The following is a 57,671-nucleotide window of genomic DNA, read 5'->3' as shown; positions in this document are numbered from 1 at the left end:
TGCCATCCGCCAGCAGGTCCGCTTTTCCCAGCCGCATACGGTGATCCTCGCGGCCGAGGTCTTTGCCAATTTCAATGCCGCCTCGCCGAAGCTGATCGAGCAGCTCACCGAGCAGTTTCCGGGAGCGGAGTTCACTGTCGTGGCGACCCTGCGCCGGATCGATGAATATCTGGCCTCCTGGCACGGACAGCGGCTGAAATTCGGTCACAAGCTGGAACCCCTGCGCGAGGATGGGGTCGACAGCTACGGCATGGGGATTCATTTCAATTATCGCCTGATGATCGAAGGCTGGCTGAAGGTGCTGCCCGAGGCCCGCGTTATCCTGCGCGATTATGCCGATGTTCGTGCGAATGGCGGGTCAGTGAATGATTTCATTACCCAGACGGGGCTAGAGCTGCCCAAGGGATTGGCCCCGGAGCGGCGCGAGAACGACTCTATTCACCGCGGAATTTATGAGATTATCCGCCGCGCCAATGTGGAGCTGCCCCAGCCTCAGGCGGCAGAGCTGCGCCACAGCCTGCGCACGCTTGCACCGAAATTGAACCTGCCGCCCAGTCATTCTGTGGAACTCTTCGGGGCGGAGAACCGCGCTCGGATGTTGGAACGGTTCCGCCCGATCGATACCTGGCTGGGCGAGGTGATGGGCCAGGAGGGCTTTTTTGACGATCTGGAAGCCGTTCTGGAGCCGGACCCGCTGCCGGAACTGGAGGCGGCCCGCATCGCACTGGAACAGATTGAGGCCCGTAAGGCCTGGCGTGAGAGCTGGCGTGAAGATGAGGCCGTAGAGACATTTTTGTCGGGGTTGGCTGGTGGGGGAACCACTCCGGACAAGACAGCGTAATGAGAAAGCCGTTTTATGGTTAAGGAACTGATTATTCACCTGGGGGACACGAAAACGGGCTCCACGACGCTGCAAGGCGTGTTGCGGTCCGGATCCTACACCCTGCCGGGCGTACAGCAGCTGTTGTACCCGGGGCGGCACCTTAATCACAACTACCTAGCCCAAGGGTTGTACCGGAAAGAGAAAAAAGCCGGAAACACGAGACGTTTCAGGAAACTGCATCAGGCGCTGGAGAGCAGTGATGCAGATTTTGCTGTGGTTTCGGCGGAGCATTTCCAGTTTGCCTCTCCGACGCACCTGCAACAGGTGATCCAGGAGACTCTCCCTGGGTATGAGCATAAAATCCGTCTGATCTCCTATGTTCGCCCCCATGCGGAAAAGCTGTTGTCCGCGTTTTCGGAACAGATAAAATTTGGGATGGTAAAAGGTGGGCTTCGGGGGTTCTTCAACCGGATGTCCGCACGGGGTACGCTGGATTATACGCCCCGGTTCCTGGAATGGAGGAATACCTTTGGCGATCGCTTCGAGCTGCGCCCCTTTGTCCGCCAGGAGCTGTTCCGTGAAGATATTTCGGCCGATTTTTTTCACTTTCTCACAGGAGAAGAAGGCACGGAACTGCAGGGTAAGACAGTCGACAACCCGGCGCTGACAGTGGGACAGATCGCGCTTTTGCAGCATGTGCATCACGTGTTTCGGTCCGAGGCCGCCAGGCAGGAGATCGACAGAAAGCTTATGCGGCGGGCCCTGACCGCATTGAGCCAGGCCGTGACGCAGGAAATCAAGAGAACAGGTATCGGCAAAGAGACTGGCCGCCTGCATATTCCCCGGAGCCTGATTGGAAAGGTCATTGATCGCTATCAGGAGGATGCGGCAGCACTGGACGCAGCCTTCTTCACTGGGACACCAATGACGGAGGCCTTGCAGGCGGCGCCGCAGAAACTGAGCGGGAAGAAACAATCCTTCAGTGCTGCAGATTACTTTGACACAGAGACACTGCTGGGGGTCGAGGCTCTGTCCGGCGCGCTCTCTGCCCTGGCGCTGCATACCCCGGAGCAGTTTCAGAAGAAGATGAAAGCGGCTTACAGACAGAACGGAAACAGAGGGTCGACAGGGGGGGGAGGCTAACCTTCCTGCTGGATGCCCCTGCCGGGACGCCTAGCTTAGCCTTCGGTCAGGTGTCTGGCGGACCGTAGTCCAGAGGGGACAAAAGCGGTCTTGCCTGATAGCCGCCTTTATCCCCGGGGGAGCTGCGCGGCACGATGCGTCCCTTGGACGTGATCTTCATCTTGTCCAGCGGGTAACCGAACTGGTGCATCAGCCGCCCCAGCCGTTTTTCCACCAGCCTGATCTGCTGGGCGGGAAGCGCGTGGCGAAATTTGGCGAAATTTGTGGTCATGAGAGGCTTGGCGACATTCTGACGTTGCCGGTTGCTACCTGCCAGGGTGGTGGCCTCCTCGGTGCTGTGAAAGTCTAGCATCTCCGGCTCGAATGATTGGTCGAGAAAGAGGCACAGGCGCCGTAGAACAGCTTCGGCATCAATCAGCAGGTCTTCGTAGCGATGCAGAAAGACGCGTTCAGGCCCAAGGACGCCAAGGGCATGCAGGCCGCCCAGCTGGTCTTCTTTCCAGATCCGCAGCGCGTTCTTGGTGGTTCCGAATTTGTTTTTTGTGCCCTCTCTCAGGGCTGCAGCCGAGGCAAAATAGTCGCGGGGATCACGCACCTGAAAAATAAATTTTGCATCCGGAAAACACTCCAGAATGAAAAACAGCAGCTTGTGCAGGTTGTTTTCCTTGATGAAGACCCGTTTGCCTGCGGCTGCAGGCGTGGCGTCGATATAGAGAAACCGGGCCAGGCGATGCGGATCGATCTGATCCTGAGCAGAGAGCCAGGCGGCGGCGGCCTGCGCTTCTTTCTTTGTGCCGAGCAGTTTTTCCAGCCTTTTGGGGATCCTGTTACACATCCGCTGCCAGGCGACAGATTTGGTGCCACCGGCTAGGGTCTGGTGAAGATTAAGCAGGACATTCTGGCCAAAGTGAAACGGCGGCGGGGCATAAAACGCAGAATGGGCGCCCACGATACGGCTGATCAGGTTAGAGCCGGAACGTTCAGAGCAGATCAGGAAAACGGGGGGGTGTTGCATTTTTTTCTTTTCGTTGGGGCCGACGCAGGGAGCGGGTCAGCGAAATATGCGCCGGGCGATCTGGCGCGAGAAACTCTGTCGCCCGTGATAGTCGTTCATATGGCTGATATTTTTAAAATCGGCCGGCTCGACCACGAAATCGGTGTCCAGCATGATGTCAATCCCGGTCTCGCGGACAGCCTGCTCCACCACGGCGCTGAAATGATTCTGGCCGCGGGCTCTTGCTGCGTTCAGGGCGCTTTGGCCCTCGGGGTGCTGGATGGGGTGGATCACTGCGGTGACGCGGTCGCTGACCTCCTGCAAAGCCCTGACGCCGCGGATCCAGGCAGCGACAGCCTTGTCGTCCATTTTTATCCCGCCCTCGAAAGCCTCGCAGATTTCCTTGGATCGCTTGCGTTCCCAGTTGGCTTGCGGGGCGACCTTCCCAGGGGTGTCCATCGGCGCGATGGCGCCGCCGGTGGCGGTGTCCCAGATGGTGTCTGCGTCATAGTATTTGCGCGGAACATCGCGAAACAGGCCAGCCTTGAAATCCTCCAGGATCTCGATGTCGCCTGCGGGGGGCATGATCGACAGCTGCATGATTTCCATTTCGATCACGGCATGGGCCAGACGACGCCCCTGGGCCTGCAGGGTGTCACGGATATATTCGCAGACTTCGGCGATGCCCTCGACGCTGAGCATGGCCATGCCAAGATTGGCAACTCGCACATCCTGCCCGGATGCGCAGGATTCGATGGTTTCCGGGCTGATCCCGCGCATGAAGCCGGAAGAGCCGACGCAGAGTACCAGCGGTTTTGGGGTGTCGGCGACGAACCCGGGGAATTTATCAAGCATATCCAGCGCCCGCATGGCGCGGTAGTGCAGGTTGCGTTTCAGTTCGGGGGCTTTCAGGCTGCCCGGGGCAGGAGGCTGAAAGCGGTCCGCTCCCTTCGGTGCCAGAGCGCGGCGTAGAAATGCCACCATCTGCCACAGGGACATTTGCGACAGCTCGGTTGCGGTCTCTTGGGTCAGCTCCAGTCCGAAATGCTTTTCCAGCCGCACGGTGAAATCGACGAACCCCATTGAATCCAGCCCGCCATCCATGAGGTTTTCGGCCTGTTCCAGTTCCTTGCGTGACAGGGCCGGGTTGATCTCCTGTGCAAACTGGATCAGCCGGTCATAGCGTTTCATCTTCTGTTTGGGGGCGGATTGCTGGTTCTGTTTCTCGAGACGCTTTAGAACGCGCTGGCCAATGGCGCCGCGGTCGACCTTGCCGCTGGCGTTCTTGGGGAATTGCGGCATGACCAGAACTCGGGTGGGGGTCATGTAGTCGGGCAGGTGCCCCTTGATGGCCGTGCGGATTTGGTGGCCGGGGCCGTCCCAGCCTTCGACCACGCCGACCAGCGATGTGGGGGTCGGGGATTTTAGCGGCATCGGCACCACCACGGCGTTGCAGCCGGCGGCGGTGGCGCGTAGCAGGGACTCGATTTCGCCCAGTTCTACCCGGTACCCGCGGATCTTAATCTGATTGTCTATGCGATCAATGAACTGAAGAGTGCCATCGGCCCCCACATCGACCCGGTCGCCGGTGCGGTAATGCACCCTGTCCTTGCCCGCGGGCTGCACAAAGGCCGCGGCGGTTTTTTCAGCATCTGCCACATAGCCATCAGCCACCTGCGGGCCAGTCACCAGCAATTCACCGCTTTCGCCGACACTGGCGGGGGTGCCGTCCTCTTTCAGCACGAGGGTTTCCATGCCTGGCAGGGCGGTGCCGATCGGGACCAGGTTGAAACGGCCGCGAATTCTGTCAGGGTCGGCGGGCAGCACATAGCGGGTGCAGGCGATGGTGGCCTCGGTCGGGCCGTACCAGTTTTCCACCCGGTGGCCGGTGGCCCGGGCCCAGTCCTGCGCCAGATCGACCGGAAGGGCCTCACCGCAGAACAGGGACAAGCGCAGCTGATCCAGGGCGCCGGGGGTCAGCGCGCCCTGCTGGCGCATCTTCTGGCCAAGGCTCGGCACCGAGAACCAGCAGGTGATACCATGACGGCGGACATAGTCGGCCGGGGTCTCCAGATCCGCAGCCGAGGGCACGATCAGATGCGCGCCAGCCCGCCAGCAGACAAACATGTCATGGGCGCTCAGATCGAAGGTCAAGTCGAAGTTCTGCGACAGCCGGTCGACGGGGCCGTAATCGGCGACCTGGAAGGTGGCATCAAGATAGGCACCGAGGTTGCTGTGCCGGATCGCTACCCCCTTGGGCTGGCCGGTGCTGCCTGAGGTGAACAGCACATAGGCGTAGGGGTTGTCATGGATCCGCGCAGGCGGCGTACGCTCTTGGGGCAGGGTGCTGAGATCAATCTGCTGCGGCAGCGGCCCGTCGGCAGGCACGGCCAGGATGTCTTCTACGGCTGCGGCATCCTGCGCTTCATAAAGCACCGCCGAGGCGCCGGAGCGCTCCAGGATATAGCGGTTGCGTTCAGGCGGGAACTTCGGGTTCAGCGGCACATAGGCATGGCCACGCATCAGCGTCCCCAGCACAGCGGCATAGATATCCGCACCGCGGCTGGCGTAGATCGCGGTGACTGGTTGTGTCTGTGCCGTTTCGGTGTCGGCAATGGCGGCTGCAATAGTCTGAACCCGGGCGTTGAGGGCCGCGTAGCTGAGCGTTTTACCACCTGCGCTGAGGGCGGGCTGATCTGCGTAATGCAGGGCTGAAGCCCGGAAGTCGTCAGCCGCCTGCCATGTCCCATGAACTTGAGAACGCGGTTCAAGGTTTGCCATATTCGAAGAGTCCGCCAGCTGAAATTATCATTGAGCTTGTCCCAAAAACGCAGTCGTGAAACAAGGTGTAAATTATTGAGCCAGCCGCCACCGAGGCTTTTGCGGCTGGGGCAGGCGTGCAGGGAAAACACGATCCAGAATAGGACATATAAGCGGATGTCGATCAAAGTGCTTTATATTGCGGGAGCGGGACGATCGGGGTCGACGTTTTTGTCTCTGATGCTGTCCCAGCATGCGCAGACCTATAACATTGGCCAGATCCGCGACCTGCCTGAGGCCCGCAGGAGTGCGGCGCCCTGCAGTTGCCGCAGACCGGTGCCGGATTGTGCGTATTGGGGACCGGTGATCGCCCGGCTCGAGGCAGCCCATGGCCCGGATGCGCTGCAGGCGCTGCAGGCAGGAATGGCGGCGTTCGGCACGGCCTCCGGGGAGGCCCCCAACTGGCATGAGCCGCAGGTGCGCGACAAACTGGCGCGGGAGAATGCAGAGTTTCTGACCCTGTTCGGTGATCTTTATGCGGCGGCGGCGGAGCAGGCAGGTGGGCGGATGCTCATCGACAGTTCGAAATCGGTGGACCTGTGTCTGGCGCTGAGCCTGTTGCCGCAGGTCGATCTGCATATCCTTAATCTGGTGCGCGATCCGCGCGCGGTGGCGGTTAGCTGGGCCAAGGTGCTGAAACGTCCGAAGGTGCTGCGGGGACGGACCCGTAACTGGGCGGGCCGTCAGCGCCGTCTGAAACGGCTTGAGGCGCTGGATCCTGCGAAATTCATGCTACTGCGCTATGAGGATCTCACGGTGGACCCGCAGCATTGGATGGGACGGATTCAGGACTGGGCCGGGGTGCCGCAGGATCTGACCCTGTTCACCGGCCCCGATACTGCGGATATTTCTTGGGAGGAGGCGCATCTCTTCCCGCCGGCCAATGCTACGGTTCTCAAAGAACGCAAGTCCAAGATCGAGATCCGTCCTGCCGAAAGCTGGAAGCAGGCCAAGAATGCCGATCTTCATGCCATGGCCGAAGAGGTGACCTTTCCCTTTGCGGAAACCCTTGGCTATAGCAGGGGACTTGGCTGAGGCGTGGTGCGGACGGGCTGTATTCCCTGTTTTACGATGACAGGGTATCCCCTTAGAAATTTGATGCAGGAGGCAGGGTTATGTCAGCAGGAAAACTCCTTATGGTGGGCGCAGGCCTTTCCGGTGCAGTGATCGGGCGGCATCTGGCCGAGGCGGGCTATGACATCACCGTGGTGGATGCGCGCGATCATATCGGGGGCAATTGCCACACCGAACGGGATGTCGACACTGGTGTCATGGTGCATATCTACGGGCCGCATATCTTCCACACCGACGATGCCGAGGTCTGGGACTATGTGAACACCTATGAGACCTTCCTGCCCTACAAGAACCGGGTGAAGACCACTTCGGTCGATCCCAAGGGGCAGCGCGGCGTCTTCTCGCTGCCGGTGAACCTGCACACCATCAACCAGTTCTTCGGCAAGACTCTGCGCCCGGAAGAGGCACACGCCTTCATCACCGAGGAACAGGCCGATACCTCGATCACCGACCCGCAGACCTTCGAAGAACAGGCGATGCGCTTTGTCGGCAAGGACCTTTATGAGGCCTTTTTCAAGGGCTACACGATCAAGCAATGGGGCGTGCAGCCGTCTGAACTGCCGGCCTCGATCCTGAAACGCCTGCCGGTGCGCTTCAACTACGACGACAATTATTTCTTCCACAAGTTCCAGGGCATGCCGGAAAACGGCTATACCTCGATGATCGAGAAGATCCTCGACCACCCAAGCATCACCGTGAAGCTTTCGACCACATTCACCCGTGAGATGGCTGCGGAATATGACCACGTGTTCTATTCCGGACCGCTCGATGGGTATTTCGACTATGAACTGGGCCGCCTCGGCTATCGCACGCTGGATTTCGAACGTTTCACCCATGAGGGCGATTACCAGGGCTGCGCGGTGATGAACTATGGCGAGGAAGCGGTGCCCTATACCCGCATCACCGAGCACAAGCATTTCTCCCCCTGGGAAGAGCACGAGGGATCGGTGCTGTATCGCGAATATTCCCGCAGCGCCGAGCCGGGCGATATCCCCTATTACCCGATCCGCCAGGTGAAGGAAAAAGCCCTGCTGGCCGATTACGTGAAACTGGCCGAACAGACCGAGGGCGTCACCTTCGTGGGGCGTCTTGGCACCTATCGCTATCTCGATATGGATGTGACCATCCGCGAGGCGCTGGACACCGCGCGCGGCTTCCTTGAGGCCGCCGAGGCGGGCAATGCGGCTCCGGCCTTTGCCGTGGCACCGCTGTAGAGGTTCTCAGGCAGATTTGCCACGATTGAGCGATCCACATTTCCTTCAGACTTAATATCAGGGTTTATTATGGCACTGGCGATTGTTGTTTTGGCTGCCGGTCGTGGAACGCGGATGGTCTCAGCACAGCCTAAAGTTCTGCACCCGATTGCAGGTCTTCCAATGCTGTTCCATGCGATGCGGGCAGCGTCTTCTCTGGGGCCTGAGCAGTTCATTGTCGTTGCGGGCTTTGGCGCACAGCAAACGACTGATGCTGTGCAGGCGCATGCTCCTTATGCCAAAATTGTTATTCAGGACGAACAGCTTGGAACAGCCCATGCGGTCGATCAGGCACGTGGACTGCTGGTAGATTTTGATGGCGATGTTATTGTTTTGTTCGGGGATACCCCGTTCATCCGCCCGCATACGCTGGAGGCGATGCTGAAGGCGCGCCGTGCGGGGGCGGATTTTGTCGCCTTGGGGTTCGAACCTGAAGATCCGGGGCGCTATGGTCGTCTGGTCGTGGAAGATGGGCGTTTGCGCCGGATTGTTGAAGCCAAAGACGCGACGGCTGAAGAGCTGAAAATCGGGCTATGCAATTCTGGGGTGGTCTGTGCGGACAGAAAAAACCTGTTTGAGCTGATCAGTCAAATTGGGTGCCATAATGCAGCTCAAGAATATTACCTTACAGATGTCGTGGAAAAAGCCAATGATGCGGGGCTTATTTGCTCGGTTGTGACCTGTGCGGAGGAAGAAACGCTTGGCATTAATTCACGGGCAGAGCTGGCGCGAGCTGAAGCGATTTTTCAGAATTGGGCGCGCCAGGCTGCAATGGCTGAAGGTGTGACATTGGTTGCGCCGGAAACTGTTTTTTTTGCGCCTGACACGCGGATGGCCCGGGATGTTCTGGTGGAGCCGCATGTGGTGTTCGGACCTGGGGTTCGATTGGATGAAGGTGCGGTGGTGCGCGCCTTTTCGCACCTAGAGGGATGTCGGATCCGTCGGGGGGCCGTGATTGGTCCTTATGCCCGTATCCGGCCTGGCAGCTCCATTGGTGAGGGGGCCAAGGTTGGTAATTTTGTGGAAACTAAAAACACCACGTTTGAGGCGGGTGCCAAGGCCAATCACCTGAGTTATCTGGGGGATGCGCATATTGGCGCTGCAGCCAATATCGGAGCGGGTACTATTACGTGCAATTATGATGGGGTGATGAAGCACCAAACCGAGGTGGGGGCGGGGGCCTTCATCGGAAGTAACAGTGCCTTGGTGGCGCCGGTGTCCGTTGGAGCCGGGGCCATTGTGGCAGCGGGGTCCGTGATTACTCATGAGGTGCCAAGCGATGCGCTGGCTCTGTCGCGGGCGGATCAGAACAATAAGGCAGGCGGCGCAGACCGATTACGGCAGCGCCAGAGAAACCGAAAGACTGCAGCGAAATAATGCAAGGGACTACATAGCATGTGTGGAATCGTTGGCGTCTTGAGCCAGCATCAGGCAGCCCCTGTTTTGATCGAAGGATTGAAACGGCTGGAGTATCGTGGCTATGACAGCGCGGGTATCGCAACCTTGAATGGAGGTTGCTTGGACCGCCGTAGGGCAGTCGGAAAGCTGGCCAACTTGAGTGATCTGCTGGTGCATGAGCCTCTGGCCGGTACTGCTGGCATTGGTCATACGCGTTGGGCCACCCATGGTGGGCCGTCCTTGAAAAACGCCCACCCCCATGCCCGGGACCGGGTTGCGGTTGTCCATAACGGTATCATCGAAAATTATCGTGAGCTACGTGCTTTTCTGGCGGAGCATGGGCTGAAGGCGGAAACCGAGACCGATACCGAAACCCTGGCGATGCTGTGCGCGTATTATCTGCAGCAGGGGCTGGAGCCAGTGGCAGCTGCCCGTACGACCATCTCTCGACTGGAAGGGGCGTATGCGCTGTGTTTCCTGTTTGAAGGGGAAGAGGACCTGATTGTGGCCGCCCGCCACGGCAGCCCGCTGGCGATCGGCTGGGGCACAGGCGAGATGTTCATCGGGTCAGATGCATTGGCGCTGGCACCGATGACCTCGCAAGTCACTTATCTGGAAGAGGGTGACATGGCAGTGGTAACCCGGGCAGGCTGTGACATTGAAGATGCCGAAGGTACTCCGGTAGACCGTGCCCGGAGCGAAATCGGGCAATCGGTTGCCGCTGTGGGAAAGGATGGCCATCGCCATTTCATGTCCAAAGAAATTGCGGAACAGCCTGGAGTTCTGGGCGCAGCTCTCCAGTACTATCTGGACGGTGGTGATGGGCAACGGGCTTTGGAGCAGATTGACTTCAGCCGTTTTGATCGGGTTGTGATGGTGGCTTGCGGGACTGCTTCTCTGGCTTGCCTGACTGCAAAATATTGGTTCGAGCAAATCGCCAACCTACCGGTCGAGGTCGATATCGCCTCGGAATTCCGTTACCGCGAACCGCCGGTGTCAGAGCGAACCCTAGCATTGTTTGTATCGCAGTCAGGGGAGACTGCCGACACATTGGCGGCGCTGCGTTACTGCGCGGGAAAGGCCGGTATGATCCTGTCTGTCGTTAACGTACCCGAAAGCTCAATCGCGCGCGAAAGTGGCGTGGCGCTGCCGATCATGGCGGGGCCGGAAATTGGTGTGGCCTCTACCAAGGCCTTTACCTGCCAGTTGGCGGTGCTAGCTGCTTTGGCGTTGGAAGCGGCACGTCAGATCGAGACTCAGCCGACAGGGCTGCTGCAGGACTATAAGGCGCAACTGCGCCATATGCCCAGCCAGGTCGCGGAGGCGCTGACCTGTGAGGCAGAGGTGCGTGGTGTGGCCGCGCAGCTAGCTCGGTTCAGCCACGCTCTGTTCCTTGGTCGCGGCACGTTTTATCCGTTGGCGCTGGAGGGAGCTCTGAAGTTGAAGGAGATCAGCTATATTCATGCTGAGGGCTATGCCAGCGGCGAGCTGAAGCATGGTCCTATCGCACTGATTGACGAGGAAATGCCGGTTGTGGTGCTGGCGCCGCATGATCAGCTTTTCGACAAGACGGTTTCCAACATGCAGGAAGTGATGGCGCGTAGCGGCAGGATTGTAATGGTGACTGATGCCAAAGGGGTGAAAGAGGCTGGAGAGGGCATCTGGCAGCAAATCTGCATGGCACCGGTTCAGGGGCCTTTCGCAGCTATCGCCTATGCGGTGCCGCTGCAGCTTTTAGCCTACCATACTGCAGTTGAGAAAGGCACCGATGTGGACCAACCACGCAACTTGGCGAAATCGGTGACGGTGGAGTAGGGGCTGGCACATCGGTCTCCCACTTTATTGGAACTGGAACTCGTGCCGAAAATGGCGAATCTTAACTGAATGCCACGAGGTGGGCGCACCAGTTTAAGGTGTGACCGCAACGCGTCTGACATATACTACCTCCCGCCGCGGATCAGAGCGCCGCCAGGGCCGCTACCGCCTCGGGGAGGGGGTAGTGATGATTGCCGACAAACAGCCCGTTTGCATCAATGTAATCGGCATTCGTCAGCGCACCGTGAATGTCATAGTCAAAATATTTCATCACCTCGTTCTTGGCGAAATTGCCGGCCACGATGGGGCGGCATTCGAACCCGGCGGCCGCCAGCTGTTTCACCAGATCGGCGCGTGTCAGCCCCGCCTCTTCGCGGATCACCAGCGAGAAACCGAACCAGCTCGATTTGCCGATCTCGCGCTGAATCATGAACTTGGGATGATCGGTGAGTTTTTCCTGCACCAGCGCCCCGTTGGCGCGGCGCCCTTCGATCAGGCCCGGCAGTTTCTTCAGCTGCTCCTGCCCCAGCGCGCCGGACATCTCCAGCGGGCGCAGGTTGTAGCCCGGCAGCACGAAGCGGAAGCTTTCCTCGAAAGGATCATCCGACTTCTCACCGGTGACATGGTTGAATTTCGGCAGGTTGCGGGTCCAGCCATGGGCGCGCAAGCTCAGCATGACGTGGTAGAGTTCCTCGTCATCGGTGACCACCATGCCGCCTTCCATGGTGGAGATATGGTGCGAGAAGAACGAAGAATAGGTGCCCATGACGCCGAAGGTGCCGGCCTCCTTGCCGCCATAGGTGGCGCCCATGGATTCGCAATTGTCCTCGATCATGACGATCTTGCGATCCCCGATCAGCGCCTGGATGGCGTCGAAATCATTGGGGTTACCCAGAAGGTTCACCACCATAATGGCGCGGGTCTTGTCACTGATCGCCGCCTCCAGCGCCGCCAGATCGTAGTTCAGCGTCTCGCGGTCGATATCGACGAATTTCATCCGGAGGCCATATTGGCCCAGGGGGTAATAGGTGGTGGACCAGCTGACCGCCGGGACGATGATCTCATCGCCGCGTTCCAGCTTCAGATCCGGGTTCTTGGTGAAACAGAGCGCCGCGGTCATCAACAGGTTCGCCGAGGAGCCGGAGTTGACCATGACGGCAAACTTGCTGCCGAACTGGGCGGCGAACTGCTCTTCATAGGCGCGCACCTCGGGGCCCATCGAGAACATGTCCGAGGCAATCACGCGCTGCAGCGCATCCTGTTCCGCCTGATCCCAGGAGGAGGTGGCAAGAGGGTATGTGAAGGTCATGCGTGTCCGCTTTCCAGATAATAGCGATAGGTCTGCGCGATCCCGTCGCGCAAGGAGGTCGGCGCCTGCCAGCCCCAGGCGGTCTGGCGCTCGGTCGAGCAGAGCTTCTGCTTCATGCCCACGGGTTTGCTCAGATCATGGGTGAATGCCCCCTGCCAGCCGATCACATCGGCGACGGTGGCGTAATAATCGTTGATCGAATGATCGTGGCCAAGGCCGATGTTCATGGCGCCGGGGAGCGTCTCAAGGTCCTCTGCCGCCTTCCAGATGGCATCAGCCAGATCGGCGGCGAACATGAATTCGCGCCGCGCGGTGCCATCGCCCCAGATCTCGACCGCGGCCTCCCCCGTCTTCATGGCCTGATGCACCTTGTGGATGATGGCCGGCAGCAGATGCGAATGTTTGGGGTCGAACTTGTCGTAGGCGCCATAAAGGTTGCAGGGGATCAGCGTCTTGTAGAGCGCGTCGGGGTCCTCCTGACGGATGTAATCACACAGGCGCATGGCCATGATCTTGGCCAGGGCATAGCCTTCGTTGGTGGGCTCCAGCGCGCCGGTGAGGATGCTTTCCTCGCGCAGCGGGTTTTCCCCTTCGCGCGGATACATGCAGGTGGAGGCAAGATTGATCAGCCGGGTCACACCCGCGGCCCGCGCCCCCATGATGACATTGCGCCCCATGGCGAGGTTTTCATCGAGAAAGGCCACCGGATTGGCCATATTGGCCTGGATGCCGCCGACACGGCCCGCCGCATGGATCACCAGATCGGGTTTATGCGCCTCCAGATAGGTGGCCACGGCACCCGCATCCGTCAGGTCCAGATCGCGGCTGCGCGGCGCCAGGATCTCCCACCCGGCCGCTGCCGCGTGATCCAGAACATTGCGCCCCACCATGCCGCCGCCGCCGGTGAGGAACAGACGTGGTTTTGCACTCATCCCCTCAGTCCTCGCGGGCGACCGGCGTGTCATAGCCGTGCTCCATCAGCACGCGGGAGCGCTGCGCCACCTTCAGATCCTCACGGACCATTTCGGCGCACATTTCCTGCACGGTGATCTCGGGCGTCCAGCCCAGTTTCGCCTTGGCCTTGGCCGGATCGCCCAGCAGGGTCTCCACCTCGGCGGGGCGGAAATAACGCGGATCGATGCGCAGGATCACGTCACCCACCTTCAGCGCCGGGGCCTTGTCGCCTTCGATGGCTGCCACGGTGGCAACCTCATCGGTGCCCTCCCCGGTGAACTCCAGGGTGATGCCCAGCTCGGCGGCGCTCCAGGTGATGAAATGGCGCACCGAATATTGCACGCCGGTGGCAATGACGAAATCTTCCGGCGCGTCCTGCTGCAGCATCATCCACTGCATGCGCACGTAGTCCTTGGCATGGCCCCAGTCGCGCAGCGCATCGATATTGCCCATGTAAAGGCAGTCTTCGAGACCTTGCGCGATATTGGCCAGGCCGCGGGTGATCTTGCGGGTGACGAAGGTCTCGCCCCGGCGCGGGCTCTCGTGATTGAACAGGATGCCGTTGCAGGCATACATGTCATAGGCCTCGCGGTAGTTCACCGTGATCCAATAGGCGTACATCTTGGCCACCGCGTAAGGAGAACGCGGGTGGAAGGGCGTGGTCTCGGTCTGCGGCACCTCCTGCACCAGACCATAGAGTTCCGAGGTCGAGGCCTGATAAAACCGGGTCTTCTTTTCCAGCCCCAGGAAGCGGATCGCCTCCAAGAGGCGCAGGGTGCCCATGGCATCCACATCGGCGGTATATTCCGGCGCCTCGAAGGAGACCGCGACATGGCTCTGCGCGCCGAGGTTATAGACCTCGTCAGGCTGCACCTCGGACAGGATCCGCGTCAGGTTGGAACTGTCAGTGAGATCGCCGTAATGCAGTTTGAAACGGGCATTGTCGGTATGGGGATCCTCAAAGATATGATCCACCCGCTGCGTGTTGAAGGAGGAGGCGCGGCGTTTGATCCCATGCACCTCATAGCCCTTCTCCAACAAAAACTCCGCCAGATAGGAGCCATCCTGCCCCGTCACCCCGGTGATAAGCGCTTTTTTCATACCTAGCTTTACCCATTCATTCCTGCCCCAACGCGTGCTCAGGGATAGGGAAGATCAAAGAGCATGTGAAGGGTAAGAATGCTCTCTATAGACGTTACTGGAGGCTGGTGACGTGCCGCAATCTAAACCACCTGCGCAATCCTCTTCTCTACGAGGGCGAACGTTGCGGAAAAATCTGGATTAACCAAAGCGTCTATGATTGTTTGCGCAGAAATCAATGATGTAAATGGATCAATGCGCATGCAGGATGACACAGCAACAACCAGCCAGGCGACCGATGTTGCTCGAAACCCTAGTCCGTTGCGGTTTATCTGCTCGGAGGACAAAGAGGTTTCACGCCTGAAGGCATTATCGAACGCCGCATTTTTCGGCGTTGAAGCATTAATTTACCCATCTTTGGAAGGTGCGCTGGCTGAACATGGGGATAGTCTAATCATCGTACCTACTGAGACGCCGAGCCAAAACCTCGCGCGGCGGCTGGTTGGTACTGCAGATCACGGCAAAGCACTACAGGACTGGATTGAAGAAGCAGAAGCCTTCTTGCAGACCTATCGCAAGGTTCGGCGCCAGGTGCGTGTCATGGCAAAAGCGCCTCTTCTGAAGGGGGGCACAGACAGTTGGCAAGCCGTGGCGAATCAATTCAACATCCCGCTGTCCCCTTTGCCGAAAGAAATTTTGGAAACAGAAGAGACTGAACCTTGTGCTTTGAGCCATCTGGTCAGCCTGCATCTTCTACAAATCACGCCTAAAGCCCAGGCTCTTGCGACGGAAATTGAGGCCATGATCTGCGGTCCTTGTCCATCCTTTGAAAAGAGCTCTGAACTTGTGACGCTTGTCTTGGCGGAACGGAAAGCTGCTCAAACAGAGGTAACCGAGCTCCAAAACCGGCTGGAGGCACTTGAAACACAACGGGAGCAAGCCGTTTCGAAAAACGAATTGCTGGAAGAAAGCGTGTCCTCGCTGCTGCGTGACATCGAAACGCAATCGGTCCGTCAGAAGACACTCGCAAGAGAGCTGAAGTCGATGAGTGACCTTGAGGCCAGGCTCTCTCGAAGTGCCGAGGAGTTGCTTAGAGCGCAACAGAGCATTGCGAATAAAGACGAGGCCCTCAGGTTGGCACAGGAAAAAGAAGCCGCCCTAGAACGCCGTGTTGCAGAGCAGTCCGAAAATTTGCACGCTCTTTACACCTCCAATTCTTGGAAAATCACGGGGCCAATCCGAAAAATATCCCTGTTCCTGCGGCGCCGCTAGAATACGTTTCCGTTTGTTAAATTCAGGCTGACCTGCCCCGTGCTGGCCTCCTCTCATACGAGCGGCCAAGGGATAATTTTGACGGGTGACTGCCTCGGGTTTGGCAAGCGCGGCGGTCTTAGATGGCTCAGCGCGCTTGCTTGGGCATTCTGTCACCCAATGAGGTTCTTGAGGTCAGGGGGCGTTATTTGTAGCGCCTCAGCACTCGCTTGTGTTCGCCATTTCTCTGCGGGCCCAGTTCAGAACCCTGTGCAAATACGCTGCCTCCGGGTTATCTTCCGATAGTAATTGCGCGGTCTGGGCATTCAGGTCGCCACCGACCTCCACCCGCGGCAGCATTGCTGCGGGGTCGATTAGTAGGCGACTGGCTATTTGAAGTTCGCTAATCGCAATTCTATTGTGAAGCTTGTGCGTCGACGCTTCGGTGGAGGTGGATAGTTCGGTCGCTACATTTTCATCATATGTTGCCTCTCCATGCTTAAAAACCAACCGTTCACGGGGGCGTTTTAGGACGCTAATTATTGCTTCTGCAGCGCGGTCGGCTGTATCTTTCGCACTGAATGGGCTGCAATGTGCGTGAAGAAAAAGGGAGGCGCGATCCCTGATACTACCACCTCCCGCCACAAAATTTAGTTCTTGTGTCAAAGCGGCTGCCAATTCTGTGGCATTCTTCGAGGTTGAAAAGGCTCCGAGAGGTTCATGAAATTTCGGCACACGTTCACCAATCGGGTTGTGGTAAACAGTAGGGCGACCTGCCGCCAACGCTTCGAGTATCGTGGTGCTAAACCGACTGACTAGGATAGCGTTTTCATTAATTAACTCGTAGACACTCGCTTCGCTAACATTGTACCGAGATAGGTCGGCCTTGTCGGCTGGGTGTTGCGAAATAACATAGTCCAGACCGGCAAGTTTGCAGCCCTCTACGGCACTTTCTACAAATTCCTGCCGTTTCTCCTCCATCACCCCATAGGTGAAGTTTACATTAATTACGGCTCGACGCTTTAGAGGCGTCAGTATATCGTGTGAAAGCTTTTCACGTATGTTGGGAAGACCAACGATTGAGGAGTTTCGATCTTGGAAGAAAGCAGTTTGGTAGGCCCCGGGTAATAAAAGGTAATCACACGAGCGATATGGCATGCGTACGAAATCACGATCAAGATTCCAGTCATCGTTGATACCCTCGTAAAATCCAAAAGTAGGTACGCCAAAGCCAAAATTCTCGAATAATAGACGGCTCGTATACGTAAGATCATTTAGAACCACGAAGGCAAGCGCTTTCGTCGAAAAAGGAAGTGTTTCTGCTACGTTGAAACATTTGATGTTTAGATCACTATAGAGTGGAAGTTCAGAATCTGGTAGCGGTCTATTTGTAGAAAAACTTGTGGAACGCGAAGCATCTACAATAAGCGTCGGTATGCCACGTACCTGCAGGGCTCGTGCAATAGGCGCGACAGTTCTGATATGATAATCAACCTCGCAGTAAAAAATAACCTTGTCGGAAAACTCTTCTTCGTAAATTCCCTTCCAAGGAGATGTGCAGGTTGCACCTTCGGCTGTTGGTATGTTGGCCGCTGGCTGGGGGGGGGCCAGTGGGATTAGTTTGAGGTCTTTCGCGTTATTATAACCAATATAATCTGCTATGCCATGCTTGACAGTCTCGGAGTAAAAATACTCGGCAAGATCTTTTTTTTGATCAGTGGTGTTATTGCTGTCTCGAATTCTTCTGGCTTGTAGTCTAAGCCATGAGTTCGCCGTTTTTGTAAATGTCTTTTTCCCGTCACTATCATTTGTGAGGAGGTTGAAGATAGCCTTCATCGCAAGAACCGAGTCAAGTATCTTCTTTTTCGACATTGTGTTCACAGTCGAAGTGTCTCGTTGTACATAGTAGTATAGTTGGTCTGGTATAATTTTACAATCTTTACATGCCATAAATATGCGAGTGGAAAACTCTATATCTTCAAAGTAAATGCCCTCTTTGAAACGTATTTCGTTCTTTTCAACTAGATTACGTGAAATTAGCATCCCAACGGGAAACCAGCCGGTTTTTCCTTCAAGGCAAGCGGTCCTAATATCCCCATGAAGGTGCCGACCTGCAAGGTTGGGCGAATATGGCTTGTCGTACCTAACTTTTAAAAGCTGACTTGCGACAACATCATGGCCTTTTTGGGCATGGTAATAGAGTGTTTCAAGTGCATCCATTCTAAGAAAGTCATCACAGTCAACAAATATTATATAATTTGATTTTGATGCTTTGAGACCTGTGTTTCGTGCGGCGCCTTGCTTTTTGTTTTCTTTATGGGAGATGATTTTAAGATTTTGAATTTTGGTTTTAAACTTTCTAATTTCCGATATTGTGCTGTCTTCAGAGGCGTCGTCGACGCAGATAATTTCAAAATTTTTAGCTGCCATGGTTTGAGCGGCAAGGGACTCGAGGCACGGATGAATAAATTTTTCTGCATTATGGCAGGGGATAATAACAGATATAAGAAGGCCCTCTTCTTCTTTCTTAGTGCTACGTTCTGCAATATCTCGACTGAGGGCCAATATTGAAGCGTCTAGTTGTTTTTCTTTCAGCATTGGAAGGTACCTGAAGTGAAGCTCTTAGTAAAACCCAGCAAGACGTTCAATCGCCTCATGGCTGGCGCGGATGACCGCATCCACCGTGTTGGAGCCGTTATGTGAGCCGAATATGCAACGCTCCATTCCACGTAGTGGGCTGTCAGCGGGTAGTGGTTCCACTTCAAAGACATCCAGAGCTGCCGAATGTACCTGCCCCGATTGCAGCGCCGCGATTAGCGCCTGTTCGTCGATCAGCGGCCCGCGGGCGACGTTGACCACCCGGATTCCCGGCTTGCACTTGGCCAGCACATCGGCGTCCAGCATGTGGAAGTTGTGCTTGTTCAGGGCGCAGGTGAAGACTAGGAAATCCAGCCCTTCGACCGCCTCGGGCCATGCTGCGCGCTTAAGTCCCTCAAACCCGGCATCGCCTTCGACGCCGGGATCGTAGGCTACGACCTCCATCCCCAGGGCGCGCAGGCGGGCGACCGTGTTGCGGCCGATATCGCCTAGCCCGATCACGCCGACACGTTTGCCGGTTAGGCTGATGCCGGCCGGTTTCGGCCAGTCCCCTGAGCGTACGCCGCGATCAATCAGGAACAGTTCGCGCGCCAGCCCGATCACGAAACCGGTGGCTACATCGGCTACTTCGGCACCGAACATCATCGGCGTGTTGATGATCGGGATACCCAGCTCCTTGCATGCGGCGAAATCGACGTTATCGACCCCGATACCCCATTTCACCGCCGCCGTCAGCCGACCGCCCCGCGCGGTTTCGAACACCCGGCGGGTGGCCGGATCGTCGCCGATGATCCAGCCGTCATATTGTGGTAGCAGATTGCAAAGCTCGTCTTCGCTCAGAATCTGGGTCACTTCGGCGCTATGCAGTTTCAGTCCGCGCTCGGCAGCGTAGTCCACGAACAGGCCGAACTGGCCCAGCATCGGCGGGCAGGTAACAAGAACGTCTTTCATTATTCAGCAGCCTCTTTCGCCATGCGCATCCCGGCCAGCGCCGCGGCCAGGTCCCAATCCTCGGGCGTATCGATATCCGAGGCTTCCATCTTGTCCATCTCGTGCAGCAGCGGTTGCTTGCCGATCCGGGCATTGGTCTTGGCGAAACTATCGCGCGAAAAGATGTAGAGGTTCGAATTTTCCTCGTACCACGGTTCAAGATCCTGGGTCTGGATTAGGTTGTCGGGATCGTGGTTCACCGGGCTGGCATCACCGCGATAGAACCGGGTCTGGATCTTGTTGACGGTGAACAGGCTGTCAGCCTTGCCCTTGGCCACGCCGTCCTGATACTGCGTCAGCGCCGACCGGATCGTTTGCGGGGTCAGTAGCGGGTTGGTGGTGTGGGTCATCAAATAGGTATCGGCCTCGACCGCGGCGAGATCATCGGCAAGGATCAAGTTCATCGACACGGTGTCGCCACACAGTTCCGGTTTGCGGTCGCGAATGCGAACCCGGTCGGTTTCCACTAGGCCGTTTTCAGCCAGGATGTGCCGGGCGTCGGTATTGATCACCACCTCGTCGATTTCTTCGACGGCCAGCAAGGTATCAAGGATCCAGCGGAACAGCGGTTTACCATGTAGCGGCCTAAAATTCTTGCCCTTAACCCTTTGACTGTTGGCCTTCATTGGGAGGAGTGCGATACAACGGTTTGAGCCACTCATCTTGACCTGCCTTTTCCGAAACTTCTGGGTAGAAGTAATATTGTTTTGTTTCCTGCGACATGCGCCGGTGATCGTGGTTGCCTTTATATGAACCCCAGTATTGGTTCCAGCGATAGCGCAACATGTCGCGTTTGCGAGTGGACTTTATGCCATGGCGGATTGCTGCACGCCAATCCTGCCAGGTGCTCGAGATGACCCAACGCATCACGTCCAGTGGCGTAACGTGAATTTCGGGCATGATCAGGCGCAAGGCCATGGCTTCGCGCTCAAAGCGGCGGCGGATCTGCCCCCAGCTTTCCTTGTGGTGGTGAAAGACGGGTGCATCTGCCACATAGGCAATCTTATGGCCCTGGTTCCAGATCCGTTTGGACAGTTCCATATCTTCCAGACCGGTAAGCTCTTCGTCGAACTGATGGTCCTGCCATACAGAACGCAGGATTGCCGAGTTGGCGTTGTTGCAGAAGAACGAATCCTGCGGAATGGCGGATTCCGCAGGATAGTATTTGGCGAAGATGCGCCGCTCACTGTAATTGCTGTTGTCGTCGCCAATCTGGCGACCATAGCTGTAGGAGGCGGCTTTATCGATCAGCGGTTGGCACAGGTTCTGCAGCCAGTTTTCGTCGGTGGGGACACAATGCCCGGAAACCAGAACCAGAATGTCGCCATGGCTGAAATCACAGCCGCGGTTAAGCGAGCGCCCGAATGAAAATTCTGATTTTTTAATGTGTGTTACACGCGCACCGTGGCGTTGTGCGATCTCAACAGTGCCGTCGGTCGAACCGGAATCGATGAGGACAGTTTCAACATCAAAAGAGGTGTTTTGGCGGCTTACCATTGCCAAAAGGTCAGCCAGATGGTCCGCTTCGTTCAGTGTGCGAATGACAATACTGATAAGCATTTCAACCTTCGAAAACGTGATCTACCCTGCGGTTACATGACTAGCAATTTGATGTCCAGAAATAACCCCTGAAGCGGATTTTTGGCCCCAAGAGTGCAGGGGATGCCCGTTTTGTATCCCCCTTCAGGTTGTCAAAGCCCACCTTTTGTCACGGATGACTGTCGAGTACCTCTTCTAGGGTCTTTAGCACAGCGCTACGCAAACGTGTGCGCTCGATCACGGCAAAGCTGGGGTCTCCAAACAGGTTTGCCAGCGCGCTTTGCGCGTCATGGAGTGCGTCGATAAAAGTATCGTCTTGCGTTGTAGCGTTCAGGGTTTCAGCAGCTTCATCCGGGGTTTGGCCGTGTAGGTTGACCCAGCTTTCCGTCGGCAGGCCCATGCTGTGAATGCGGTGAGCGGCACTCGCAAAATAGACCGGTTGCGCTCCGATGGCAAAGGCATCGAAAATTTTCTCGGTGATGTAATCAGGGTGATGAGTGTTTTCCAGCGCGCCCATCTGCCGTGTGTTCTGGTCGAGCTGCCGGAGCTTGTCGCCATGCCAGTCGTCCAGTTCGAACCGGGTCTGTCCACCTTGCCAGCTCTGGCCGAGGCGGGCAACGCCGGGCCAAGTGCAGGCCTCGGCCAAGTCCGTGCGCCAGGCGCAAAGGCCAATCAGATCAGCTTCGGCCCACTCCACATTGTGGTATCGTTCAGGGCGGCGTTCGAACATGAACGTCAAGTCGCTCGGGCAGTTGGCAAAAACCGCGCGCCATTCCGAGGCCCGTAGCTGGGCATTGCGCTGGAATAGGGGAGCGTAAACCTGCGCGAAACGATGCTCGGTCAACAGGTAATAAGGGATATGCTCAAAGTGGTAGATCTCGGTGGTAAAGTGGTTGAGCTGGAACACAGGTAGCGCTCCAAAGGGCGTTTCCTGACGAATTTGGCGCTGCAGTGGGCGTTGACCCCAGATGGTGTCCCAAAAAGGTTCTTCAGACAGGATTGCAACCGGGCGTCGCCGCTGGCGCCAGTCTTCGATCAGCGCGCGCGGAGCGGTTTCAAAATCCATGCTGTGGGCAAACATGTAAAGATCGGCTTCGGCTGGAGTGTCCACTAGCTGGATACAATCAGCAAAAAGTGGAGCAAGGTCTGGATAGCTTAAGGGGGTGCGATGTGCGTGGCGCCCGGTTTTAAATACTTTGATCATGCGCGCCGTGCTCGTTGAAACAGGTCCATCAGGTAACTCGGGCTTGGGAGCGCGAGGTCAAGGTCATTGCTGAGCCTTCCGATTTCGGTTGTCAGGGCTCGGACATGGATCCGGTCCTGTGCTGCGAATTGTAGTGCCAGTTGGACGCGGGCTGCGGTGAGATCTCTGCGCTGCAGGTCGTGGAGAAGGGGGCCGCTTGGTCCGTCATGTGCCCGAAGTGATCGCCGCAACCGGCGTGGTAGTTGCTTTGCAAAAGAGCGGGAGGCGGCAAGAAAAGCTTCAGCATAGAGGGGGTCCAGTTGGGCTATCATGTCGTCAAATTGCAGCATTGCAGAGGTCAGGAGGTCCGCCCTTCTGCTGCGGGGCGTGGCAGCGATCCGGGCGCCGAGCGTGGCAATCTGTGGTGTGGGATCGCAGGGCGCAGGCTGGGGTGTCACTAGCACTGTGGCCGGTACGAAGCCAATGCTGTCCGCCTGCATGACTGCGCTTTCGTAATCTTCATGCGGCCGCTCGCTTAGGGGCATCACTCGCGTGATGTCAGGGAGAAGTTGCATTGCTGCGGTATGGGCGGCCGTATTGTTTAGCATGCCTGCTGCAGGCCAGCGGCTTGCGTCGGAACTGGGGAGAATGATGTTGGTGTCTCCAAGTCTTCGGGCGCTGTTAAGCAGCAGTAAATCAGGAGTGCTGTGTTCCAGCTGTGCGCGTAGTGCTTTGACACCATCGGAAGTGGGGTACGCCTTGTCGGGGAGGATCAGCGTTGCGGGATGTGCGGCCAGCTTGCGTAGTGTAGCCCGATCGGGAAAAGAGCGGGTTTCGGGCAGTGCGATTGGGCGGGCAGCCACGCCTTCGCCCCAGCCGATCTCTTCTCCGAAACGGCGTATGATCTGTGTGCCATTTCGGGCTTGCCCGCTGTCGCACAGCAGAACCTCGTCGCCTGGAGCAGTCACGGCGGCCAGGGCCTTGTAGCGAGACCACAGGTTCTCGTCATCGCTGACAGTAATTATCACGAAAGACAAATTCATATGCGCCCTCGCTCCAGTTGGAGCACTATATGTCGTGCCAAGACCGGATCGGCTTGGCTGAGCTGTGAAAAACGCGCCATGTCCACATATGTCAGCAGGAAATCACGTGTCGCTGCATCAAATCGTTTTTGCAGGTGAGGAGCGATATTGCCTCTTATCCAATCAAACAGTCCGCTGGTGAACCGCAGAAAGGGTTCGCGTAATCGCTCAGAGGCGTTCTCAGTATCAAGGGCACTCGCTATGCGACCGAGTGGAGCGAAGACCGCGAAGCGTTCCTCTCCTTTGCGGTTCGTTAGGCGCTGGCCGCTAGGGGCTACGAAATGGAGAGCACCCACCCGATCAGACACAAGGATATTGCGGCCATGATGGAAGCTCATCCAGTGTAACTCGATGTCGTTATGAACCATGGTCTCAGAGCAATAGATGTTGTTTTCTCTTAAAAAATCCGTTCTGTAGATCTTATTCCAAGGGTAATTGGTCGTTTCGGCCAGAGCGGCGGCCTGTGTTGGGTTGATTGAGCTGAGTGCGCCGACTTGCACCTTGGCCCGGCGCCAATGCGCTTCATCAAGTGGCATTTGACCCAAGATACCCCATCCAATGCAACGGCTGTCTGTATGGCGAAACAGGCAGAAGTCGAACTGTCGTCCGGCAAGGGTCTTGATGAGGGCTGCTAGGTCCGGCGTTAAAAGGTCATCGGCGTCGAAAAATAGGACGTGCTCAGTCGTTACATGTTCCAGGGCACGATTGCGGGCATGACCAGCTCCCTTGTTTGTTTCTGTCCGAAGGATTGTGAAGCAATTCTGCGGCCAAGCATCCGGGGGGCAAACTTCAGTGCGGCTGACAGGTTCGTCGGAGCCGTCGTCGCTTATCACTACCTTGTCGAAGACCCCCAATTTGTGCGCTTGAGCTAGAACACGGCGCAGATTCCTGGCGTCATTATGGACGGGAAGGGCGAGAGTTAGAGACATGCTCGGGAGTCGGTATTCATACCACAAAGATACGCAAGTCGTGCAAAGACCAGCGGAAGCTGTGTACCGGCAGGAACATGATCAATTCACGCCAGGGCGCATGGAGTGGGAGATTTGAGCGATTATGGATCGGTAGGGCGTCCAGATGGCTTGCCTCTTCAGGCGTTGCCAGGATGTGTTTATCGAAGAAGCAGTCGACGAACCCCTCTTCGGTGCCCGAGCGCAGGCAGGGTTGTACTATGATCGGTTCGGGTGCGGCGGTGCGGCAAGCAAGGCCAACAAAGCCGTGTGGAGTATAATCGCTGCCTCCCAGAGAGAGGTGGAGCGCCATCCAGTCTCCTTGAGCCTGGGTGGTGACGTCCAATGTTAGCAGTCGCCCTTCCTGTGATATGTAGCGGCCGCTTGCTTGTAGCGCCATGTCGCTCCGTAGAGACAAGCCTGGCAATATGCCATTCTCATGGCCAATATCGCCCTCGATCACACTGTCGCGCAGGACAGCCAGTGTGTGGTTGACTTGGGCGTCGAGGCCTGTTGCGATGTTCTCAGCCATTGGTCCTCCACTGTCGCAAACAGAGCCTCGGCTGTTCGCGCTTCCTTTTAGCTCTGTTCGCTAACATGAGTTGTGAGCGATCAAATCTTCATAACCCTGTGCCGGTATGGGCTCAAGGCTGATTGTCCAGTCTTGGTGCTTGGTGACTGATCTTGACTATCGCAGGGCTATGGTTTTGTTTGGCGCGGTAGCCTGGACGCGGCAAATATATGAAAGAGATCAATAATTCAGGTCTTGGACAGGAGGCCGGTTATATTGTGCGTAAGAAGCCGCCTGCGGTAGCCGGTTCGTTTTATGTCGTGTGACCGTGCTCTTCAGTCTTCATGCTGCAGTTCCATGGAGAGGTGGTCGTGAGACCAACCAGAACATCATGTCTCTATCGGAGCGCCTAGGAATGAGCAAAATGCAATTCGACTGCTTTGATCCAAGTTCACGCCTGTTGCGCTTTCACGACCTACACCAGGGTGAGCGATGCGTGATCGTATGCAATGGCCCTTCCCTGAACCGTATGGACCTGAGTTTCCTGCGCAAGGAAGTGGTGTTCGGTCTAAACAAAATTTATCTTGGCTTGCCCAAATTCGGTTTTTACCCTCGTTATATGGTTGCCGTGAACCGCAAGGTCATTGAACAGAGCGCAGATGCCTTTCGAAAGATGAATTGCGTGAAGTTTATATCGGATCGGGGCACTGATGTGTTGCCAGAGGATGCCTTGACCTATCGCATTCAAACAAAGGATATGACCGGCCGGTTTTACGGTGATATCACCCGAGGTGTGCGGGAAGGACATACGGTCACGCATGCTGCATTACAGCTCGCCTACTTCATGGGGTTCCGTCAGGTTGTCATTATCGGCATGGATCATTATTTCGCTCAATCCGGGCCGTCCAATGCTGAGCTCGAGATGCGGGGAGCCGACCCGAACCATTTCAGCCCCGACTACTTTCGTGGGAGTAAGTGGGATGCTCCGAATCTGGCTGAATCCGAGATTTCCTACCGTGCGGCGCTGGAGGCGTTTTCAGCAGTGGGGAGAGAGATAGTGGACGCAACCGATGGTGGACACTGTCAGGTCTTCCCGAAAGAGGATTACCGGTCTTTCTTTGGTTTGAAAGATTAGCTTACTACCATGTACGTCGCATAAAAAATAACAAAGAGACTAGGAGACTCTAAATGGTTGCGCAGACGCCAGCTACAGGAACCTTGATCATTTTGGGGGTGTCTGCTTCCGATCTATTTGCAAAGTGTTTAACCCGTCTGGTGGAGGGGGGCATGCGTGTGGTCCTTGTGGATCCAGAGCCTCACATCTCATTGCAGCAGAAACTGTGCGCTGAGCATGTTGAGGCGGCCGCGTATTCAGGAGATGGCAACGCGGAGATGACGTTCTACTCTATTGAGGGGCTGCGCAGTTTTTCACCTCCGACGCGTGCATTAAAAGATGTCTTTCCCGGCCTGAAAGAGCGCGGTAGGGAAAGTGTGCCGACCATTACGGTGACGTCTTTGCTGGAACGGCTGCAGCCTCTCAATGATCCAATCCGCGTATGGGTCGATATGCCTGGGCAGGAAGCCCACCTGTTGGATGCTCTGAAGAGGACGGGCTTGTTGGAGCGTGCGGAAGAGGTGGTAGTCCGCTGCGGTGTTGAAAGCTTTTTTGAGGCTTCCGAAGACTGTGCTGCGATCAAAAATCGTTTGATGCAAGAGATGTTCGAGCTGATAGAAGCGGATGAGAGCGATCCAGATTGGCCAGTTCTTTGGTTTCGCGATAGCCCGACGTTGCGGCGTCTTGCGCAGCTGGAAACCGAACTGGAGCAAACCCGTGCTCAAAACGTCGCAATGCACGATGAGTTGACCGAGAAAACCAAGGTGCAGGCTGAAAGTGAGGCGGCTTTGGTGAAGGCGGAAACCGAACTGGAGCAGGCCCGTGCTCAAAACGTCGCAATGCGCGATGAGTTGACCGAGAAGACCAAGGTGCAGGCTGAAAGTGAGGCGGCTTTGGTGAAGGCGGAGAGAGAACTGGCGGCGGCTTTGAAAAGTCATCAAGAGCGCCTCGAAAGTCTGAACGCACGTCTGCTGGCACAGCTTAAGGCTGAACAGGAAACGTTTGAGAAGATGCAGCGAACCGAAGTCAGTTATCGTATCGCAAGACGGGATCTGACTTTGGCTCTGGAGCAGCAAAACCGCCTCCAAGTGGATTATGAAAGTCTGCAAAAGCAATATGCGTTACTCTGCGATGAAAAAACTGAACTCGAAATGCTTTTGCAGCAATTGACGCCACGGTTGCGCGAAGCATCGCAATATCTGCGTGATATGCGCGCCAAGACCGCTGATCAGGAGGAAGCGGACGATTTGCAGGATCCCAAAGTGGAAACCGCAACGCCACTTCAGGGGGCGGATAAAGAAACCGGAAAGAAAACAAGGACATGAAGCAAGGCGTCCAATTGAGCTCAGAGTACCAGGTTCCCAGCCGGATCGGATTGGGTAAGGCCTTGGAGATGTTCGAGGAGGCCCTCACCATTCTTGATGCGCATTGTGGCGAGGCGGAAGGGCAGAGCTCTCTTCCATCCGAGCCCTTGCCCAATATGTTAGAGCGTTGCGAAGAAGCGTTGCGCAACAGCAAGAATTCGGCGCCTCAGGCCCGTATTCTTTGTGCATTCCCAGGACTTCCTCATCTTTCGTCTGCTTGGTGGCAAGGGCGCGTCGGGGGGGTAACCTGTGTGGGGGTAGGTGAATGCCTGCCGGGCAAGTCAGCGCGCCATGGTCTTTCAGGAGGGGCGAGGTCACGGCTGGCTCTCGGGGGGATTGAGGAGCTGCAACAGGAGCTGGGCCGAGTGGGCAGGTCCCTTCTGCTGACCGTTACAGCCGATGATCCAGAGCTTCCGTTGGTTCCGAAAAGAAGGGCTGTCCTGTTGGTTTGTCACCCGATAGCCTCTTATCAGGCCTGTTTGGCAGCGGGTGAGGACTTAAACTTTGATAATTTTTGCGAAGGCCTGAACCACTTTCTAACCCGCCATCAGGATTTGCCGTTGCTACGTAGCGAAGACATTGGATCGGACGGGGAAGGGCTGAGGGATCTGTGTACTCCGTTGCACTTCACTCCGGCGCGCTATGCCGTGCAGGACGATGGTTTTATCCCTGATAAGGAACAGAGAACCTTCGATTGCAGCGATTTCTTGAATGTCCCAGCCTACAGGGAGCTTTGTGAGAAACTGGGCTATCCGCCGGAACGTGCATATCTTCTGCATCGTGACGGAGGCGGGCTAAGTCTACAAAAGCAGCCGTCGCCGGAGGACGGCAGAGCGCTGGGGCTGGTTTCCAGCTTTATGGAACGGGCCACGGCTCTTTTCGATGCACTTGCCCCACAGGGAGCACAGCAGCCGGATACGACACAGGTTCTGCAGAAGCTGGATGCGTGCCTTGGAGGGGATGAACAGGATTTCTTGGAACGGCTTGATGAGACGGCTGATGGACTGGGGCCGCAAACCGCGTCCCTTCTTTTGTTGGCCGCAGCAGCCCACTATTACAACAAAAAGCAGCCGTTACACGGGATGAGTTTCGTGGCCGAGGCACTGCACAGGATTCCGCTCCATGCGCGGTGGTTGAGGGTACTGGCCGCCTCCCTATTGCTTGAATTGAATAGAAAAAACGAAGCACTGACAACTTTGCTTGAGGATGCCATTTTGCCAAGCGCGCCTTTCGGTGCCGGAAAGGATGTTCTCAAGGCGTATTTGGGCAGTCTGGGGAGTGAACAGAAGGCAGGGGAACACGGGCACGCCCTGTTGTTGGATTATTTGCATCGGACGCCTCCGCTGCGGAGCAATCGCAAGCGCGTGCTGATCGAAATCGGCACAACACGTGAAGTGGTTCCCGGACAGGGATCCACCGAAAAGCTTGCATCATTCTGTGCCGAGTATGGCGTCGACTTCATTACGGTGGACATGGATGAGCGCAACACGCGCATGGCCCGGCGGATGTTCCGTAGACATGGTTACACGTTCCAGGCGGTCACAGCAAAAGGAGAGGATTTTCTGGCGCAGTATGAAGGTTCAATCGATTATGTCTTCCTGGATGCATACGACTTCGATCACGGCAATCATTCAGAAATCAGACAGGGGCGTTATGAAAAGTTTCTGGGGGCACGCATTGATGAGCTTCAGTGCCATAAGATGCATCTGGACTGTGCGGAAACTCTGGTCTCCAAACTCACACCGGACGGTGTGATCTGTTTCGATGATACGTGGTTAGATGAAAATGAAAAGTGGACAGCAAAAGGTACGACTGCCATGCCGTATCTTTTGGACAATGGTTTTGAGGTAGTCAGCGCTGGCAATCGGGCGGCGCTGTTGCGCCGCCATTCGGAGATCTCACGCTAGCAACTGGATGTTTTGTGCCGGAGCTTGATGTGCTTTGCCGCTCTAAGAATGACGCCAGCTGGCACTCTGGTGCTACCAGTACCGTAACGTTAGGCTGTACGCATCGCGGAGAAACAGAGCGCATAGGTAAAAGTACCAAGCAGGCGGCTACTGGTATCAAGCCTCAGCTTTTTGTGATCAGTGAGCCCCTCCAGATGTAGATCACGCTGCTAGAGCCGTATCTGATGCTCGCTTTGTCCGGTTACTTCCAGCCGGAGGGCGAAGGTCTGCCCGTCTGCGGATCCACTGGCATCCCGTAATCCTTCGGTTGCCGATGTGGCAAACAGCGTTTGCAGCTCCGCTCCACCAAAGGCCGGACAGGAGATCTGGCTGGCCGCAAAGGACACGGCGTGGCGGAAACTGCCGTCCGGGCCGTAGCAGGCAACGCGGCTGGCTCCCCATTGCGCATTCCACAGGCAGCCAGTGCTGTCCACCACTGCGCCATCGGGATTAAGGCGCTCGGAGCGTAGATCGATAAAGATCTCGGGTTCGGTTGCGGCGGGCCAGCCATCGGCGCTGCGCAGCGCCTGACGCCAGATCGCCTGCCGCGGGGTGTCCGTAAAATACACCCAGTGCCCATCGGGAGAGAAACAGATCGCGTTGGAAATTGTAATCTTGTCGAAGACTTGGCGCAGTTCGCCCTGGTAATAGCGGTAGATGGCTCCGGCTCCGTGCTCCAGCGCCTTGCCCATGGTGCCGATCCAGAAGCCGCCCCAGGGATCGGCACGCCCGTCGTTGGAGCGTGTCACCGGATTGTCCGCTTCCAGCGGCAGGATCTTTTCGTGGTGGCCGGTGCCGATATCAAAGTGCCACAGTGCGGTTTGTGAGGCGATCAGCAGGCTGTCCTGCCCGGTCCAGCCGGCTGCCGAGACATATTCATCAAAGTGCCACTCTTGCGTGTTGTCGTGCTTTCTGTCCGGGCTGCGGCTCAGCAAGCGCCGACCCAGTATGTCGAACCAGAACAACTGCGCGCGTCCTGGGTGCCACAGGGGGCCTTCGCCCAGGGTGCAGCGGCGGTCGTCGAACAGGGAGGCTGTCGGCACGGGATCTGGGTTCTGGTCAGTCATGAAAGGCCTCGGTCGGGATCTGGCGCCCCAGTAGAAAGGCATCGGCCACTAGGACAAGGGGGGAGATGTCCACATCGCTGCGTCTGCTTTGCACCAGCCTTGCGAAATGGCGATAAAGTTCTTCGTATTCACTGCCCCGGTTCGGGTCGTTTGCCTGCGGCTGGCCGTCCAGCAACAGGTCAGCGCCACCCGCCTGCAGCGCCAGATGGCCGCTGTCGGTTTCTATGTCTATGGACCAGGTCTGGATGCCGGTTTGACGGAAATCGAAATCGGCACTGGCCTCCAGTCCGCCGGGGGCAGTCAGCGTCAGCCGGGCGGCAATCGGAGTGGCACAGTTTTCCGGCACCTCCAGATCGGCAGTGGTGACATGCAATCCGGCGACCAGAGGCGGTGGCAGGATTGCAGTCAGGATCGACAGGGCATTGATGCCGGGGTCGAACACGCCCAAGCCGCCCGGTTGCCAGATCCAACTTTGTCCGGGATGCCATTGGCGTACGTTTTCGCGCCAGGTTACAGTGATTTTGCGGATTTTTTTGTCCGCCAGCCAGGCGGTGGCGGCGGGCACGGCCCGGGCATGGCGGGAATGCCAGCTGGCAAACAGGACCCGGCCCTGGCGCTTGGCTGCAGCCTTCAGGGCGAGGATTTCCGCCACCGTGGCAGCAGGAGGCTTTTCCAAAAGCACATCCAGGCTGGCCCCAAGCGCCAGATAAGCCAGTTCCATACGCACCTGTGGCGGGGTGCAGATCGCCAAGGCATCTAGGCGGGGACCCGTGGTTCTGAGTGTCTCCCAGGTAGAAAAGCCGGGTGTGTCTTCGAGGCTGCTATTGCGGCTGAGCGTGGCTGCGAGACGGAACCCGCCGGTGTTGGCAATTGCCGGCACATGCTGATCCAGCGCGATTTTGCCTAGCCCGGCAATGGCAATGGTTTTGTTACCGTTTTCCAAAGGGGTTCTCCTGAAACACATTCGCTGCCTTCTGCCGGTCTATGAACCTTTGTGGCACATCGCAAGGTTTTCCAAATCCGCACTTGCTATGGGGTTGCAATGATTGGAGATCCACGTGAAAACCTCGGATAAGGGGCAGTTGAAAGGGTTTTTACATGATCACTCCCATCTTGTTGTGCGGTGGCTCCGGCACCCGGCTCTGGCCCCTGTCCCGCAAAAGCTACCCCAAGCAATTCGTGCCGCTGGTGGGGGAAGAGACCCTGTTTCAGGCTTCGGCCCTGCGCCTGTCCGGGGCGGGGTATGCGGCGCCGATGGTGCTCACGAATTCTGATTTTCGCTTCATCGTCACCGAACAGCTGGCCGGTATCGGGATCGATCCCGGCGCCATTCTGATCGAACCGGCGGGGCGCAATACCGCGCCGGCTGTGCTTGCGGCGGCGCTTTATCTTGAGAAGAGCGACCCGGAGGGACTTATGCTGGTGGCGCCCTCCGATCACGTGGTGCCCGATGCGCCCGCCTTCCGCGCTGCCGTTCAGGCCGGGCAGGCGGCTGCGGAGGCCGGTCAGATCGTCACCTTCGGCATCAAGCCGACCCATGCGGAAACCGGCTATGGCTATCTGGAACTGGATGGGGGTCCCCTTCAATTTACCCCGGATTTCACCCCCCGGGCCATCGGCCTGAAACGCTTCGTGGAAAAACCCGATGCCGCCCGCGCCGAAGAGATGCTCGCCTCGGGGCAGTTCCTGTGGAATGCCGGTATCTTCCTCTTCTCGGTGAAAACCATTCTTGCCGCTTTCCGCGCCCATGCGCCGGATCTGCTGGCGCCGGTCACGGCATCGATCACAGAAGGGGCGCCGGATCTCGGCTTCTTCCGGCTTGATCCTGCCGCCTGGGACGGTTGCCCGGATATCTCGATCGACTATGCGGTGATGGAAAAGGCCGACAATCTGACCGTGGTGCCCTTTGCCGCCGGCTGGTCGGACCTGGGCGGCTGGGACGCGGTCTGGCGCGAAAGCGCCCCGGATGACCGGGGGGTTGTCACCGCGGGGGCGGCCACCGCGATCGATTGCGACAACAGCCTCATTCGCTCCGAGGACGAAGGGCTTGAGGTGGTGGGGATCGGCCTTCGGGACGTGATCACCGTGGCGATGCCCGATGCGGTGCTGGTGGCCGATGCCTCCCGCGCGCAGGACGTGAAGCTGGCGGTGGCGGCGCTGAAGGAAAAATCCGCCAAACAGGCCACCGAATTCCCGATGGATCACCGCCCCTGGGGCTGGTTCGAAAGCCTGGCGGTGGGCGAGCGGTTCCAGGTAAAGCGTATCCATGTGCATCCCGGCGCGGCGCTGTCATTGCAAAGCCACCACCACAGATCGGAACATTGGATCGTGGTCGAAGGCACCGCCAAGGTCACCGTCGATGATGAGGTGCGCCTCATGACCGAAAACCAGTCGGTCTATATTCCGCTTGGCTCGGTTCACCGGATGGAGAACCCCGGCAAGGTGCCGATGGTGCTGATCGAAGTGCAGACCGGCAGCTACCTCGGCGAAGATGACATCATCCGCTACGAGGATGTCTATGCCCGCGGCCAGGGGGCCAAGGGATAAGGGGCAGGGCTATGGCGCAGACTGGATCCTGGACGCCGCGCCGGATCTTTCCCGGCAGGGCGCGGCCGCTTCTGGAGGAAGGACGGCGGGCTCTCAAGGGCGGAGCTCGCGACGAGGGCATGGCCCTGCTGCGGGCGGCCTGCATCCTGGATCCTTCGGTCTATTGCAAACCCTGGGGACTGATGCCGCTGTTGAAGGCCGAAGGTCGCGACCGTTTGCGGCCGCGCATGCTGGAACGGTTGCAGGACTGGTATCGGGCGCCCAGAAGTCGGGTCCATGCCCATGTAGCGCGATTGACCCAGAAGGAGGAAATGCGGCTCTATATTGAGGATCTGGGCCTGCCTTTGCCGCAGTTATGGCAGCAGGTCCCGGATCTCGAAGCACTGGACTGGGCGGCCCTGCCGCAGCGGGTGGTACTAAAGCCGGTAAATGGCGCCTCGTCCAAGGGGGTGGTCGTGGCGGCAGAGGGGCGGGATCACATGGCGCAGGCAGCGATTACCCCGGATCTGGAGACCTATGCCAAGGCGCTTTATGGGTGCCTTTTTGAGGCACCACCGCAGATCCTGGCCGAAGAGATGCTGGAAGATGTTGCCGCGCAGACGGATCCGGCATTGGTAATCCCGCGAGATTTCAAGGCCTATGTCGTGGCGGGTCATGTGGCCTTTGTGCGGGTGCATGACCGCAATGCAGCAGATGGCAAACGCAGCATGATGACGCTGGATCGTCAGGGCCGTCGTCTGCCTGCGGCGCTGGCGGGCTGGCCTGAAGCGCCCGGGGCAGACGGGACAGAGATTGCGCCGCTTGCAGGATACGATGCGTTAATCGCCATGGCTGAATATCTCTCTGCGCGACTACCGGTTCTACTGCGATTGGATTTCTACCTGACGCCGTCGGGACCGGTGTTCGGCGAGTTCACCACCTTTCCCAATGCCGGTCTGGACCACACCGGCTTTGGGCGGCGCACGGTGCTGCAGATGTGGGAAGCTTGGCCGGACTAACGGGCCCGTTCAGCGCAGCAACCATTCCTCAATGCTGTCTGACACCTGCCGCAGCCTGATCCAGCGCGCATCCGTGGGCTGGCCCCGGCGCAGGCGCAGCTTGCCAATCAGACCCACCATGGCCCATTCGGCCCGCTCCGCGCGCGGTACATAGGGGCGGGTGGGGTCATAGGCGGGGTTCAGACGGCGGCTCTGCTGGCCATCCGCGTCTTCCTCCCACAGGGGGCTGCCCAGATCGTCGCGCAGGTATTTGCCGCGCCAGCCGCCGGTATCGCCGCCGCCCAGCACGGAAGGTGTGACAGAGACCACGCCGATGGGGGTCTCGCCTGCCTCTGCCGGGCGGATCTTGCCGCCATCCAGTGCCACCGCGATGCCGCGCCGGTCCGCGCCCGAAGGATTGCCATCGGCCCATTCGAAATATTCCGCGTAATCGGCGCCGCCGCCGATAAGGGCGCCATCGACCAGAACATCGCCGTCGCCGGTGATGCGCAGCGCCTCGGTCCAGCTGCTGCCGTCGCTTGAGACCTTGATCGAGAAATCGTCATCGCCCAGAAGGCCCATCTCGGCCCGCCCGCTCCAGCCCGACTGGAACAGCAGCGCACCGGTGTCGGAGGCGGCGGCCTTGTTGATCTTCAGCTGGTGCCCGGCGCCGTCGTGGGTCAGCAGCGTGGCCGGGGCGGCAACTGCCAGACGGTTGCTGGCATCGGCGCTGGTGTTGAGGCCCAGATGCGGCGGCTGGCGCCAGGCGCTACCATCCCAATGGCGCAGTTCTTCCTCGGCCAGACCCCAGGCGCGCCAGCCGGGCTGCGGCGCCAGGAACAGCCAGCCTTCACCCTGCCAGATGGCCAGACGGCCTGCTTGCCCGGCCCAGGCGCCGGTTGGTGTGGCCCCAAGCGCCCAGGTATCGCCCGGCGCGGGGTCGGCAGGCGGGGTTTCGGTATCAAATGCGGCGACGCGCAGCTGCACCAGCGCATCCAGCATCTGCAGCGCCTCGTTATGGGTCACGTGTTTCTGCGCCTGCGACGGCATCAGATAGGGCAGGGACAGGATCGGGGAGGTCTGTTCTGGCATGTGCTGGGTGGCTCCGGAGGCGAAAAGGGCGGAACACAGCCTGCCCCGGCGAGGGCCAAGGCGACGCTAACCAGGCGGACGCGGTTCCGGCAACGCGGGCTAGTCCTGCCCAACCCTGATGATTGTCTTCAATATGTAAACAATATTCCCCTTTTTGCCCCATTCCGGATCCGAGTGCGGACATGGGGTTTGCTGATCTTCGCCGCCGTGATGAGTGCGGTCAGGTCGGAGATGCAGACTGATGGATATTGTGTTTGCGCAGCATTTCGAGACGGGAAACCCTCTGTTCGATCAGGATCTTCGCGATCTTGCGGTGCAGGAGACGGAGAGTGGATCGGTGCTTTATGCGGTGAATGGCCGGGGCGGCGGCATGACCCTGTTCCGGTTGAATGACACGGGCGTTGCGCGCCCCGCCGGGGCAGAGGACAGCCGCTTGCACGGGCGGGTAACGACCGAAACCGGAGAGGTGCTGCTGGCGCAGATCGGTGATGAGACCCGGTTGCTGCTGCAGGAAACGGGGCAAAGTGATCTGCTGTTTCACCGCCTTCAGGCCGGAGGTCAGGGCGCTAGCAGCCTTGGCGATCAGCAGCAGCAGGATCTGTCCGGCGCCGCGGCGGGTGGCCTCGGGGCGTTGGCGGCGCTGACGCTGGCGAATGGCGATGCAGTGATCTACGGCATCACCGGGTCCGGCGGGCGCCTGTCAGGCTGGCGGCTGGACGCAGAGGGCCGGATGCAGGGCGCGGTTGTCACGGCCGGGGGGGATGCTGCCTATCTGCATCCGGAGACGGTGGCGCTGGCCCTCGGCGGTCCGGCCGGGGCACCGCTGTTGTTTCTGGCCGAAGGCGGCACCTTTCAGGGGCTGCGCAGCTACCGGGTCGATCCGGGCTCCGGCGCGCTGACGGCAGCGGGCAGTTTCGGCGTCGAGGATGGCCTGCCGGTGGGCGGTATCAGCGCGGTCGCAAGCTTTGAGGCGCATGGCCGGACCTGGGCCTTGCTGGGGGCGGGCGGCAGCGGCTCGCTCAGCCTGATGTCGGTGGCGCGCAACGGCGCGCTGTCGCTCTCCGATCAGCTGAACGACACCGCCACCACCCGGTTTGGCGGGCTGTCGGCGCTGGAGGTGGTGACATTGGCGGATGGCACCGTGCTGGTGCTGGCAGCGGGCAGCGATGACGGGATCAGCCTGCTGCGGATGCTGCCTTCGGGGCAGTTGCTGCATCTGACCAGCCTGGCCCACGACAGCGGCTTGGGGCTGGAGAATGTGACGGCGCTGGAAACCCTGGTGACGGGCGACACGCTGCAGGTCTTTGCGGCTTCGGGGGCGGCGGGCGGTATCAGCCGTTTTACCCTCGATCTGTCGGATCTGGGGCAGGTGATCACCGCCAGAACAGGGCAGACCACGGTCGCAGGAGGTGCGGGCGATGATGTGCTGCGGGCGCAAGCGACGGGCAGCACGCTGCGGGGTGGCGATGGCGCCGATGTCTTCCTGCCGGAGGTGGTATCCGGCTGGGTGCAGATCGAGGACTTCACCCCGGGTGAGGATGTGCTGGATCTGTCCCTGCTGACGGGGCTGCGCAGCATGGCGCAGCTGCAGGTGACAGAGCTGCGCGACGGGATCCGCCTGAAATTCGGCGACACGGTGGTGGTGGTGCAAAGCGCCGATGGCGGCGCGCTGGACCTTGCCGATCTGTGGCCGGGCGGGCATTTCAGCCACCCCGACCGGGTGGCCCTGGGGGTGACGCTGGCGGATGGCATTCAATACGGCGGTGGCGGCAATGACCAGCTGGGCGGCGGCAGCGGCGAGGATACGGTGCAGGGTCTGGGCGGTGATGATCTGCTGCTGGGGCGCAGTGGCGATGACTGGCTGATGGGTGGCGATGGCGCCGATGTGCTGAAGGGCCATGGCGGCACCGACCACCTGGAGGGAGAGCGGGGCAACGACCGGCTGATGGGCGGGGCGGGCAACGATATGCTTTATGGCGGTCTCGGCGCCGATGTTCTGAAGGGGCAGAAAGGCAATGATCGCCTGTTCGGAGGGCAGGAGAATGATCTGCTGAAAGCGGGTGGCGGCAATGATCAGCTACACGGTGGCGATGGCGCGGATGCGCTGAAGGGCGGCGGTGGCAGCGACGGGCTCTGGGGTGATGACGGGAGTGACAGGCTGTTCGGTCAGGGCGGACGTGACCGGCTTTTTGGCGGGGACGGCGGGGATCGCCTGTCCGGCGGCGGCGGCAAGGATGTCCTGATGGGCGGGGCGGGCGATGATCAGCTCGACGGCGGCAAGGGCCGTGACCGGCTGGAAGGCGGTGCCGGGGCTGATGTCTTTGTCTTTGCCCGCAACCACGGTGTGGACCGGATCCGGGATTTCACCCCGGGGGAGGATCTGATTGACCTGTCAGATCTGCCGGGACGCGGTTTCGGCTTTGACGATCTGGAGATCAGCCGCCGCCCGGCGGGTACATGGATCGACACCGGAGCTGGGCATCTGCTGCTGGAAGATCTGCGCCCGGGCCAGATCGATGCCGATGATTTCCTGTTCTGAGGGGATCAGAACAGAAAGTCCTCGGCGCCAAGATCGCCGATTTCCTGGTGCCGCAGGATCAGGATGTCGCCGGTGTCATCCTCGATCACCACATGGCCGTTGCGGGCGCGCATGTGATTGTCGCTGAGGTCCTGGAAATCCGTGATGCCGGTGGCATGGGTCAGATTGATCCTGTCCTCGCCGGGGGTGAAATCCCGGATCCGGTCGCTGCCGCCGGAGAAAACAAAGACATCAGCGCCCTTGCCGCCGACCAGAAGGTCGCGCCCGGTGCCGCCGTCGAGCTGATCGTTGCCGCTGCCGCCCAAAAGCCGGTCACGTCCACCCTGGCCCAGCAGGCTGTTATCCGCGCCATTGCCGCGCAGGCGGTCGTTGCCAGAGCCGCCCCAGGCGTCTTCGATGAAATTGATCACCGCGCCCTCCTGGCGCACCGCAGCGGCCATGGCGATATTGTCGTTGATCTCGCCGATTGAGGAATAGGTCCCGGGGCGCAGGTTGATGCGGCTGTCGGTGGTAAGGCCCGAGGCATCGATCAGATCCTGCCCACCGGCATCCCAGATGGTCAGGATCACATCGCGGTAGCGGCCATCCTCGCCCTGCACCTGCATGCCGCGCGTGTTGTCGGCATTGCTGGCGTATTGATATTCCAGAGCGCCGCGATTGCCGCCGCCATCGCCGAAATAGACCGTATCGCTGGTGCGGGTGGTGGTATTGGCGCCGTAAAGCTCCTGCATGGCCTCGATGTCCCAGAGCATCGGCGTCAGCGGAAAGGCCTGTTTCTGCGCACCGTCGCCGCGTTCCTCCGGGTGGGCGGCATAGGACATCACCGTATACTGGTTGCTGGTCCTTGGATTGCTGGGGTTTTCGTTCGGATGATGGAGGCCCAGGGCATGGCCCAGCTCGTGTAGGTAGGTGTTCCAGCTGGTATGGCCATAGACCGGCCCGCCGTCGTCACCGGCGCCCGCGAGGAACTGATCGCGGTTATTGCGATTGATCCAGACATCGCCTGCGCGCGACGGGGTCTCGCCCAGATCCTCCGCATCGGGAAACCCCGAAACAAAGCCGAAGAGGAAGCGGTCGCGGAACTCGGTGCTGGCAAAGGTGACGTCCCCGACCCCTGCTCCCGCGATGGTGCCGGGCTGCAGGTTGACGCCCGAGACCTCGTTCCAGGCGGCGACTGCCTGCAGCGCCATCGCCTGTTCGCTCGCGGTCATGGAAAAGTCATTGTCGAAAGAGACCCGGCCGCCGCCGACCCGCCAGGCGTCCTGGATGCCGTCTCCATCGGTGTCGACAGCCCGGTTATAGCCCGGCATGTCCGCGTCGAGGAAGGAATAGCGCACGCTGCCGCTGCCGTCATGCCAGCTGTCACCGAGGATGGACTGATAGCTGTTTCTGCGGGCCATGAGCGTTCCTGTTTTAAATATACCGGGGATCTGGGAAAGATCCCGTAAATCTCTTTAAGCTGCCTTGTCCTGCGGTCGGGTTAAGCCCGGGCCGTAGATCTCGGGGGCAGGCGGGGCGGAAAAAGGGAGCTGAAAATGGGAGCCTTCCCCGGCCCAGTGGTCTGGCGCCGGGGAAGGCAGAAGCGGATCAGAACAGGAAATCGTCCGCGCTCAGATCGCTGATATCGCGGTTCACGAGGATCATGCTATCGCCGTTATCGTCGGTGATCACCACATTGCCGTTCGCTTCGCTCAGGTGGTTGTTGCTCAGGTCGGAGAAGTCGCTAATCCCCTCGGCGCTGCTGAGATCGATCTCGTCGGCGCCCCGGAAGCCTTTGACCTTGTCGCGGCCTTCAGAGAAGACGAAGGTATCGCCGCCCTTCTGGCCGATCAGCAGGTCATTGCCGGCGCCGCCATCCAAGGTGTCGCGACCGCCGCCACCAATCAGTTTGTCGCGGCCGTCCTCGCCATTGAGCCGGTCGTGGCCGCCCTTGCCCTTGATGGTGTCATTGCCGCCGCGGCCATCAAAACGGTTGTCGCCGCGGTTGCCCACCAGCGTGTCATCGCCTTCGCGGGAGCCGCGCACGTGTTCGATGCCGCGAATGCTGTGGCTGAAGGCCTCGTCGCGCCAGGTGCCGGTGGCCTCATTCCGGCCAAGGTTCACTTCGACGGCATCGACGCCCGAGCGGTCATAGCGCAGCCGGTCATAGCCGCCGCGGCCGTCTAGGGTGTCCTCGCCGGCCATCAGGATGAAGCTTTCGTTCTGGCCCGATCCGATCACCTTGTCATCATACATGCCGGTGCGGATTTCGGTGATCTGCCCATCGCCTACAATCCGGTCAGCGCCGCCCATCCCGTCATCGATGACGCGGCCACGGTTCAGTTTGGCGACCACGCCGCTGTCTGCGTTGATGTAATCCAGCCGCACCGCACCGTCGCTTTCGCCGATGACGAAACGGTCATTGCCGCCGCCCCCGCGCAGCTGCAGCCAGCCGCCATCGGCCGAGGTGACGCGGAAGACATCTCTGTAATCGGTGCCTACCACGCCAAGCCCGCCGATATCGGCGCCGGCCAGGATCGGGTTCTGCACATCCACCAGCCGGGTGCGGCCATTGCCGCCCTTGTCGATCAACCCGGTATTGGCATTGCCGTCGATCTCCACGGTGATGCCTTCATCAAGATCCGAGTGGTCCAGATGCACATAGCCGCGCTCCAGATCCGAGAAGATCACCCGGTCCCGGCCAGCGCCGGGCTGGATGAAATCCGTGTCCATATTATCGCCCGGGTTGATGGTATCGTTGCCGGGGCCGCCGATCAGCTCGTCATTGCCGTCGCTGCCGATGATCAGGTCATCTTCGGTCGAAGAGGCGAAGAAGCTGGTCAGCGGGATTTCCTGGTTCGGGGCAAAGGTACCGGTGGCCGGGCCGACCGACTGGATGCTGTTGTCAAAAGCATTCCACTGGGCGCGGGTGCTGATGCTGGGCAGGGGATCGCCGTCCAGCACGAAGATCGCATCGGCGTCCACATTGCTGTAGCCATCGACCTCAGCCTCAAAGAAGGTCATCACCAGCACCGTAGTGGTGCGGATGGTGCCGCCATCATTCCAGCGGACCTCAAGGATCGAGGCTTCGTCCTCATCCAGCGGGCCGCCTTCAATGTAACCGGTGGCACCCTCCACCCGGATATCCGCAAGCGGCTGGTTCGGGTCTTCGGAATTGGCGGAATTGGTATAGCGCAGCGTCGAGGCATCGCCGGGCACAAAAATGGACAGGTCAATTCCTGTTTCAACACCGCGGATCACGTCTTCTTCGCCCTGGAGGCTGCTGCGCAGCACGGCAATACCGGTCAGGCTGTAGGTTGTCATGGAGGAGGGTCCCTTCTACTGGTCACACAGGTCACTGCCCCAGAATACCGGCAGCAAATCTACCGGATGATTTTAACGATTCTCGGCCTCAGAAGAACAGAAAACAGGCCCGGGTGTGGAAAAAACCCCAGGCCCTGATGCGCCTGAAATACAATGCAATCAGAACAAGAAATCGTCTGCGCTAAGCTCGCTCATTGTGAGGCCTTCCAGCAGCATCGAATTTCCGGTCAGATCGCGGATCATGACACCCTCGGCTTCGTCGCTGGCGTGGTTGGTCATCACATCGCTGAAACCGGTGAAGGCGGCAACACCGGAGAGATCGATCACCTCGCCGTTGCGGCTGGTGCTGAAATCGCGCACCCGGTCATCGCCGTCGCTGAAGACGAAGGTATCGCCGCCGCCACCGCCGATCAGCAGGTCATTGCCGTCGCCGCCGTCCAGGAGATCGCTGCCATTACGACCTTTCAGCGTATCCCGGCCCGCGTCGCCGAACAGATCATCGCCGCCACCGCCGCCGTTCATCTTGTCCTTGCCGCGCCCGCCCTGCATTAGATCGCCGCCGCCATTGCCGAATAGCCGGTCGTTGCCGCCGTCGCCCGCGATATCGTCGCTGCCGCGGCCACCGCGGATCACGTCGCGGGCGCCGCCGCCGCGCAGTTCATTGTCGGCGTTGTTGCCGATGATCCGGTCCTTGGCGCTGCCGCCCCAGGCATCCTCGATGAAATTGATCACCGCGCCATCCTGGCGCACCACAGCGGCGACGGCGATATTGTCGGTCTCTTCACCGATGGTGGAATAGGCGCCGGGACGCAGGTCGATCAGGCTGCGGGTCGACAGATCCGAGGCATCGATCAGATCCTGCCCGCCGGCATCCCAGATGGTCAGGTAGACATCGCGGTAGGTACCATCCTCGCCTTTGACCTGCATGCCCAGATCGTTGTCGGCATTGGTGGCGTATTGATATTCTGCGGTGCCATGGGTGCCGCCACCATCGCCGAAATAGACCGTATCGCTGGCGCGGGTGGTGGTATTGGCGCCATAAAGCTCCTGCATGGCCTGGATATCCCAGACCATCGGCGTCAGGGAATAGGCCTGATCGCTCAGCGCTTCACCGGATTCGGAAGGATGCTCCACATAGGACATCACCGTGTACTGGGCATTGGTGTCGCCGTCATTGGGGGCTTCATTGGGGTGGCGCAGGCCCAGGGCATGGCCCAGTTCGTGCAGGTAGGTGTTCCAGCTGGTGTGGCCATAGACCGGGCCGGTGCCCGGGATGAACTGGTCTTCATTAGCGCTGTTGATCCACAGATCGCCAGCCTTGGACGGGCGATCGCCCAAGTGGTCGGGATTGGGGAAATCGGCGACATAGCCGAACAGGTCGGGATCCTCGAATTCGGTGGCAGCAAAGGTGATGTCGCCGACGATTGCACCGTTGCGGACCTCAAACACCCAAAGCCCTTCGACGCCGGTATTGCCGGTGGTGTTTTCCAGATTGGTGATGGCGCTTTCGTTGCCCGATTGCGGTAGTTCGAAGAAATCGGCGCTATTGCCGGCCGAATAGCCGGCCCGGGCCGGGGTGCCGCCCAGACCGGTTTCTTCATCGCCGCCCGAGGCGGTGCCGGCCGACCAGTTGATATCCTCATAACGGAAGACGATGTCGAAATCGCCTTCGCCGCGGTCATAAAGCTGCATCTGGAAGGAATTGCTGGGCTCAGCGTGCTGATCGTAGAAGCCGACATCCTCCCAGGTGATGGTGACGACATCGGCCTCGGCATCCACATCCACATAGATCGGCTGCCCGGCGCGGGTGTCCACATCGGCCCAGAAGGCGGCGATCATCGGGGTGGAGCCGGCCGAGATCCCGCTTGGGGTATATTGGGACAGGCCCGAACCGAAGGTGATATTGCCATTGGTGTTCACGTAGATCTGGCTGGCGTCATATTCTTCGCCAAAGAAATTCAGCCCCTCCTCGAAGACCGCCGACATGTCCACCAGGGAGGAGCCGTCGTCATTGACGGGCAGGGCGCTGCCGCCCGCCGCGACCAGGGTGCCATCGCCGGTGACCGGGGTGCCGAATGTGCTGTCGGTGCCGCCGCGGGCGATGGTGCCGGGCTGCAGGTTGACGTTGGCCACCTCGTTCCAGGCGCTGATCGCGGCCGAGGTCATCGCCCGCTGTTCCACCGTCATCGACACATCATTGGTGAAGGGCACGATCTCCCCGCTGATGTTCCAGGCGTCCTTGGTGCCGTCGCCATCGGTATCCAGCTTGCGATAGTAGCGCGGCATTTCGGTGCCGATAAAGGAATAGGTGATGACGCCGCTGCCATCGTGCCAGGCTTCGGTGTCACTCACCAGAAGGGATCGGTAATCGTTAAAAGCCATCGCAGGGGTCCTTTCAGTCGGATGTGGAAGCAGTCGGCAGGATGGAAAGAAGATCGTTGCCGATGCAGCAGCGGAAATAACGCGGAGATTTGAAGGCGCCGATGGCGGCCTCGGCAACGGGGCGGGGCAGAGGCTGGCCTGCGGCGCAGTGGAAGAACAAGGGACGGATGGCCGCGACCGCCGGGGCAGAGCTGCGGCAGGAGACCTTGGCCTTGCAGATCACCGCAGCCTGGGTCTGGAGCAGGCGACAGCCACCCCCGGGTGCGGGGGGACCGGCCGGAGCGGCGGTCGCAAGAACAAGCAGAAACAGCGCCGCTGCGGTTCTGGCTGCGTGCAAAGATACCATGCTCCCGGTGCCCCCGTTGCTGTTTTCCTGAATGGTCCGCCTCACGCGCATCATCCCCACGCGCGATCCAGCCCCTTCTAATCGCGAACCACATTGAGGGTGGCATGGTTCGCAGGGGGCGTTCTTGATTTTAATCAAGGACCGTAACGTTCCGGGCATAGGGTGCCGGAACGTCATGCTGTTCATGTGAAGGCCGAAGCAGGGTTGCGGCGGATGGCCCCGCGTATCGTGCCGACACGGAGGGCAGCAGGATCGGTCGGAGCCTCTCGGGGCAAGTCCCTGCGCCTCAGGCCGCGGCCAGGCGGCGGCGGTATTCGCTGATCTGCCGCGCGGTGGTTGCGTTGCGCTGCTCTGGCGTCTGGCCCTGGTACCAATCCGCGGTCCAGGCTGTCATGTCACCGGCGTCAAGCATCGGCTGCCAGCCCAAGAGCTGCCGCGCGGCGCTGCAATCCAGTTTGAGAAGGTTCGCCTCATGCAGGCTGTTGTCCGGCTGGCTGCTCCACTGGAATTCCGGCCCAAGGGTTTCGGCGAAACCGGAAATCATCGCCTCGACAGAAAGCGTCATGTGATCGGCCGGGCCGAAATTCCAGCCCTGAGCGCAGCGCCCGGGGTCGGAGATCCCCATTTCGGCAAGGCGCAGATAGCCCGCCAGCGGATCCAGCACATGCTGCCAGGGGCGCAGGGCGCCGGGGTGGCGCAGGTGCAGAGGGTTACCACTGGCAAAGGCTCGCATGGCATCCGGCACGATCCGGTCCGGGCTCCAGTCGCCGCCGCCGATCACATTGCCGGCCCGCCCCGAGGAGAGCGCCACGCCATGCTCTGCCAGTCGGTCCGGCGGGAAATAGGAATTGCGGTAGGAGGCGGTGACCAGTTCGGTGCAGCCCTTGCTGCTGGAATAGGGGTCATGGCCGCCCATGGCATCGGTTTCCCGGTAACCCCAGATCTGTTCGCGGTTCTCGTAGCATTTGTCGCTGGAGACCACGACAACCGAGCGCAGCGAAGGCGCCGCCGTGCGGCAGGCCTCCAGCAGATGCACGGTGCCCATGACATTGGTCGCATAGGTTTCCACCGGCGCCGCATAGGAATAGCGCACCAGCGGCTGCGCCGCCATGTGGATGACGATCTCGGGGTCAAACCCCTTGACCGCCTGGCGCAGCGCCTCCTGATCGCGCACATCCCCCGGCACATGGTCGATCTGCGCCGCCAGGCCCAGCTCGTCAAAGAAGCTCTGGCGTCCCTCGGGCACGCCCTCCATCGCGGGCGGCAGCGCAAAACCACGCACCTGGGCCTGCATCTGCAGCAGCCAGGCGGTCAGCCAGCTGCCCTTGAACCCGGTATGCCCGGTCACAAATACACGGCGCCCCTGCCAGAATGAGGATGCGCTGTCGAAGTCAGTGTTGCTCACGTTGGTGCCTTATCTGCGGTGGCGTGCCTCTGGTGCTCTGCCTGTTGGTGTCTTGCCGTCTGGGTCAGGAAACATGCTGCAGTTGACGGCTGCCGGTGATGCTGGACCTGTCCGCGATCCTTCCTGCTCCGGTTCTCACGTCTTGGTGATCCCGCAGGGCGCGGCACCTTGTGCAGCAGGCGGGCAGGGGTCTGCGGGGCGGCAGCGGTCGACTCATGATCCATCTTTGCAAGGGTTTCCAGCGCGGGATTTCCAGTACGGGGCTGATGTCTGAAGGCCTAGGAGAAAATGGTTACCAAACTCGAAACACCTCATCCGGGTAAAAGAAAATTAACCGCGTCCGCTTATCGCTAAATTTCAAGAGAAATTGAAAATGATGCGAGCAAGTGCATGAAAGTTGTTATTCTGGCCGGCGGCCTGGGCACCCGGATCAGCGAAGAATCCCACTTGCGGCCAAAGCCGATGCTGGAGATCGGCGGCAAACCCATCCTGTGGCACATCATGAAGTCCTACAGCGCCCATGGGCTGACGGATTTCGTCATCCTCTGTGGCTACAAGGGCCATATGATTAAGGAATATTTCACCAACTACCTGCTCTATAATGCAGATGTGAGCGTCAATCTGGGCACCGGAGAGTTCAATATCCTGAACCACTCCGCCGAGCCCTGGCGTATCACCATGCTGAGCACCGGTGAGCTGACCCAGACCGGCGGCCGCCTGGCCTATGCCCGGCCGTATCTGGACGAGACTTTCTGCCTGACCTACGGCGACGGGGTCTCCGATGTCGATCTGACCAGCCTGCTTGGCTTTCACTTTGCCGAAGGCCGTCAGGCAACGGTCACCGCAGTGCAACCCACCGGCCGCTATGGCAGCATCGAGATGGACGGCAGCGCCGCCACCGGGTTCGTGGAAAAACCGGCGGGCGACAACCACTGGGTCAGCGGCGGCTTCTTCGTCTGCGAACCCTCGGTGCTGGATCAGATCGAAGGACCAGAGACGATCTGGGAAAAGGGGCCGATGCAGAACCTTGCGCAGGAGGGGCAGCTGTCGGTCTACAAGCACCGCGGGTTCTGGAGCGCGATGGATACGCTGCGCGACAAGACCTATCTGGAAGGCCTGTGGAACAGTGATCAGGCGCCCTGGAAGACCTGGACCTGACCCATGTCAGATCCGCTTCTGTCCGCCTTGTCCCTGCCTGGCGCCTTTCACTACCGGCCGCAGCCGCATGAGGATACGCGCGGCAGTGTCTGGCGACTGTCCCGTACCGTGACCCTGGAACCGGCCTGTCTGGCCTCTCTCTCTTTGACTTCCGGCTTTGCAGCCGGACCCCCAGCACATTCGAACAGGAAACTTCACGTATGTCAGACCTGAAACTCAGTATCTGCATTCCAACATTCAACCGGGCCAGATATCTGGAGACGGTGCTGGCGCATCTGGAGAAGATCCTGCCGCAGCTGCCCTTTGAAACCGAAGTTCTGGTCTCTGACAATGCTTCCGAAGACAGCACCCAGGCTGTGCTGGAGGCGGCGCGGGAGCGGCTGCCTCTGCGAACCTTCCGGCAGGAGACAAACATCGGGGCGGTGCCGAACATTCATTCGGTGATGAGCGCGGCCAAGGGCAGGTATCTCGTCTATCTCGCGGATGACGACCGGCTACAGCCCGAGGCTCTGCAAAGTGCCATTGCGATGCTGGAGGCCACCCCCTCCGCCAGCGGTCTTTATGCCCCCTGGCAGATCAAGGATCTGGTCACCGGCGAGGTGCAAGCGCAATTCTACAGCCAGCCGCGCGATGTCACCATTGGTCAGGGCAAATATGCCCAGCTGCTGGAGCATATCGTAGAACACCGCATCTACTCGGAAATCTGCATCCTGCGCCGAGAGGCTTTCCGCGCCCTGCACCCGATCGCCACCGATATTGCATTCTGGGCCTTCACCATTCCTGCCGAATACCTGGGGGCGGGGGATCTGATCTATGCCAAGGACCCCTTCTATATCTCCGTCAGTCGTCACTTCGAAGGCGATACACGCTCGCAGCTGGGGTTCCGCGATGTCATGAGCGCCTGGGACATCTACCGCGGTGGCCTGGAGGTTCTCTATGGTCTGGCCCTGACCCATGGCGGTCTAACCAAGCCGGATATGGTTGCCAACTATCTGCGGATTCACCCGATCGAACGCATGCTCACGGGGCTGCGGCTGCGGGTGAATCTGGGCGCCGACCCGCTGGAAAACTATGCGCTGGCGGCGCGGCTGCGCGGGCTGGGGCAGGTCGATAACCTGCCTGTTCCGATGGCGCAGATCCGCAGTACGGCGGCGCTCTATTTTGCCTGTGTCAAACTGCCCGAGACCCTGCGGGCCGAGGGGGTCGCGGTCATCGGAGATTACCCGGAGGCCTCTTTGCAGCAGCTCAAGACCTTCACCATCCTGCCGGTCCGGCGCGTGACCGAGGCCGAGGGTATCACCGAGCGGGATGTCGTCCTCGATTTCGGTTGCGAGGAGGAAGCCTTGTGCGACGCCGCGCGGCACCGCGCGCTGGCGCATGTCACGGGCACCCAGCTGGAGCAGAAATTCGTATGAAGAGAGGCTGCGGGCAGCAATGATGCGTATCCTTCTGACTGGACCCACCGGATTTGTCGGCCGCGCTGTTACACGGCAGCTGCGCCAAGGCGGCCATGAGTTGTGTCATGTCATCCGGAAGGGTTCGGCCGGGCGCATCTGTGCCCCGGATCCCCGGGACCGCGTCGTCGAGGTCGAGGATCTCTTTGCGCAACCCGCCGATTGGTGGGCGGAAACTGCCCGCGGTTATGATCTGGTGCTGCACATGGCCTGGTATGCGGAGCCGGGCAAATACCAGACCTCGCTCAAGAATCTGCACTGTGTAGCCGGCACCATGGCTCTGGCCGAAGGCGCCCGGCAGGCCGGGGTGCCGCGTTTCGTGGGGCTCGGCACCTGCCTGGAATACGATCTGAGCGGAGGCCAGGCCTTCCAGGACACGCCGCTGGCGCCGGAGTCGCCCTATGCCGCCGCCAAGGCGGCCTGCGCAACCGCTCTGCAAGCGGCGCTGCCGCAAGCCGGTGTCTCCTTTCTCTGGGCGCGGCTGTTCTATCTGCACGGAGCGGAAGAGGACCCCCGGCGGCTGGTCGCCTCGCTGCATGCGCATCTGGCCGAAGGCCGTCCGCTGGAGCTTAGCAGCGGCACACAGATCCGCGACTTTATGGATGTCGATGCCGCCGCCGCCCTGCTGGTTCAGGATGCCCTGTCCGCGCGCAGCGGCATCAGCAATATCTGCAGCGGCACCGGCATTTCGGTGCGCGCCCTGGCCGAAAGCATCGCCGACCAATACGGCCGCCGGGATCTGCTGATCTTTGGCGCCCGCCCCGGCAATCCGGATGATCCGCCCTGCGTGATCGGCCACCGCACCGATGCCCCGCTTCCCATCTGATCCCCTATCGAGCAAGAGACTGACACCATGACCGACTTCAAAACCGAGATTACCGGCCGTATCAAGGAAATGGGTGCAAACCCCACCATTCAGACAACCGCGCTGGATTTCCTGCGCAGCTCCGCCAAGGCGCAGTATTCCTACAATTTCCACTGGATGGACCGCCCGATCATTCAGTACCCGCAGGACATCGTCGCCATGCAGGAGCTGATCTACGAGCTGCGCCCGGATCTGATCATCGAAACCGGCATCGCTCATGGCGGCTCGCTGGTGTTCTCCGCCTCGATGCTGGCCATGCTGGATATGGTCGATGCCATCGAAGCCGGGGAAAGTCTTGATCCGGCGGTCTCCAAGCGCAAGGTTCTGGGCATCGATATCGACATCCGCGCCCACAACCGCGCCGCCATCGACGCCCATCCGATGCGCTCGCGGATCGAGATGATCCAGGGCTCCTCGGTGGATCCCGAGATCATCAGCCAGGTCCACGATTTCGCGGCCGACTACAAGAAGGTCCTGGTCTGCCTCGACAGCAACCACACCCATGAACACGTCCTGGAAGAGCTGCGTGCCTATGCCCCGCTCACTTCCTCCGGCAGCTACTGCGTGGTGTTCGACACTCTGGTCGAAGACATGGAAGAGGACACCTATCCGGACCGTCCCTGGGGCAAGGGTAATAATCCCTATACCGCCGTGCAGTCCTATCTGCAGGAGAGCAACAGTTTCGAGACCGATAGCGAGATCCACGAACGCCTGCTGATCACCGTCGCAAAGGGCGGCTTCCTGCGGCGCATCGACTGACGCGGGATTTGCTCGGGAATAGATCACAGCCGGTGCGACTTACCCGCACCGGGCATAACGACCGGTCGTTACATTTTCGGTTGTTATTTATGTTCTGGTGGTGGTGCGGTGCGGCCATTGCAGAGGTCGGTGCCACTCTGCGGCGTGGAGTGAGTGAATGGGCAACTGCGCCGCATAATTTTAACGGGATAGATCGACATCAAACTCCTCCAATAGCTTTTTGTTGTGTGGTTCGAAGAGACCCCGAAACGAGGCCAACTCCGTTTCGGGACATGGAAGTCGCATATGGCCACGATGCACTGAACGGTGTGGGTTGCGGCTGAGGCCATGATGGCTTCTGAAGGTGGACAGTCCTCCTTGATCCCATCACCGTCATGCATCTGTTCTTGCCCGCCTTCGAAGACGTCCCCGATCCCCGCGCTGCGAACGCGCGGCATGACTTAGGCGAACTGCTCGTCATCGCTTTCGTGTCGGTTCTTTACGGCGCGACCTCCTGCGCTAAGATGGCAGCCTTCGGGCGAGCGAAGGAAAACGTTTTCAGGGGCTTCTTCAAGCTCAAGTACGCGGTCCCATCGCATGACATCTTCTTGGCATCAGTCAAATGATCTGGCGACGAACAATTTCGTCGGAGGTTATCGCGAGCTAGAGGTCTAGGCAGTCCGGTTCCGAATTTCCAAGTCTGGCTACTGCCGCTGAGGGCTTTTGGGCAAGGTCCTCGCTTGGATATTTCTGAGAATCTCCTGCGCCCGTTCGGCGCGGAAGCGTTGGGCGTGGACCTCGTAGCTCTTGGCGATCTGAATGCTGGTCTGCCCGCAGAGAATACGAGCCAGTTCGGCGCCATAGGCCCCATGTTTTGCCATTGCGTCATGTACGAGGGTGCGAACGATATGTGGGGCATGTCCTGTCGCCACTTTGAAGTTGTAGGCCAACGTTCGGGAAGAAAGATGCCGGTTCATCTCCGTGCCGAAGAGGGGCGTGCCGATACGTCCAGCGTATCGAAGATGCCCTGACCCGCTGTCGCCGTATAGCAGCAGGTCATCGAGATATGGCGTCAAGCTGTGATGGAGCGAACCATTATGACGATAATCCGATTTTCCAGACGTGAGGTTCAAGAACCAGCCGGTTTTACGACGCTCAATCTGCTCGCCGACAATCAGACCGGTGACATCCGAGATCCGAAGAGGAACCATGGATAGGAAAGCGAGAACAGCTGAACGCTGAAAATAGGTTCGCCGCCTGTTCATCGTGTCGGCCTGGCCCGCCTTCTTGCGCCATTTGACCCCGGCCTTTGCAACATCTCGCAGAGTGATGGGGCGCGCAGCCATCTTACGTACTTTGGTCGGGACCTCCCGCATCATGGCCTCGCGGTAAATTTCGCAGTCTTCCAGGATTAGGCGCCGCTCCGCCGTAGAATACTTCACCTCTTTCGCCATGGCTTGGACGCCCGAAAGGTAGGTCAGTCTCGTGCTGTTGCGAAGCTTGCGAGCGTCGAGGTCGTCGATGAAGACGGACAGCCCGTCGCGGGATAGCTCCAAGGGCAGGCCAGCTTTCTGGACCACAGCCAGGTATTGGCCAAAGGATACGATCGTTTTCTGGATCGATGCTTTTGAGTATCTGCGGCGGCCTCGGCGAGGCTTTTCGAAGCGCTTGACGGCGAGTTGAAACTTCCGGGGAAACTGTTCCAGGGGCAAGGATTTGCGTTCAGGCATCACGCAGCACCCCGCATCAGGACATTACTCTGGATCTGGGCAAGAAGTTTCTGGCCCTCTTCATGTTTGCGAGCCTGGTCGACGAACACGTAGTTTTTTCGGACGGTTGCCTCTGTGTCCCCCAGCAGGGCCGCGATGATCGCGTAATCAGCGCCCGGCTGGTTGGCCATGATTGTCGCCAAGGCGTGGCGAACCTGGTGCGGCGTCATTGGTACGCCTGCGCTGAGGGTGGCATCTCGCCAGATGGAGCGCAGGCGCGCATAGGACACCCCGCCAAAAAGCCGATCGGGCTGTCGAAGGTGAGGGGCGATGTGGGCTGCCAAGAGGCGCGGACGTACTTCGTGCGCGAACCAGGAGACGATTTCCTGAGGATCTCCACCACGCTTCGCAAGCAATGTGATGTAGTGGTGGGAGTACCCGTTCTTGACGATGTCAGGCGGCGTGGTCAGCACAAGGCCGCGTCGACGTCCATGGAGTTGGACATCTGCGCTCTCACCACCGTAAGTCAGCTGGAGGAGGGTGGAAATCCGCAGGGGCAGCGAGGTCCAGATCGCTGCAGCACAGGCCGCGATCCCCAGTGCGATGGCCGCGTCCTTTTCACGCTGGGATCCTGTTTCGTAGGCCTGCATGGCCTTCTTCGCCTTGTGAAAGAGCGCATTTGGTAAGTTGAAGAACGCAGCCTGCTTGTGGTGATCGAGCAGGAAGGCTTCGCACCAGCTACGCCGGGAAGTCGACATGGATTTGACGTTTTCGAATTCGCTGAAATCGCTAATGACTTCGGTCAGCGCTTCGGCATCATGACCGCTGCCGCGAACGAAGAGCTTCCAGTTGTTGACGTATTCGAACAATGTTGTCGGCTGTAAAGGCTCCCAGTGGAATTCACCATTCAATTCTTGCTCAATAACTTCCGCCAACAGTTCCGGATTGGCCATTTCGGATACCGAACGGGCCTGCTCGGGCTGGAGAAGGTCTGCGGTAACCATGGCCGTGTAGACATAGCTGACACCGCGCATCGCCTGCTCTGCGCGCGCAGGTGAACAGGCGCTCTTCCGCTTGCGACGGTGGCCTTTTCGTTCTCCCTGGATACGCGTCTGTTTCCAGGTCTCAGCCTCGCTGGACAAGGGTTCGGGAAGCGCAAGGCGGCGACAGTGCGTCCTGGATTTCTGCACCGGGATTCCAAAATCCGGAGACGTCTCAACAGAGAGGACATTTCGGTGCTTGTAGATCAGCTTGCTTGCAGCCTTGATGGATCGGTGGCGACCCGGCGTATCCGCCTTGTCCACAGCACCCTGGAGCCACGAGTGTAAAACCTCGATCGGGGCAAGAGATTCCTGGCGCGCAGCGTTTGCCAGGACTGTGACGGCAATCAGCTTCTTGGCAGGAACCCCTGCAGTTTCAAGGTCTGTCATAAGCTTGGACCAGTTATCGTCAGGGTCGGCGGTGGTGACCGGTTTGGCGGTGCCGAAGAATGCGGTCAAAGCGGAACGTACCTGTGATCGCCAAGCCGAGAATGACGACGTTGACTTGAACCCGACCGGCAGCTGTCGCACGGGGCCGCGGCCCCAGGTCTTGTCGAAGACCTCCAGATCCGCCGGGATCTGTTCCAAGGGAACGCCATAGTGCGACAGCTTTTTCATCTTCCGCACAGACCCTAGGACTTTCTTCTGGAAGGCTGGTGTGAACGGGTTATCGGTCTCGATCCAGTGGACCATGTCAGCGATTGTTTTCATGTATTTCAGGGTGTCCATCACGCATATTTCAAGTCAATCAAATAATTGATATATTTCCAAAGTGAGGCGTACAGCATAGAAAGTTTCGAAAAACATCTAACGGTGGTGTACACCTCACTTTTTGCCACATCCTCACCTTTGGTCAGGATCGGCAGTTTTCGTCTCACTTTTGCATTTTCGCATAGGCGGGAGCATGTAGCGGGCGGTGTGCTTGGTGAGCTTCACGACGTGAAGGCGACCTGCTTGCCCGTAATTGCGCACCGTCTGCGGTGTCACGCCCAGGTGATCCGCCAGCTCATCGGCACGCAGGAGAGGAGTCTTGAGGTCGATCTCGTGGTGGAGATCATCGGGAAGGTTTTCGATTTTTCGCAGAATTTCGCCCACGTGGTAGCGTGGGGATGTGTGAAAATCGGAAGTTGGGATCTCCGCATCGGCCAAGGCAATGCGGGCCGTGGCCCGGTCAACCCGCCAACGGCGGGCAATTTGAGAAATAGTCGTGTAGGTCATAGCCAGTCGTCCGCACAATTAATAAAGTGCGAACTCCGAGTTTTGTCTGACAAAAGACTGTATAGGCCGAGTTTGACAGGTCATCCAACAGAGTTCGCAAGACCACATCAGGCCGTGGTTAGCCCAAGACGTGCCTGCGAAAAGCAAGCAGCCTCAATCAAAAATCATGTTAGATGACCTTTAAGGCGATCCGCTCTACCGTCGGGGCCCGAGGCTCACTGAAGAACCTTGTCGCTGCTGAATATATTTCAACGATGATGTACTGTCTAGATGCCAAGATCCTGAAATTTTGCCCGTCCTAGGCGGGAAGGAGTGTACTGGACGCTGTAGAATTTCTGCTAGGAATTCCGACGTCTCCAAAGAGCTCAAATATTGACCCATCGTTCATCTCCACGCTGCCCTGCAAACAGAAAATCTGCGGCAGAAGCCGGAGACCTGAACTGGATCGCCTCGCCGACCACCAAGCCGGCAGGTCGTGTGAGGCAGCCGGGCTGCGCGCTAATTTGCCCGGGAAAGTAATATTTTCCGAATGTTTTGCGCGCATAAGGGTTCAGCCTGATCGCTTTCAGGTTTGGACAATGAGCGGAGACGCGTGACCCTGGAAGGAGATAGCACCACCCCCCTCGTTGCTGATGAAGGCGACCGTATAGCCGCTCTGATGGTGCTCCCATCTGATGTGTAGCGGCCAGCTCAAGGCGGGGGGATGTTTCATGCCTGTAGCGCGCGCGCAACCATATGTGATAGAAGATTTTCCCCGCTAATAAGTTGACCTCAAGCGGTGGGTTCCAAATTACAGGCGTCTCTCCCCTCGGCATGCCTTTGACATTGTCCCAGATTGCGTTGGGCAACCATCGCTGCCCGAATGTCATCAGGCCGGTCTCTAGGCACTCCAGTGTTTTTTTGCCCAAGCCGGGAAGTTCAAAGAGGAGGACAATATCGGCCCATCGGCGTTGGAATTTTTGTTTAAGGACTCGCTCGCGCAAATCCGTCCAAGATACGCCGACATAGATACGCAGGCATGGTGGGCTCAGGCGGATAAACGCATAAGCTCCTTCGGTCCCGTACAAAACTCCTGGCCAAGTTTTTTGGTACAGAGGGAATTTTATCGGCTCGACGATCTCGACAAAGTATCGGACTTCGTCGAGTTGCGAGGGCGAAATGCTTTCCGTCCCGACCAAGCGAGATTGGTCGGGGTAAACTAAGTCGGGGTAAACTAAACTGTAGTTCATATTCATCGTTTACTTGAAGCTCCTAAGCTGGATCAGCCAAGGCTGTAGCTCTTCGGCATTCATCTCGCGTCGGACGAGCAACTCTGCGGCAAGGCGTTCAAGCAGACTCCGGTGCGGTTGCAGGAGGTCACCCGCCATTCGCTCGAATTCCTCGAGCTTAACGCGCACACGATCCCAGTACTTCTCGGAGATCCGCGATATATCAGGTTCTCCAAGCCAGGCGGGACCGTGAATTCCGAGCCCTGCTTGTCGGTCGAAAAACATCTGTAGATGGGTCGCCTGCGCGAGATCGCTCCCTTGACCACCGCCGCCGCCGGCACTGACATTTCCAAGCACAAGGCGCTCCGCAGCACGGCCCGCCATGTGCATCATCATCTCACGCTCGAACTCTGCAAGCGTCGCCTCGCGGATCGCGGACCGCCGTATCGTATGTCCGTCCTCCTGTCCGACCACGACACGTTCGATTGCTGCCGTGCCGAGCAACATCGATGTGATCAACGCATGCCCAGCCTCGTGGACAGCGATCCGGCGCTCGACGACGGGGGGCTCCGACCGCCCGGCACTCAGCTGCGCTGCGAGATACTCTGTGGTGAACCTGGTCCCCTCGCGACGGGCCGCGGCCTTCGCCGCGCGCAACGTCGCGTCGATCTGGGCCGGCGTCTGGCCGACACAGCGGCGCGCCAGGGACGTCAGATCAATAGCTTCAGAAAGCTCTCTCTGCAGGATATTAACAATCTGCTCCAGCGGCGGTCGTCCCAGTTCGACGATCTGATCAAAACGGCCTGGCCGCCGGATCGCTGGATCAAGGGTGTCCAAAGCATTGCATGCTCCGAGCAGTATGGCACCTTCGAGCGCAAGGAACTTGTCGATTTCCCGGAGCAGCGTGTTGATCACTTGACGGCGGTAGTTGCTGTTGTGCCGATCACGGTTGTCACGGGCGCCAAATGAATCGACCTCATCGATGAAGACGATGCAAGGGCGGCGCGCCCCCGCGTCGGAGAATGTCCTGAGCATAGCAGAGAGCATGTCGCCGAGATGGCCTTTTGCCTGCCATTCGCCGACACTTGCAATGACGATCGCCACGTCCGCTGACCGCGCAATGGCCTGCGCAAGGACCGTCTTGCCTGTGCCTGGTTCGCCGTAGAACAGCAATGACCGGGGAATCTCGGACCAGCGCGCCGCACCCTGCTTGCCTGCCTGAATATCGGCGACGAGAGCTGCCGCCGCGCGATGTGCGGCTGACGAGCCGCCGATCTCTTCAAGTGTGAGGCCGTCCTTGCGCACGGAACGATCAGGCCGTGCCATATTCTGTAGCTTGCGGGCAGCTTCGAGTGCCGAAGGCGAGCGCAAGGCCATGATCACTGACGGGTAGTCGAGCTGCGCCAAAGTTGCATCGTCCGGAAGATGGTGCGCAACAGTCGTCCGCTCCTCTGTATCGGACAGATTGTAGAGCTCGCAGAACAGAGTCAGCATGATGGTGCGATCAACAGCCGCGAGGCGTTCCGCCTCTGGCAAGATGCGCTTGAGAGACGCAGACAGCTCCAGCCCGTCAGGCAGCAAGATCAAAACCGGGGCCGGGAAAGACAGTGCTTCGGTGATGCGGTTTTCGAATGCCACCTGCATCGCTGTGGAAACTTCTCCGGAATACTGCGTATCGGGCTTGCAGAGTTGCAGGACCGGCTCACTCGGCCGATGGGGGCTGCGCGTGTGGACCCGTATGTCGAGAGGCACCCCGCCATGTTTCAGAAGATACTCGATGCCGGGCAGTTCACGCGGCTTGATGCCGGTCCAGACAGTCACGCCTCCCGGGCGCCGAACCTGATTCTGAAATCGCTCCTCGGGCCCGAAACTGGCGGCGATACGGAAAAGCATGAGGAGGCGGCCAAGATGCGTATCCATGATGCCATCCGCCTGCGGATCCCGCTTGCGGCCACTATCCACATCCCAGAATTCGACCTCGTCGACAGGTCCGGGGGCGACGCTTTCACGCAGACGCCGAGCTAGTGTGAGGGCGTATGGTCGCCAAACAGGGGGGTAGTCATTGGGTGGGAAATACTGAGTCACGTTGCTCTCCTTGAGAGCGGCGCGCCCTATCCGAGATTCTCAGTGTCATCCATCCCCAAATTTTAACTATAAGCACATGATAAATATATATTTTTCATTTTCGCACACTTTGAAACGCTTGACTGAGATCGCTTTAATCGAACACGATGCAACATCCACCCTTATTCCACTGATCCAGCCGTGCCATCGGCTGATCAGCATCAGAAAATGAAGAAAGTTTTTTCGCATTTCGTCGTTGCTGGCGTGACTTCGCGTCACCTACCGCCATATACGGGCGGCGATGTCCTGCTCCTCGCGGCCGACGGCATTGGCATAGATCGCCGTGGTCGACAGCTGCGCATGCCCAGTCAGCGCTGCAGCATGTGAAGCGGCACACCCTGCACGGTGGTAAGCGGCGTCTGCCGGGCGCCGGGCTGTCAACTTGACGGCTTGAAGTTCCAGGGAGGAGCACGTCGAGCTGGCTGGCAGGGTGACCTGCAGCGATGGCTTCGAGGGTGGCCTTGAGATATGCCGCCGCACAATCAAAAGCCGTGAGCTCGCCCGGGACTCCCTGACGTGCTCGTCCGCACCAAGGGCTGGAACCTGTCAACCAGCAGGCACCGAAATTCCCAATGGGACGTGGACGGCGCATACGAACCATCAATCTGGATCAGCTCACCATAGCATTCGCGCCGTAAGCGAGGTTGATGGAAGGTCCGGCGCTGTTTCCGCGAGAGCCAGATGCCGTCTTCGATCATCCATTTTCGCACACTTTGAAACGCTTGACTGAGATCGCTTTAATCGAACACGATGCAACATCCACCCTTATTCCACCGATCCAGCCGTGCCACCGGCTGATCAGCATCAGAAAATGAAGAAAGATTTTCGCAAGGTCTCACGAGACACTGTGAACCCGTGATGCTCAGCCAGCTTCTCAGCTGCCAGTGTTGGGCCGAAATCCGGGTAATTCTCTTTAACCAGGCTCAGAGCATAATCGCGCTTTGCATGATGGATACGATTGTTTGGAGTTTTGCCACGCGCCTTATGCCGGATCGCTGAGGCGCCATCCTGCCGGTATCGCTTGAGAAGTCGGAACACTTGCCGCCGTGTCAGATTCAGCAGGTTTGCCGCATTGTCTACCGTCAGTCGACCATCATCGACCTGCGCCAAAACCTCAACGCGGTTCAACTCGCGCTCGCTCATCATAACCCATCCCATGTCCACTCATCCTTGCTACCGTATGCAAGGAGAGTGACACTTCTGCTTTGCTGATGGGTGACATTACTGCTTTGCGTGATGGCTCAAGGGTCGTTGCGACAGTATCCGCTATCTCAGTTTCATCATCTCTTCTCTGAACGCCTCGAGTGGGGT

44 protein-coding genes and 1 pseudogene (1 of these 45 running past the window's edge) are annotated in these 57,671 nt (G+C 59.0%); 18 read left to right on the top strand and 27 right to left on the bottom strand.

Features of this window, described 5'->3' with window-relative positions:
- Together SM765_RS20770 and SM765_RS20765 are read left to right on the top strand one after the other, a co-directional pair.
- Positions 1–841, top strand: partial view of a hypothetical protein gene (locus SM765_RS20770; protein ID WP_368981818.1) — the 3' portion only. The gene continues 416 nt to the left of window position 1, outside the view; the window shows 841 of its 1,257 coding nt (coding positions 417–1,257); its start codon lies beyond the left edge, outside the window; its stop codon occupies positions 839–841.
- Between the two features lie 15 nt (positions 842–856).
- Positions 857–1,966, top strand: a complete 1,110-nt coding sequence (locus SM765_RS20765; RefSeq protein ID WP_368981817.1) for a hypothetical protein — start codon at positions 857–859, stop codon at positions 1,964–1,966.
- Between the two features lie 46 nt (positions 1,967–2,012).
- On the opposite strand, the gene SM765_RS20760 is transcribed toward SM765_RS20765, so the two are convergent.
- The gene (locus SM765_RS20760) at positions 2,013–2,981 is read right to left on the bottom strand and encodes a sulfotransferase family protein (protein ID WP_368981816.1); all 969 of its coding nucleotides are present in this window, start codon (positions 2,979–2,981) and stop codon (positions 2,013–2,015) included.
- A 36-nt stretch (positions 2,982–3,017) separates the two neighbouring features.
- On the bottom strand, positions 3,018–5,741 hold the full coding sequence (locus SM765_RS20755; RefSeq protein WP_368981815.1) for an amino acid adenylation domain-containing protein: 2,724 nt from the start codon (positions 5,739–5,741) through the stop codon (positions 3,018–3,020).
- A 156-nt stretch (positions 5,742–5,897) separates the two neighbouring features.
- On the opposite strand from SM765_RS20755, the gene SM765_RS20750 reads away from it, so the two are divergent.
- The 4 genes from SM765_RS20750 to glmS all read left to right on the top strand — a co-directional run bounded on the left by SM765_RS20750 (position 5,898) and on the right by glmS (position 11,320).
- Entirely contained in the window at positions 5,898–6,815 is a 918-nt protein-coding gene (locus SM765_RS20750; RefSeq protein ID WP_368981814.1) for a sulfotransferase, read from the top strand.
- Positions 6,816–6,895: 80 nt separating this feature from the next.
- Positions 6,896–8,068 carry a UDP-galactopyranose mutase gene (glf, locus tag SM765_RS20745; RefSeq protein ID WP_368981813.1) on the top strand — a complete coding sequence of 391 codons (1,173 nt, stop codon included), beginning with the start codon at positions 6,896–6,898 and terminating at the stop codon, positions 8,066–8,068.
- 69 nt (positions 8,069–8,137) lie between these two features.
- Complete coding sequence (gene glmU, locus SM765_RS20740) at positions 8,138–9,484, top strand: bifunctional UDP-N-acetylglucosamine diphosphorylase/glucosamine-1-phosphate N-acetyltransferase GlmU (RefSeq protein ID WP_368981812.1); 1,347 nt, start codon at positions 8,138–8,140, stop codon at positions 9,482–9,484.
- Between the two features lie 18 nt (positions 9,485–9,502).
- Entirely contained in the window at positions 9,503–11,320 is a 1,818-nt protein-coding gene (gene glmS, locus SM765_RS20735; RefSeq protein WP_368981811.1) for a glutamine--fructose-6-phosphate transaminase (isomerizing), read from the top strand.
- Positions 11,321–11,462: 142 nt separating this feature from the next.
- Here glmS and SM765_RS20730 read toward each other — a convergent pair whose 3' ends face one another.
- Genes SM765_RS20730 through gmd form a run of 3 tightly spaced genes read right to left on the bottom strand, consistent with a single transcriptional unit; the run spans position 11,463 to position 14,684 of the window.
- The gene (locus SM765_RS20730) at positions 11,463–12,629 is read right to left on the bottom strand and encodes a DegT/DnrJ/EryC1/StrS family aminotransferase (protein ID WP_368981810.1); all 1,167 of its coding nucleotides are present in this window, start codon (positions 12,627–12,629) and stop codon (positions 11,463–11,465) included.
- On the bottom strand, positions 12,626–13,561 hold the full coding sequence (locus SM765_RS20725) for a GDP-L-fucose synthase family protein (protein ID WP_368981809.1): 936 nt from the start codon (positions 13,559–13,561) through the stop codon (positions 12,626–12,628). The genes SM765_RS20730 and SM765_RS20725 overlap by 4 nt, the downstream gene beginning before the upstream one ends.
- A 4-nt stretch (positions 13,562–13,565) precedes the next feature.
- The gene (gmd, locus tag SM765_RS20720) at positions 13,566–14,684 is read right to left on the bottom strand and encodes a GDP-mannose 4,6-dehydratase (RefSeq protein WP_368981808.1); all 1,119 of its coding nucleotides are present in this window, start codon (positions 14,682–14,684) and stop codon (positions 13,566–13,568) included.
- 240 nt (positions 14,685–14,924) lie between these two features.
- Between gmd and SM765_RS20715 the strand changes: the two genes are divergently transcribed.
- Positions 14,925–15,935 (top strand): hypothetical protein, encoded by a 1,011-nt coding sequence (locus SM765_RS20715; protein WP_368981807.1) that lies wholly within the window; start codon positions 14,925–14,927, stop codon positions 15,933–15,935.
- A 198-nt stretch (positions 15,936–16,133) separates the two neighbouring features.
- Here the strand turns inward: SM765_RS20715 and SM765_RS20710 are convergent, their stop codons facing one another.
- The 8 genes from SM765_RS20710 to SM765_RS20675 form a co-directional block, all read right to left on the bottom strand.
- Positions 16,134–18,512 carry a glycosyltransferase gene (locus tag SM765_RS20710; RefSeq protein WP_368981806.1) on the bottom strand — a complete coding sequence of 793 codons (2,379 nt, stop codon included), beginning with the start codon at positions 18,510–18,512 and terminating at the stop codon, positions 16,134–16,136.
- A 24-nt stretch (positions 18,513–18,536) separates the two neighbouring features.
- Positions 18,537–19,463 (bottom strand): phosphoglycerate dehydrogenase, encoded by a 927-nt coding sequence (locus SM765_RS20705; RefSeq protein WP_368981805.1) that lies wholly within the window; start codon positions 19,461–19,463, stop codon positions 18,537–18,539.
- On the bottom strand, positions 19,463–20,128 hold the full coding sequence (locus SM765_RS20700; RefSeq protein WP_368981804.1) for an acylneuraminate cytidylyltransferase family protein: 666 nt from the start codon (positions 20,126–20,128) through the stop codon (positions 19,463–19,465). Before SM765_RS20700 ends, SM765_RS20705 begins: the two co-directional genes overlap by 1 nt.
- Positions 20,103–21,062: a glycosyltransferase family 2 protein gene (locus tag SM765_RS20695; RefSeq protein WP_368981803.1), complete on the bottom strand. Its 960-nt coding sequence runs from the start codon at positions 21,060–21,062 to the stop codon at positions 20,103–20,105. The genes SM765_RS20700 and SM765_RS20695 overlap by 26 nt, the downstream gene beginning before the upstream one ends.
- Positions 21,063–21,210: 148 nt before the next feature.
- A complete protein-coding gene (locus SM765_RS20690) occupies positions 21,211–22,245 on the bottom strand; it encodes a glycosyltransferase family 10 domain-containing protein (RefSeq protein ID WP_368981802.1) in 1,035 nt (344 codons plus the stop codon).
- Complete coding sequence (locus SM765_RS20685; RefSeq protein WP_368981801.1) at positions 22,242–23,267, bottom strand: hypothetical protein; 1,026 nt, start codon at positions 23,265–23,267, stop codon at positions 22,242–22,244. Before SM765_RS20685 ends, SM765_RS20690 begins: the two co-directional genes overlap by 4 nt.
- Positions 23,264–24,235, bottom strand: coding sequence for a glycosyltransferase family 2 protein (locus SM765_RS20680; RefSeq protein ID WP_368981800.1), 972 nt, complete (start codon positions 24,233–24,235; stop codon positions 23,264–23,266). The genes SM765_RS20685 and SM765_RS20680 overlap by 4 nt, the downstream gene beginning before the upstream one ends.
- A 16-nt stretch (positions 24,236–24,251) precedes the next feature.
- Complete coding sequence (locus SM765_RS20675; RefSeq protein WP_368981799.1) at positions 24,252–24,785, bottom strand: hypothetical protein; 534 nt, start codon at positions 24,783–24,785, stop codon at positions 24,252–24,254.
- A gap of 394 nt (positions 24,786–25,179) precedes the next feature.
- Here SM765_RS20675 and SM765_RS20670 point away from each other — a divergent pair, with 394 nt between their 5' ends.
- The 3 genes from SM765_RS20670 to SM765_RS20660 are packed head-to-tail and all read left to right on the top strand — an operon-like array spanning position 25,180 to position 29,149.
- A complete protein-coding gene (locus SM765_RS20670) occupies positions 25,180–25,899 on the top strand; it encodes a 6-hydroxymethylpterin diphosphokinase MptE-like protein (protein ID WP_368981798.1) in 720 nt (239 codons plus the stop codon).
- Between the two features lie 53 nt (positions 25,900–25,952).
- The gene (locus SM765_RS20665; RefSeq protein ID WP_368981797.1) at positions 25,953–27,203 is read left to right on the top strand and encodes a hypothetical protein; all 1,251 of its coding nucleotides are present in this window, start codon (positions 25,953–25,955) and stop codon (positions 27,201–27,203) included.
- Entirely contained in the window at positions 27,200–29,149 is a 1,950-nt protein-coding gene (locus tag SM765_RS20660; protein ID WP_368981796.1) for an O-methyltransferase, read from the top strand. The genes SM765_RS20665 and SM765_RS20660 overlap by 4 nt, the downstream gene beginning before the upstream one ends.
- Before the next feature lie 209 nt (positions 29,150–29,358).
- Here the strand turns inward: SM765_RS20660 and SM765_RS20655 are convergent, their stop codons facing one another.
- Positions 29,359–30,255, bottom strand: coding sequence for an SMP-30/gluconolactonase/LRE family protein (locus SM765_RS20655; protein ID WP_274838563.1), 897 nt, complete (start codon positions 30,253–30,255; stop codon positions 29,359–29,361).
- The gene (locus SM765_RS20650; protein WP_368981795.1) at positions 30,248–31,198 is read right to left on the bottom strand and encodes a Gfo/Idh/MocA family protein; all 951 of its coding nucleotides are present in this window, start codon (positions 31,196–31,198) and stop codon (positions 30,248–30,250) included. Before SM765_RS20650 ends, SM765_RS20655 begins: the two co-directional genes overlap by 8 nt.
- A gap of 155 nt (positions 31,199–31,353) precedes the next feature.
- Between SM765_RS20650 and SM765_RS20645 the strand changes: the two genes are divergently transcribed.
- The gene (locus tag SM765_RS20645; RefSeq protein WP_368981794.1) at positions 31,354–32,802 is read left to right on the top strand and encodes a mannose-1-phosphate guanylyltransferase/mannose-6-phosphate isomerase; all 1,449 of its coding nucleotides are present in this window, start codon (positions 31,354–31,356) and stop codon (positions 32,800–32,802) included.
- 11 nt (positions 32,803–32,813) lie between these two features.
- A complete protein-coding gene (locus SM765_RS20640; protein WP_368981793.1) occupies positions 32,814–33,800 on the top strand; it encodes an ATP-grasp fold amidoligase family protein in 987 nt (328 codons plus the stop codon).
- Between the two features lie 9 nt (positions 33,801–33,809).
- Here SM765_RS20640 and SM765_RS20635 read toward each other — a convergent pair whose 3' ends face one another.
- Positions 33,810–34,871: a peptidase G2 autoproteolytic cleavage domain-containing protein gene (locus tag SM765_RS20635; RefSeq protein ID WP_368981792.1), complete on the bottom strand. Its 1,062-nt coding sequence runs from the start codon at positions 34,869–34,871 to the stop codon at positions 33,810–33,812.
- 241 nt (positions 34,872–35,112) lie between these two features.
- Between SM765_RS20635 and SM765_RS20630 the strand changes: the two genes are divergently transcribed.
- Positions 35,113–37,410 (top strand): calcium-binding protein, encoded by a 2,298-nt coding sequence (locus tag SM765_RS20630; protein ID WP_368981791.1) that lies wholly within the window; start codon positions 35,113–35,115, stop codon positions 37,408–37,410.
- A 5-nt stretch (positions 37,411–37,415) separates the two neighbouring features.
- Here SM765_RS20630 and SM765_RS20625 read toward each other — a convergent pair whose 3' ends face one another.
- The 5 genes from SM765_RS20625 to rfbG form a co-directional block, all read right to left on the bottom strand.
- The gene (locus SM765_RS20625) at positions 37,416–38,810 is read right to left on the bottom strand and encodes a M10 family metallopeptidase C-terminal domain-containing protein (RefSeq protein WP_368981790.1); all 1,395 of its coding nucleotides are present in this window, start codon (positions 38,808–38,810) and stop codon (positions 37,416–37,418) included.
- A 187-nt stretch (positions 38,811–38,997) separates the two neighbouring features.
- Positions 38,998–40,713 carry a calcium-binding protein gene (locus SM765_RS20620; protein WP_368981789.1) on the bottom strand — a complete coding sequence of 572 codons (1,716 nt, stop codon included), beginning with the start codon at positions 40,711–40,713 and terminating at the stop codon, positions 38,998–39,000.
- A gap of 159 nt (positions 40,714–40,872) precedes the next feature.
- Complete coding sequence (locus SM765_RS20615) at positions 40,873–43,095, bottom strand: nidogen-like domain-containing protein (protein WP_368981788.1); 2,223 nt, start codon at positions 43,093–43,095, stop codon at positions 40,873–40,875.
- A gap of 13 nt (positions 43,096–43,108) precedes the next feature.
- Positions 43,109–43,441, bottom strand: a complete 333-nt coding sequence (locus tag SM765_RS20610; protein WP_368981787.1) for a hypothetical protein — start codon at positions 43,439–43,441, stop codon at positions 43,109–43,111.
- Positions 43,442–43,727: 286 nt separating this feature from the next.
- Positions 43,728–44,846 (bottom strand): CDP-glucose 4,6-dehydratase, encoded by a 1,119-nt coding sequence (gene rfbG, locus SM765_RS20605; RefSeq protein ID WP_274868998.1) that lies wholly within the window; start codon positions 44,844–44,846, stop codon positions 43,728–43,730.
- Between the two features lie 390 nt (positions 44,847–45,236).
- On the opposite strand from rfbG, the gene rfbF reads away from it, so the two are divergent.
- From rfbF to SM765_RS20580, 5 genes are all read left to right on the top strand, one after another.
- Positions 45,237–46,004: a glucose-1-phosphate cytidylyltransferase gene (gene rfbF, locus SM765_RS20600; RefSeq protein WP_116560461.1), complete on the top strand. Its 768-nt coding sequence runs from the start codon at positions 45,237–45,239 to the stop codon at positions 46,002–46,004.
- A 200-nt stretch (positions 46,005–46,204) separates the two neighbouring features.
- Entirely contained in the window at positions 46,205–47,419 is a 1,215-nt protein-coding gene (locus SM765_RS20595; protein ID WP_368981786.1) for a glycosyltransferase family 2 protein, read from the top strand.
- A gap of 19 nt (positions 47,420–47,438) precedes the next feature.
- The gene (locus SM765_RS20590) at positions 47,439–48,284 is read left to right on the top strand and encodes an NAD-dependent epimerase/dehydratase family protein (RefSeq protein WP_368981785.1); all 846 of its coding nucleotides are present in this window, start codon (positions 47,439–47,441) and stop codon (positions 48,282–48,284) included.
- Positions 48,285–48,311: 27 nt separating this feature from the next.
- Positions 48,312–49,082 carry a cephalosporin hydroxylase family protein gene (locus SM765_RS20585; protein ID WP_368981784.1) on the top strand — a complete coding sequence of 257 codons (771 nt, stop codon included), beginning with the start codon at positions 48,312–48,314 and terminating at the stop codon, positions 49,080–49,082.
- A gap of 374 nt (positions 49,083–49,456) precedes the next feature.
- Positions 49,457–49,687: a transposase family protein gene (locus SM765_RS20580; RefSeq protein WP_368981783.1), complete on the top strand. Its 231-nt coding sequence runs from the start codon at positions 49,457–49,459 to the stop codon at positions 49,685–49,687.
- A gap of 78 nt (positions 49,688–49,765) precedes the next feature.
- Here SM765_RS20580 and SM765_RS20575 read toward each other — a convergent pair whose 3' ends face one another.
- The 6 genes and pseudogenes from SM765_RS20575 to SM765_RS20545 all read right to left on the bottom strand — a co-directional run.
- The gene (locus SM765_RS20575) at positions 49,766–50,791 is read right to left on the bottom strand and encodes a hypothetical protein (protein ID WP_368981782.1); all 1,026 of its coding nucleotides are present in this window, start codon (positions 50,789–50,791) and stop codon (positions 49,766–49,768) included.
- Positions 50,791–52,539: a site-specific integrase gene (locus SM765_RS20570; protein ID WP_368981781.1), complete on the bottom strand. Its 1,749-nt coding sequence runs from the start codon at positions 52,537–52,539 to the stop codon at positions 50,791–50,793. The genes SM765_RS20575 and SM765_RS20570 overlap by 1 nt, the downstream gene beginning before the upstream one ends.
- A 114-nt stretch (positions 52,540–52,653) precedes the next feature.
- Complete coding sequence (locus SM765_RS20565; protein ID WP_274840122.1) at positions 52,654–53,028, bottom strand: hypothetical protein; 375 nt, start codon at positions 53,026–53,028, stop codon at positions 52,654–52,656.
- 365 nt (positions 53,029–53,393) lie between these two features.
- Positions 53,394–54,263 (bottom strand): hypothetical protein, encoded by an 870-nt coding sequence (locus tag SM765_RS20560; protein ID WP_368981780.1) that lies wholly within the window; start codon positions 54,261–54,263, stop codon positions 53,394–53,396.
- A 3-nt stretch (positions 54,264–54,266) separates the two neighbouring features.
- Entirely contained in the window at positions 54,267–56,321 is a 2,055-nt protein-coding gene (locus SM765_RS20555; RefSeq protein WP_368981779.1) for an AAA family ATPase, read from the bottom strand.
- An 860-nt stretch (positions 56,322–57,181) separates the two neighbouring features.
- Positions 57,182–57,518 (bottom strand): annotated as a pseudogene (locus SM765_RS20545) (helix-turn-helix domain-containing protein); the annotation flags it as partial.
- Positions 57,519–57,671: the final 153 nt, after the last annotated feature.

This window comes from Pseudophaeobacter sp. 1A09344 (assembly GCF_041008745.1).
GTDB classification, from domain to species: domain Bacteria; phylum Pseudomonadota; class Alphaproteobacteria; order Rhodobacterales; family Rhodobacteraceae; genus Phycobacter; species Phycobacter gallaeciensis_A.
Note: the sequence above shows the minus strand (reverse complement) of the source record. Positions and strands in the feature narration are given on the sequence as shown.

Bases quoted from the DNA above. Each gene is read 5' to 3' on its own strand.
- SM765_RS20765 (WP_368981817.1), top strand. From the start codon at position 857: ATGGTTAAGGAACTGATTATTCACCTGGGGGACACGAAAACGGGCTCC.
- SM765_RS20760 (WP_368981816.1), bottom strand. From the start codon at position 2,981: ATGCAACACCCCCCCGTTTTCCTGATCTGCTCTGAACGTTCCGGCTCT.
- SM765_RS20755 (WP_368981815.1), bottom strand. From the start codon at position 5,741: ATGGCAAACCTTGAACCGCGTTCTCAAGTTCATGGGACATGGCAGGCG.
- SM765_RS20750 (WP_368981814.1), top strand. From the start codon at position 5,898: ATGTCGATCAAAGTGCTTTATATTGCGGGAGCGGGACGATCGGGGTCG.
- glf (WP_368981813.1), top strand. From the start codon at position 6,896: ATGTCAGCAGGAAAACTCCTTATGGTGGGCGCAGGCCTTTCCGGTGCA.
- glmU (WP_368981812.1), top strand. From the start codon at position 8,138: ATGGCACTGGCGATTGTTGTTTTGGCTGCCGGTCGTGGAACGCGGATG.
- glmS (WP_368981811.1), top strand. From the start codon at position 9,503: ATGTGTGGAATCGTTGGCGTCTTGAGCCAGCATCAGGCAGCCCCTGTT.
- SM765_RS20730 (WP_368981810.1), bottom strand. From the start codon at position 12,629: ATGACCTTCACATACCCTCTTGCCACCTCCTCCTGGGATCAGGCGGAA.
- SM765_RS20725 (WP_368981809.1), bottom strand. From the start codon at position 13,561: ATGAGTGCAAAACCACGTCTGTTCCTCACCGGCGGCGGCGGCATGGTG.
- gmd (WP_368981808.1), bottom strand. From the start codon at position 14,684: ATGAAAAAAGCGCTTATCACCGGGGTGACGGGGCAGGATGGCTCCTAT.
- SM765_RS20715 (WP_368981807.1), top strand. From the start codon at position 14,925: ATGCAGGATGACACAGCAACAACCAGCCAGGCGACCGATGTTGCTCGA.
- SM765_RS20710 (WP_368981806.1), bottom strand. From the start codon at position 18,512: ATGCTGAAAGAAAAACAACTAGACGCTTCAATATTGGCCCTCAGTCGA.
- SM765_RS20705 (WP_368981805.1), bottom strand. From the start codon at position 19,463: ATGAAAGACGTTCTTGTTACCTGCCCGCCGATGCTGGGCCAGTTCGGC.
- SM765_RS20700 (WP_368981804.1), bottom strand. From the start codon at position 20,128: ATGAAGGCCAACAGTCAAAGGGTTAAGGGCAAGAATTTTAGGCCGCTA.
- SM765_RS20695 (WP_368981803.1), bottom strand. From the start codon at position 21,062: ATGCTTATCAGTATTGTCATTCGCACACTGAACGAAGCGGACCATCTG.
- SM765_RS20690 (WP_368981802.1), bottom strand. From the start codon at position 22,245: ATGATCAAAGTATTTAAAACCGGGCGCCACGCACATCGCACCCCCTTA.
- SM765_RS20685 (WP_368981801.1), bottom strand. From the start codon at position 23,267: ATGAATTTGTCTTTCGTGATAATTACTGTCAGCGATGACGAGAACCTG.
- SM765_RS20680 (WP_368981800.1), bottom strand. From the start codon at position 24,235: ATGTCTCTAACTCTCGCCCTTCCCGTCCATAATGACGCCAGGAATCTG.
- SM765_RS20675 (WP_368981799.1), bottom strand. From the start codon at position 24,785: ATGGCTGAGAACATCGCAACAGGCCTCGACGCCCAAGTCAACCACACA.
- SM765_RS20670 (WP_368981798.1), top strand. From the start codon at position 25,180: ATGAGCAAAATGCAATTCGACTGCTTTGATCCAAGTTCACGCCTGTTG.
- SM765_RS20665 (WP_368981797.1), top strand. From the start codon at position 25,953: ATGGTTGCGCAGACGCCAGCTACAGGAACCTTGATCATTTTGGGGGTG.
- SM765_RS20660 (WP_368981796.1), top strand. From the start codon at position 27,200: ATGAAGCAAGGCGTCCAATTGAGCTCAGAGTACCAGGTTCCCAGCCGG.
- SM765_RS20655 (WP_274838563.1), bottom strand. From the start codon at position 30,255: ATGACTGACCAGAACCCAGATCCCGTGCCGACAGCCTCCCTGTTCGAC.
- SM765_RS20645 (WP_368981794.1), top strand. From the start codon at position 31,354: ATGATCACTCCCATCTTGTTGTGCGGTGGCTCCGGCACCCGGCTCTGG.
- SM765_RS20640 (WP_368981793.1), top strand. From the start codon at position 32,814: ATGGCGCAGACTGGATCCTGGACGCCGCGCCGGATCTTTCCCGGCAGG.
- SM765_RS20635 (WP_368981792.1), bottom strand. From the start codon at position 34,871: ATGCCAGAACAGACCTCCCCGATCCTGTCCCTGCCCTATCTGATGCCG.
- SM765_RS20630 (WP_368981791.1), top strand. From the start codon at position 35,113: ATGGATATTGTGTTTGCGCAGCATTTCGAGACGGGAAACCCTCTGTTC.
- SM765_RS20625 (WP_368981790.1), bottom strand. From the start codon at position 38,810: ATGGCCCGCAGAAACAGCTATCAGTCCATCCTCGGTGACAGCTGGCAT.
- SM765_RS20620 (WP_368981789.1), bottom strand. From the start codon at position 40,713: ATGACAACCTACAGCCTGACCGGTATTGCCGTGCTGCGCAGCAGCCTC.
- SM765_RS20615 (WP_368981788.1), bottom strand. From the start codon at position 43,095: ATGGCTTTTAACGATTACCGATCCCTTCTGGTGAGTGACACCGAAGCC.
- SM765_RS20610 (WP_368981787.1), bottom strand. From the start codon at position 43,441: ATGGTATCTTTGCACGCAGCCAGAACCGCAGCGGCGCTGTTTCTGCTT.
- rfbF (WP_116560461.1), top strand. From the start codon at position 45,237: ATGAAAGTTGTTATTCTGGCCGGCGGCCTGGGCACCCGGATCAGCGAA.
- SM765_RS20595 (WP_368981786.1), top strand. From the start codon at position 46,205: ATGTCAGACCTGAAACTCAGTATCTGCATTCCAACATTCAACCGGGCC.
- SM765_RS20590 (WP_368981785.1), top strand. From the start codon at position 47,439: ATGATGCGTATCCTTCTGACTGGACCCACCGGATTTGTCGGCCGCGCT.
- SM765_RS20585 (WP_368981784.1), top strand. From the start codon at position 48,312: ATGACCGACTTCAAAACCGAGATTACCGGCCGTATCAAGGAAATGGGT.
- SM765_RS20580 (WP_368981783.1), top strand. From the start codon at position 49,457: ATGCATCTGTTCTTGCCCGCCTTCGAAGACGTCCCCGATCCCCGCGCT.
- SM765_RS20575 (WP_368981782.1), bottom strand. From the start codon at position 50,791: ATGCCTGAACGCAAATCCTTGCCCCTGGAACAGTTTCCCCGGAAGTTT.
- SM765_RS20570 (WP_368981781.1), bottom strand. From the start codon at position 52,539: ATGGACACCCTGAAATACATGAAAACAATCGCTGACATGGTCCACTGG.
- SM765_RS20565 (WP_274840122.1), bottom strand. From the start codon at position 53,028: ATGACCTACACGACTATTTCTCAAATTGCCCGCCGTTGGCGGGTTGAC.
- SM765_RS20560 (WP_368981780.1), bottom strand. From the start codon at position 54,263: ATGAATATGAACTACAGTTTAGTTTACCCCGACTTAGTTTACCCCGAC.